This window comes from Mycobacterium montefiorense, assembly GCF_003112775.1.
Lineage (GTDB): Bacteria > Actinomycetota > Actinomycetes > Mycobacteriales > Mycobacteriaceae > Mycobacterium > Mycobacterium montefiorense.
In genome coordinates this window covers 289,368-344,275 of record NZ_BFCH01000007.1, presented here as the reverse complement: position 1 = coordinate 344,275, position 54,908 = coordinate 289,368, and the positions used below count along the sequence as shown (strand labels likewise).

The following is a 54,908-nucleotide window of genomic DNA, read 5'->3' as shown; positions in this document are numbered from 1 at the left end:
TGCGCCCACGGTCCAGGCCGAAGTTGGGTTCACGCATAATACATTGCAGCAGTTCGGAGTTGACGGCGCAGACCGCCGGTCGGACGCACTGTCGCACGGCGACATCTACGCCGGGCTGCACGGCACCATCGCGGTCCTGGCGGCTCTACAGAGTCGCCGCGTCACCGGCGAAGGGCAATACATCGACGTGGCAATGGCGGCGGTGCTGACCTCGCTCAACGAACGTGTGCACTATGACCTTTCGGATGCCGAGCTGGGCGCGGAGACGCCGATCCTGGGCGCCACCGACTGCGCGTTCTTCACCAGTCCCGAAGGCCACCAGTTCGTTACGCCGATGAGCCTGGTCGGGAGCATGAGCTTCCCGTTCTATCTGCACGCGATGCGGCGAACCGACCTCGCCGAAGACCCGCGGTTCCGCACGGCGGAGCTGCGCCGCCAGAATTTCGAGACGCTGCATGCGATCGTGCAGACCTGGATTTACACGTTTGATTCCATGGACTCGCTCGACGCCCAGCTCGACGAGGCCAAGATCGCCACTGGTCAACTGCACGACATCGTAGAGTTCAGCGAAACCGAGTGGGCCAAGGGCTGGGGCGTCACCCGCGAGGTCTCCGACCGTCACGGCGGCACCATCACTATCCCCGCGCCGCCCTGGCACTTCAGCGGCCACGGCGGCACGCTGGCCGCCCAGCTGCCCGCCCGCCAGGGCGAGCACAACGATGAGATCCTCAAAGAGATCGGCCTGACCGCCGACGAGATCCAAGCTCTGGTGAAAACCGGTGCGCTGATTGAACCTGCGCGCGAAAGCATCGACAACCCGGTATGAGCGCGCCCGCCCCGAACTGGCGAATGTTTGGTGACTGCAGCGACGGGTAGCCGCTTGCATGCGCGTCAAACAGTCCGGCGCGCTACTTCACGGTTCTATCTTGGGGAGGACTTCATGGCTCAGTCCGCCATCACGTCGCCCACCGATGTGGTCGACTTTCTTTCCGGTCAGCACGAGCAGATCAAGTCTCTGTTCGCCAAAACGCTTTCGGCGTCGGGTGAAGCGCGCGAGAAGGGCTTCATCGACCTTCGGCGATTGCTCGCCGTGCACGAAACCATCGAAGAGGAAATAGTTCACCCGCGGGCCAAGCGCAAGATCGCCAATGGTGAGGCCGTGGTTGGACAGCGATTGGAGGAAGAGCACGAAGCCAAAGTGGTGCTGCAGAAGCTGGAGAAGCTCGACGTCGACAGCGGCGACTTCACCCGGCTGCTGACGGAGCTGCGCGACGACGTTCTCGCCCACGCCAAACAGGAGGAGAAGGACGAGTTCGCCAGGCTGGGAAAGGAATTAAGCGACCACGAGCTCGAAAGCATGGGCCGCGCCGCCAAGCTCGCCGAAGCGATCGCGCCCACCCGGCCGCACGCCGGTGTCGAGTCGCAACTGGCCAACCTGGTCGCTGGTCCGTTCGCGGCGATGCTGGACCGGGCTCGCGACGCCATCATCGGCAAGGGGTAGCCCACTGCGGGGTGCGGTCCTCGTTTGAGACCGCCGCGGATGCGTTCCAGGCGCGTAACGAAATTGGGTATTCGCTTGCGGTGCAAGGCAGCACCTACTGAAATGGCGAGGCGATGCAGACCACCGACTACCAAGATCTGGACAAGGTGCCCGACGCGGTTTTCTCCGCGGCGGCGGCGCGCAGCGCGGTGCACCTGGCCGGCGGTCTGCGCGTCGGCACGTATCCGTCTTACGAGTGAGGGAGGCGTCACGATGACCGGGAAACACCGCGCTAAGGCAGAGAAGGCGGAAGAAGACATCGAATCCGACTCGAACGTCGCCGGCTCGCGCGCTAGCCGCAACGGCGATGGTAGCTATGTGGGCCGCGCTTCGGCGGACGACGACTTCGGCAGCGGAGAGACAGGGGCCGAGGCGCGCAGTCAGGACGGCTGACGCTATTCAAAATACCTGCAGAACAATCCTTCTCAAGGCCAGACGGTCGTCACGATGACGGCGGCGGTCGTGGTGAACTCGCTGAGGTTGTTTGACGGATCGTAGCGGGGGAAGCCCCCTATAGGCGAACGAGTTGAGCAGCCCGGCAGGTGACCAGGGCTGCGGCAGGATAAGCCGATTCGCACCCCAAATGGGCGCAAGCTCAGCAAGACCGACAGAGAGGTATATCTATGGGCGATCAGAAGAGCGGACCAGAAGAAGCGATCAAGGGCGCCGTTGAGGGCATCAAAGGCAAGGCCAAAGAGGTGGGCGGCACGATAGCCGGTCGCGACGACCTCGTCGAAGAAGGCAAGGCTCAGCAGGACAAGGGCGACGCCGAGCGCGACGCGGCCAAGAAGGAAGCCGAGGCCGAAGCCGCGCGCGGCGGCGCTAAGGCTGCCGAAGAGCGCCAGAAGGCGAATCAGTAGTTAGATTCCCGAGAAGCAGGTCCGGTCCCGGATGTCGGGCCGGATCTGCTTCATCCTGTTCTGGTGTCGGATAGGTAAAATCCGCCGCCATTCACCGACAGAGGTTTCAAGTCGTCGTGCGCGGCTATACCTGGCGGTGACTGCCGGTAATGGAGGATGACGATGGGATTCGGCGATCGGGTATCGAGCCTGGTGACCTTTCTGCGCTCCCGTTACCCCGCCGGCGCGCCCGCCGTCGGTTACGCGCCGTTGTTGGCTCTGTTGCCGCGCCGGATTTCCGAAGAGGAGATTTCGGTGATCGTGGGCAAGCTCCGGATGTTGCGGCGTCGCTCGATCGATCGCGCCGATGCCGGGGTTGAGATCACTCGAGTCACCGACGAGATGCCATTGCCGGATGACATCGATCGGGTCCAGAGTCGATTCGTCCCCTTCGAGTAGCCGCGGTCAGTTGCGCTCACGCGCGGTCGAGATCGACAACCAATGGCCGATGGTCAGAGATCGGCATCGGCTCCGCCACGGGTACCCCACCACGCAAGTCGCGATCATCGGTCAGGATATGGTCCAGCTGGCGGTCGGGGGCGTTCGCCGGAAACGTCTCGGCTACCGCCAGCGGCCGCATGCCCGACCAACGGCGCACCGCGGAGGGCGTCATGTTGAGGTCGCCGGTGAGCAGTCGCGGGCCGGGAAAGCCACGCAAGTCGTGGCTCAGACGGCGCAACTGACGCCGATTCCATCCGGGCACAAAGGACAGATGCGTGTTGGCCACGGTCACTGGGCCCAGTGGTGTGTCCAGCCGGGCAATGACGGCCGCCCGCGGTTCTTCGTCGACGATCATCACCCGGTTGGGCCCGGGTAGGAACATCGGAAACCGCATCGGGATGCGGGGCAGTCGCACCACTTGCCAACTGCATACCGGGAATCGGGACAGCAGCGCGATCCCGTATCCCGCGGTCCCAGGTTGTTCGTCGCCGGTGGCGGCCATCCATGTCGCGCCGGGAGTGCCAGAGATCGCGGCCACAAACCGATGCTCCACAGCTCCCATCGCTTCGGCCGCCAACGCAGTGAGGTCGGCACGAGAGGACCGTGCCTGGTCGCAGTCGACTTCTTGCAGGGCCAGCACGTCGGGATCCAGGCGCCGAACGCATTCTCGGAGCCGCTGTGGGTGCACGCCGTCGCCGACCGTGCGGCCGTGCAGGATGTTGAAGGTCGCGACACGCATAGGTCTTCGATACCCACTTTCCGCTAGCGGGCTCCGGGTACCTGTTCGCGGGCTGCCACCGACCGGCCGTCACCCGTGTCGAACACCTCGATAACGACGTCGCGATCCTGGTAGCGGCCCAGCGATGTCAGTCCCGGCGTTCGCGCGATGATGGTGTGGGCCGCGTCGCCGGTGAGCGGATAGTCGGCGACGGGGTGGCGCCAATGCGCGGCAACCACATTCGCACCCGGCTGCAACCGAGCGCATTCACGCGCCAGCACCTGGGCCAGCGCATCGGCTTGCAGGTAATAAGCGACTTCACTGAGCACGAGCAGGTCGAACGGTCCGTGCGGCCACGTCGCATCGAGAGACGACCGGAGCAGTGTCACGCGGTCGCGGCACCCGGCTTGCCGGAGCCGCAAACCCGCGCTGCGCACCGCCGCGTCAACCACGTCCACCGCGGTGACGTGATCGCAGCGCAACGCCAGCTGCGCGGTCAGAGTGCCAATCGAACAGCCCGGCTCGAAAGCATGCCGATAACGTCGGTCGGGCAGCATGCCCAGGGTGATCGCGTACTTGCGCTGCTCGTACCACCGGGTCGACAGCTGCCACGGATCTTCGGCGTCGGCATACATCTGGTCGAAATACGCGTCGGATAGTCGTGTGCTCAGCGGAACACCACCTCTCCCACCGCCATCATGCGCGGCAGCACGAACGGCGGCAGCACGGGCGGCGAACCGGCGTTCGGTTCGAATTGGCTGCGAAAGCACTGGGCGGCATGGCGTTTCCGTAGCGCCGCCCAGTGGGGCGTAGGCACGGAATACGCGCGGTCCCATGGCACGACCGAATCAGCGGGAGTGGCCCAGTGCCACATCCAGATTGGAAATTCCAACAGCGTGGCGTTCGTGCGTGCGCAAGCGGTGGCCGCGGCGCGTCCGACGACCTCGTGATCGGGGTGCCCGTCGCCTCGCCAGGTAGCGGCACACCAAGGCGGCTCGGCGGTACCGTCGAGGATCTCGACGAGCGAATCGGTGATCCTGTCCTCGTAGTCGGTCAGTTGACCGTCGGGCAAGCTCAGCGACATCGGTGAAGTAACTCCTAAAATACCGGTCGCTCTGCGCAATTCATGTTGTCGCGTGGCCGCCATTCGGATGCGGCCCGTGGAAGTCGCGTTGGGTAGCGCGGCGCCGCCGTCACTGACCGACACGACCTTGACGTCGACGCCCGATGCGACGAGTTGGGCGATCGTGCCTCCCAGGCCTAGAGTCTCGTCGTCGGGGTGGGCTGCGACAACGACCAGACCCGGGCAGCCAGTTAAGTCCAGCGGTGGCAGGGGTTCGTGGTTGAAGCTTGCCAGCCATACCGGCGCCGGTGTGCCGCTGTGGGTCAGCGGCTTGGCCGCGAACCTGGCGCAGTTGCCCGTCGATAGTGCTTCCACGTCGCCCTCAGCTCCCGTGCCCCGCGAGCCCCCCGAGCGCGGCCAGATCGCGCTCGGCATGGCTTTGCCGTATGTAGATGCTCAAGTCGGCCACCCGCTGGGCATGCCGGCCGTCTTGACACAGGGGGCCGGGCCCCAGCGCGCGGCCGGTGCGGGTGATTGCTTCGTCGGCAGCGTGTTCCACGATCGCACGAACACGGCGGGCGAGCAGTTCAGCACTGTTGGATCGGTCGAACGGATCGGCATCGACCTGGGCTGCGGCGGTGGTGAGCATCGCGTCGCCGGCCGCCAGCGCGGCGTCGACGGCGCCGAGATGCGCCAATGAGTATGCGTCTGCCGATTCGCCTGCGGCACAGCGATACAGCGGTTCGGCCACTCGGCGTGCGCCGCCAAGCCAGCACGCGGCAACGCCGATCGCGCCGTGCCAGAATCCGGGCCGGCTCAAGTAGTCACCTGGGTCGCCGACCGCGACGGCTTGCGCGTGGGTGAACTGCACCGGCCGCGTATCGCTGCCGGCCATCCCGGCGTTCCACCAGGTGGACGGCAGCGCCTTGACAGCAGGGTCGATCACCGCGACCGCGAACAGGCCTCGTTCGCCGTTGTCCAGCCGAGCGGTCACCAGGGCATGGGTGCAGAACCCGGCGCCCGAGCACCACACCTTGGTGCCATTGAGGGTGAACGCGCCCTTGACGTCGGTGGCTGTCACCACCGCATCGGGTGATTCGGCCGCCCATACGCCCCACAGCTGACCGAGTTCGGGCGGTTTACCGCCCAATTCGTCGATGATCGCGACGGCATCGACGTGGGCCTCGACGATGCGGGCCGCGACGATGTCTTCTTCGGCCAGCTGGGCCACCTGCTGCCAGCGTTCCAACGTGCGTCCCGATGCGGGCAGCGGCAATTCGAGTCGTCCCGAATCCAGCCAGTGCTTGATCAATCCGGCCGTCACGCGCGATCTCCCGCCGCCGATCTTCCCAACCTTCGGAGGTAGTGTGCGAATCCGCGAGGCGCCCGAGCCTGGGTTCGCGCTGAAGTGATAACAGACAGTTCGGTGTCGCGGTGAATGCGGTAGCCGGCGGCTTCGAATCGCTCGACCAGATCGACATCCTCGCCGGAAGGCAGCGGGTGAAAGCCACCAACTCGCCAATAGGCGCGCGCGCTGAAGCCCATGTTCGCGCCGTGAATGTGTTGGTGCTGACCGTCGTCCGATGGGCCGGTGTTGTAGGCCCGTATGAAGCGGTCGACGGTGTCGGCGCAATGGTGTTGCCAGTTGGTAATTCGGACCACGCCCAGCACCATGTCCGCGCCGACTTCCAACTGATGAATTATCCAACCGGGGTCGACCCGACTGTCGGCATCCGTGGTCGCATACCAACACTCGTCGTCGTCGCGACACGGCGAGCGGCCGTAGCCGAAACCGGCGGCCCGCGCCGCGCCGACGTTGTGGGCGTCGACACTGACGAAGTGCACATCCGGCCCGTACCGGCCGGCCAGCACCGCGCTGTCGTCGTCGCTCGCGTCCAGGACTACCACGACCGTGACGGGAATCGGTACGCACAGGGCGGCGGTCAGCACGGCGCGTAGACACGCCGGGAGATCGGCTTTTTCGTTGTGGGCCGGGATCACCACGACAACCCGGTCGTAGGTACGGAGTGCAGGCGCTGGCATATCTGGCCGATTGCCCAATCCGCCTTTTCTTAAACAGATGACAAACGGTGCAGGCGGGTTGCGCGCCCCGTCGGCCGGGTATGACCTACTCACAATGGCACCAACGGAACCGCCAACACCTTCGCCAGCCTGCTCGGCGCAACTGCGCGAGGCGCTGCGCCGTGCCGCGTCCGCACTCAAGGAAAACGGACCGCGCTTCGCATTGGCTGGTAGCTATGCGTTATGGGCTTATGGCGCACCCGAACCCAGCCATGACGTCGATCTGGTGGTCGCCGAACCCGACGTGACGACCGCCGCCACCGACATTGCGGAACGCCGGGTTTGCCATCGAAAATCCCCCTGAGGACTGGCTCTTCAAAGCGCGAATCGGAGGGACGCTCGTCGATGTGCTCCATCGGGTCAACGGCGAGCCGGTGGAGCATGCCACCCTGGATCGCGCCGAGCAGTGCGACGTGCTGGCGATCACGATGCCGGTGCTGCCACCGACGATGGTGCTCATCCAGAAGCTGCGCTCCCTCAACGAGCATCACTGCGATTTCGCGAGACTGTTACCCGCCGTGCGCGCGGTTCGCGAACGACTCGACTGGGGCCCGATCAGGTCGCAGACCGCCGAGAATGATTATGCGGTCGCCTTTTTGGTGTTGGCCGATCGGCTCGGCCTCACCGGCTGAACGCTGGTGCAGGGTCAGTGGCTGCGCAGTTTGGCGACCAATTTTTCCTTGGTCAGACCCGAGTACCCAGACATGCCAAGCTCTTTGGCGCGCTTCTTGAGCTCAGGAACGGTCCAATCGGTGTACGAGCCGGACTTGCCGCCCTGGCGGGCGACCGCGGATTTACCCCGAGCCGCGGCGGCGTTGGAGATGCGCGCAGCCTTTTCCTCGGAGTTACCCTGCTTGCGCAGCTCGCGGTACATTTTCTCGTTCTTGATCGACGGGTTCGGCACGATCGTCCACCCTCCTGTGATCGATGGGACGTCTTGGCAAGGATTCCCCGCTCGATCGCGGTGAAACCCGCACTTCCGGAATCGCGCGGTTACCTACCGTGCAGCGGGGTAGTCGAAAATGGTGGCTCGAACAACCCCGCAACGGCCTTCGCGAGGTCGTCGCAACCGGTGCATCGATAGGTGATGTCGGTGGGTGAATCGTCGGTTGGAGTTGACACGGAATGCCGCCGGGATGTCGTGGTCCTGACGGCCACCGGGGTGCTGGACAGCACTTCCTATCGGGCGCTGCGTGACGTCGTCATCAAGGCGGCTCTCGACGAGCCGCGAGCGGTGATCGTCGATGTCGACGATCTGTTCGTGCCTTCCGAATCCGCGTGGTCGGTGTTCACCAGCGCTCGTTGGCATGTCAGCACGTGGCCGGGCGTGCCGATCCTGCTGGTGTGTGGAAACCGTCTGTCTCAGCGCGCCCTCACGGCGAACGGCGTATCCCGGTACGTGCCGGTACATGGCGACCGCGGGTCAGCGTTGGGTGACGCCCTGGTCCGGTCGGTGGATGGCCGCCGACGGGAGCGAACACGGCTTCCCGCAAGGGCGGTCAGTACCGGCCTGGCTCGCGCATTGATCGCCGAGTCGCTGCATGCCTGGGCTCAGAACCGTCTGATTGTGAACGCGGGCACGGTGGCGTCGGTCTTCGTCCAGAACGTCCTCGATCACACCGACAGCGCGCCAGTGCTGATCGTTGAGAGTTGCCGCGACACCGTCACCGTCGCGGTGGAGGACGAGAGTTTCCAGCCGGCGGGCCGGCTTGAAAGCGAAAATGGCGCGGTGACGTTGTCGGGGCTGTCCATCGTGTCCGCCCTGTGTCGCGCCTGGGGCAGTACGCCGATGCCGTCCGGTAAAACGGTCTGGGCCCAGGTTGGTCGCGAAAACCAGCTGTAGTGCCAACGCGACCGAACTATGCGGTCTTGGCCAGGGTGTGAGTCTGAGATACGCTGTTGCCCTTGGCTACTCGCCGGATCAGCAAACGAGTAGCCTTCTCTAGTATTTCCTGCGCCGCATCGGGACGACGGATACGGCCTGCTCGATGCGCGGCTGCGGCGATAGTGAGTTCTTGCTCGTAGCCGGCGATAACACGCGGATCCACGTACGAGCCGCGCGCCACCGCGGGTGTATTGCCCAGCTCCTCGGCGACCTCCCGCATGACCGCGGCCTCAACGCGTTTGACGACACGCTGGGACACCGGGGGGTCCGCGTCCACGAATGCCGCGGCGGCCAGCACGGTCCCGTGCCATGTCCGCAGGTCTTTGACGGTGTAGTCGTAGCCGACGAGCTGCTTGAAGCGGTCATTGAGATCGTCGGCGCGAACATCCATCCAGCCCGATGCGTTGCGACACGAGAGCAACCGCTCGGTGCGTCCGGGGCGGCGTATCAACGCACGCACCGCGCGAATCACCTCGGCATCTTCGATTTCCACGGTGCGCCGCACTCCGCTCTTGGCGGGGAAGTCGAATGCGACCGCGTCGCCGCGCAGCGTCACGTGCTCACATAGCAGGGTGGAGAGTCCGTACGACTCGTGCTCGTCGGCGTACTGTTCGCCGCCCGCGCGGAAATAGCCACGATCGAGCAGGCGTAACGCCAAGGCCAGGACCCGTCTCCGCGTCAGGCCGCGCCGCTTGAGGTCGTCAGCGAGATGTGCCCGGAAATCTGGCAATCGCGTGGACATTTCCAGGACGCGGTCGAACTTCTCCTCGGCCCGGTCCTGCTGCCAGGCAACGTGGTAGAGATACTGGCGGCGTCCGGCCACGTCGGTACCGACGGCCTGAATGTGGCCATTCGGGTGCGGCGAGATCCACACTTTCTTCCATGCTGGAGGAATCACCAAGTCCTTGATCCGCTGCAGTGCGTCCTCGTCGACGAGCACGTCGCCATCCGTCCCGTAGTAGGCGAAACCCTTGCCTCGCCGTTTACGTTCGAATCCCGGCGTGCTGAGCACGCTGCGCCGCAGCCGCATCTTCACCTTCCAGTTCCGTTGGTTCACTGGGAATTACCCGCTGATGGCGCAATTCACACCGGCTCGCCGCTGACCGATTCGTTGCGTGTGCCGACGCCACCGAAGAGGGTTGTTCTGCGCTGGCATGTCGCGTGGGCGGCCGCTAAGGCTGAGACAATAATGTATTATATAACTTATTGATGATCACTATCGGCTAGCGTTGTCGCATATGCATCGTTAGATCGTGGCCGGCCTCTGTCGATGGCGTCGCCGAACGGGACTGTGAGCCCCCGCACGCGTGCTCGGCGCGCATCAGATCTCGAGTGGAAGTGGGAAGGCGCGGATGTCCCTGATCGTGCGCGTTAGCTATAGGCCGCGCTGCGATCACTCGTCCGCCTGGGTGTGTGGAAGACACGAGGCGCCAGGGTTCGGCCACCAGCCGGTCGAATGACACCGGGACATACTTTGACCTATCTGTTCCTGCTCGGTGCGGTCTTCGCGGATGTGGCGGCGACCAGTCTGCTGTCGAAGAGCCGGGGATTCACCCGAGCAATTCCAACTCTGACATGCGTGGCGGGCTACGCTCTCTCATTCGCGCTTATGGCACAGGCGATCTCCCGCGGCATTCCGACCGAGGTCGCCTACGCCCTGTTCGAAGCGATCGGCACGACCACTATTACGATCATTGCGGTTCGATTCCTCGGTGGACCGGTCTCAGCCGTGAAGATCACCGGTATTGCGCTAATCGTTGTGGGCGTTGTGGTGGTGAACCTTGCCGGTAGTCACTAACGGCACCTGACTGACGAGTATTGCCGTCCCCGCTGAAGGATCCCCATCCGCTGTGCGACAGGTCATTTCGCTGACGGCAGCGCGGCTGTCTCGGCAATGCGCGGCAATTAGCCGATAGCGCAACGTGTTTCGGATGTGCGCCACACCATTAGATGACCGATGATCCGGCTGCAACGAGAAGGCGTCACTTGCAGATCCCGCGACTCGCGGCAATCTGCGCCGAGTGGGTCGACTCGCGTGTGTCGTCGCGTCAGCAGTGGACCGATGGCACCGGCGGAAGCGCGTGCTATGTGATGCATATACGTTGCAAATGAAACGTTAACGTCTTAATCTATCGATGGCTGAGGCGTGGGAGACGCCGTAGGAAGCGTTGATCTCGAGAGATAGGGAGCGGTCACGGTGGTTCGGTTAGGGACGCGGAAGATGCCTGCAGTAATCCTCGGGTTGGTGTTGGTGTTGGTGTTGGTGGCGGTGAGTTCAGTGGCATGCGCGGCCCGTCCGTCAAGAGCCTTCGCGCTTTGGCAGAGATCGGCGATCGTTTTGCCGTCCGACAGTGATGGGGCCTATCAGGTTCCTACTCCGCTTCCCCCGGGGCAGCGTGGCGACCTGATCACTTCCATAGACCAAGGCCGGTACTCACGGCTGGGCGCTGCCCATCGCATCACCTTGCTCTATCACTCCGTGAACTCACGAGGTCAAGATGTCGCGGTCAGCGGCGTTTTGCTGGTTCCGGAAGGACGGCCGCGCACCAATTGGCCGCTGATCTCCTGGGCCCACGGCACTGTGGGTATCGCCGACCCATGTGCTCCGTCGCATATGGCTAACCTGGGTTTCGACTTTTGGGCCGACCACCTGCACGCGTTCCTCGAGGCCGGATTCGCTGTGGCGGCAACTGATTACATCGGCTTAGGCACCCCCGGCGACCACACGTACATGAGCGCGGTGGACCAAGGAAACGCGGTTGCCGACATCGTGCCCGCCGTCCGGCGCCTCAACCCGTATCTGTCTGAGACCTGGTTCGCAGTGGGCCACTCGCAAGGCGGAGCCGCGGTCCTGTCGACGACTCGGGCCGGCGCTAACGGCAGCTTGCCCGCAGGGCTTGCGGCCACAGTGGCCATCGCGCCCGGCAACTCCGTTGAGAACGCGCCCAAAACAGTGATCGACGGGACCGACACGGACCCGTATGCACCCTTGCTCGACATGTATGTCCTGATCGGCGCCGCCGCTGCTGACCCCGCCGTGCGCATCGAATCAGTACTGTCTACTGAGGGCCGGCAAGCGGTGGACGTCTTAAGGCGCGACAAGTGCTTGGTTGACTACTTCGCCGAAAATTCGCATAAGCCTGGTGCCAACGCGTTCATCGACAATTCCGGGGCTCTTGCCGACCTAGTGCCCCGCCTCCGGGCATACGGCAATCCCGACAACCAACCCACTAACGGTCCCGTACTCGTCGTGACCGGCGATGCCGACACCGTTGTGCCCACCCCGGGCACGCTCTCACTCATCGAACACCTGCGCCAACAGGGATCCCACATCGATGTGCTCATCCTCAAGGGCCAAGACCACATCGAGCCCGTAGCGAACAGTCTTTGCCGGCAACTGGAATACCTTACCCAACACGGAGCGCCTTCTTTTTCGCCGCGGACGTACGCCAAATGCCCTTAGCAGCAATAACTTCGAGGGCAACTTCACACAATGGACTTCGCCGCTATGCCACCAGAAATCAATTCCACACGACTTCACGCCGGTCCTGGGGCTGGGTCTTTGTTGGCTGCCGCAGCAGCGTGGGACGGGCTGGCTGCTGACTTGGATTCAGCGGCCGGTGGCTATCGCTGCGTGGTCGAGCACCTTGCTGGCGATTACTGGTCAGGGGAGGCGTCAGCGTTAATGTTGGCCGCCTTCGAGCCATTCGTGGACTGGTTTCGAACGACCGCCGCACAAGCTCGGGAATCGGCAAGCCAAGCCAGGGTCGCCGTAAACGCATTTGATCAGGCGCGCGTGATGGCGGTGCACCCAGCGACGGTCTATGCCAACCGCTCTCAGATGAGAAAACACGCCGCAACAAATTACTTCGGCCAAAATTCACCGGCAATTGCAGCTGATGAGGCCGCCTACTCAGAAATGTGGGCTCAGGATGCTGCTGCGATGTTTCTGTACGCAGACACCTCGGGAACAGCGGCAACATTGACGGCATACGTTCCGCCACGTCAAACCACAAGATCGGCCAACACGGCGACTCCTAGCGCAAGCACCGTTAACGACACTCAGGCAATGCTCGATTACCTGCATCGCGCCATCCCGCAGGCACTCCGCAGCGCCGCAGGCCAGGAAAGGGGCTCGCAACTGTCTGTTGTGGATGCTGCCAAATTCTTGTCGTCACTGACGGGCACCCAGCACAACGCGACAGCGATGCCTATCGGTGCCATTTCGATGGCAAGTTCAGTGGTAATGGCCGTCGCCATGGCAGCGGAAATTCCACTTGCAGGGGGTACGACGGCTGCGCCCCAACCAGAGATCTCCCCATTGAAATTAATCGCGGCCACCCCCGCGACCGCTGTCTGCACTCCGGGCTCGAAGGCAAATCCTCGATTTGGGGAGGCATTCACGGTTGGGCACTTATCGGTGCCTTCGCGCTGGCCGGCCGTGCTAAACGCCCACGTGTCAACGGTTGCGGCTCACGGCCTCACTAACCCCTCAACCGGCGCAGATAGCGGATTTGCGGCTTCCGCTAATGTGCCATTCCCCTTGCGGCAGGTTCATAAGCCAGATCTCCGTGAAGAGCTGTCGCGTCCGGTCATACCGCGCCCACCTCGGGCCAGGGACTAAGGCGGGCCTTCTGGTTGCCGACATCAGGCGCAGAAAGGATGCCTCCAGCTGAAGACAAATTTATCTCGAATGAGATGCTAATATATCAAATGCACAAGAATCGCACTATATCGGCGGGGAGCCTATGACGATGAATCGGGACAAGATGCTTCGGAAGGCGGCCGAATTTCTTGGCCAGCGACCTGCGGCGTCCCTCGATGAAATAGCGACCGCGTTGACGGTAAGCCGCGCAACCCTACATAGGCATTTCGCGGGTCGGCCCGCGTTGATTGCGGCGTTGCGTGACGTAGCGGTTACTGAACTCGAGGCGGCGTTGACGTCGGCGCGGCTAACCGAAGGTTCGGCAATTGAGGCGCTGCAAAGACTCGTGATTGCCTGCGAGCCGGTTGCGGGATATCTGGTGCTGATGTACAGCCAGTCGCGCGATCTTGATGTAGAAGAAACGCTAAGCGTTTTCAACCCGCTGGATGATGCAATTACCACTCTATTCGCCCGTGGCCAACAGGCAGGCGAATTTCGTACTGATCTCACAGCAGTGTGGCTAACCGAGGCTTTCTATAGCCTGGTCACAGGTGGCGCCTGGGCAATTCAAATTGGTCGCGTGGCTGGACGCGATTTCACCCATATGATCACAAGTCTGCTGCTGCAGGGAATAACTGTCGCGGCAGACTTGAAAAGGTCCCCCTGAGACCTATCGGGCAAATAATGTTATCGGTGCATTCAGAGCGGCAGCGTCCTGGCCGTATCGTCAAACGCAAAACGACCCGCCACGGCTTTGTGGCGGGTCGCTGCGACGGAATCAGCCGGCCATGAACTCGTGGTAGGCGGACTCCAGATTCCCCGGCAGCGCCGACACGTTGCACTGACGCTCGGTGTCGCCGATCGGCGAAAGAATCCCACGCAGGTCGTTGTACTCCTGCGGGTGCGCGGTGAAGTAGCCGCGCAGGCTGGATGCAGCCTCCGGGCGCGGCTGTCCGTAGGCAGCCATGACGACCTGGTTAGCGCCGGGGTGAGCGGCGAGATACTGCTCAGCTGCGCCCTGCGCTGAGGAGACCGTGGCATTCACGCCTGCCGGGCTGCAGTCGGGTGTGGCGGCCGCCGATGGCGCACCGACGATACCCAAGGCCATTGCCCCGAGTAGACATCCGGCACTGATGCCGGCGACTCGTCGGCGCGCGACGATACTGCTGAAATTCATGATTGATTTTGCCCTTCGAATCGATCCAGAGTTGATTCGCGAGGATTCCCGATTCCCCGAGATCCAAGGTAGCTGAGCCGAATATCGGCAACGACTCACTGACGTGCGCAGCTAATCGCAGAGTTCGCCGCAGTTCTTGCCGCCACCAGGCCCATCCAGTAAATATCCGCACGTCGTGATCGAATCGTGACCAACTGAGGCGGGTACCAGCAAAATCTCTTTAGGGGACTTGGGGAGCATCGATTGCGGCCTTGCGGATCGCCGCAAAGATATCCATCGTTGCCAGCGATCTCACCCTGACGGCAGTCACCTCCGGCGGCTAGCATGTGCGTGGCGTCAATGCTGTTACTGCCAGGCGGGAGTTCTGATGGTCGAGATCCACTTGGAACGGACGATCGCAGCACCTGTGGAACAGGTCTTCGATTGGCTGGCCGACCCGGTCAATCTGGCCGCCTCGCCGTTGGCCCTCAGGGGCAAATGGGCCAAGGGCACATCCGGCCCGGGCCCCGGTGCGTTGCGCGAGGTTATCGCGGTCGGCAGCTGGTTCCGCGAAGAGCTCACGGTCTACGACCGGCCACACAGCTACAGCTACCTGATCGTCCGGTCGATCCCGCCGTTCAATCACGACGGCGGCACTCTGACATTCACTGCCGCGGGCGATGGGACGCACGTCGACTGGCTGACCAACTACACCCACCCGGCCGCAGCGGGAGGCAAGGTGCTGGAGGCGCTCACCCGCCGACTGTTGCGATCAAGTTTCCTCGCAATCCTGAACGCGTGCGCGAAGGCGCTCGAGAAGTAGCGCCGACTTCTGCGGTAGCCCAACGCTTTGGCGTGGCTGTCAATGACGCGGGACGACGGAGTCGGCCAGTTGTGCGCCAATCATGACTGCGACGAGGATCAGCACCAGCGCGATGGTTGGCCACACCCACATGAGTCGTTTGCGCGATGCCGCGATGATGATGCCGCCGACGGCGATTAGCGCCGCGACTCCGACACCGCCCCACGTCACCGCGTAGGCCCAATCGAGCGCCGAGGTGTCGCAGTTGTTGTTTGAGCACGGATCGGTCGCCATCACGAAAAAGAAGGAAAACGAAATCGACAGAACTCCGGCGATCGCGGCGAGCACGAACATGATGACCGTGGCGATGGTGTCGCCCGTCGAGCGCTGCTTGTGTTGGGGAGGCTGGGGGACATGCGGATCCTGCGATGCCGTCATGCATCAGTTATGCCCAATCCCCGCCTCAGTAATCACGCGGTAATGCCGCGACCATGATTTCGACCTGGGCGCGGCTGAGCGCGGTGACGCTTCCGTCCGGCAGCCCGAGAACCCGGTCGACGGCCAATCCGTGCAGCTTGAACCTGTTGGCTAAGATCTCGATGGCTTTTTCCCTGCCGGGCTCGTCGGTGGCGTCGATGATCTGGACCACGTTGGAGTTGATGCGCGCGGCCAGGCCTTGAATCATGTCGGCGACACCTTCGGGGTCGAACGTGTGGAAGACGCCCTCGGCTACTCCATCGGCGATCAGGCGGGTGAGCAGCGGCCGGGTCAGTCCTTCGCTCACCGCGATGATGCGCCCGTACAGGTGTGCGTTTCCGGGTCGCAACAGCGAGACCATCGCCGCTAATTGCTCGGGCGTCCCCATCTGCATCTTGACGTCAAAACCGGCCTGCAACAGCGCATTCAGCCGATCCAAGGCATTGCCGTCACAGCCGGCAGCAGCCCGTTCGATCGCCGCGAGTTGGCTGCGGGCGCTGCGTTCGGCCAGCGTCGTGATGAGCGCGTCCTTCGACGGAAACCAATGATAAAAGGCGCCTTTGGAGACACCGGCATCCGCGATCAGGTCGTTGAGGCTGACATTGTCGTAACCGCGTGCAACGAACAGCGCGACGGCGCGATCCAGAATCTCGGCACGGCGGACGTCGGGATGCTTAACTACCCGCGGCATCCGCCCGATCCTGCTCGACCGGTTTCGCGACCCATCCCACGTAGGTCAGGTACAAGCCGACCAGCGCGATTCCGGCGAAGATGGCCCGCACCAGCGGAATCGCATTTTGTTCCATGCTCTTGCCGGCCTCGTCGTAGACATCAGGTATCGCCAGGATGAGGATGCCGCGGATGGCGAGAAACCATCCGAGCAGCGACACTAAAACTGCTGCGACACTTCGCCAATACTGGTGAAAGGCGATGATGACGCTGCCCCACAGCAGCAGCAGCGCCCCAAGCTCCCACTGCCACATCGGATCACTGCTGAACTCCCGCAGCAGCACCGGCATCTGCGATGTCGCCCGCACGGCGATGATGGACGGCACGATCAAAAAGAACGGCCCGAAGGCGCGCGCGAACATCCGGGTACGGATCTGCGATGGATCTGGCTCGCTCATTGCTACCTCCACTGACGGATGCCCGAAACGATAACCGACCAGTGGTCGGTATACAAGACCATCGGTCGGTCAGCCAGATACGGGTGTTTGCCCGCTGGCGGGGTATTCGGGGGAGATGGACATTGCCAAGGACATCAAGGACTTCTTGATGTCCCGACGGGCCAGAATCCGCCCTGAGCAGGTGGGCCTGCCGCCGGGTCGGCGGCGGCGGGTGCCCGGATTGCGGCGTGCGGAAGTCGCCCAACTGGCCGGGGTGAGCATCGAGTACTACACGCAGGTCGAGCGGGGGAACGTGGCCGGCGTCTCCGACGACGTCCTGTATGCCGTTGCCCGGGCACTGCAACTCGGTGAGGCGGAGGAAACTCATCTGTTCGATCTTGTTCGTGCCGCCACCGGCAAGGGTGATCGAACCCGACCGGCACGCCCGGCCGGCCAGACCATGCCCGACGGTGTTCAGGCATTGCTGGACAGCATGGTCACCGCGCCGGCAATCGTGATCAACGGCCACCTCGATCTCGTGGCCGCCAACGCGCTCGGACACGCGCTCTACGCACCAGTCTTTTCCGGCGCGAAGGCGACGCCGAACCTGGCACGCTTCATGTTTTTCGATGCCGCCGCCGATCAGTTCTTTCCCGATTGGGCCCGTGAAGCCGACGACGTCGTTGCGCTGCTGAGAGCCGAAGCGGCACGTTCGCCAGACTCGCCCCAGGTCACCAGCCTTATCGCCGAGCTCAAGACCCGCAGCGACAAGTTCCGCACTAGTTGGGCGGCCCACAATGTCAAAGCACATCGCCACGGCGTTAAGCGATTCCGGCATTCCGACGTCGGAGAACTGTCGTTGACCTACAACGTCTTCGATATCACCGGCGTGGGCGGATTGTCGTTGATCGGCCATACCGCGCAACCGCATTCACGGTCTGACGAGGCGTTGACGCTGCTCGCCAGTTGGACCGCGACCGACCACGAGTTCAATTCGGACATCCGCAACGACAACGCGTCCAGGTAGCTACGATCGCCGGATGTCGGTTGCGCTGCTTCGTGAGATGTTCGACCGGATGGTCGTCGCGAAAAATGCCGGGCTCATCGAGCACTACTACCATCCCGACTTCGTCATGTCGTCCGACGGATTGACGCAGAACTTCGGCGAATTCCGCGACAGTCACCGCGAGATCTACACCACGCCAATCAGCTACGCGATCGAGTACGACGAGCAGGCGTGGGTGGAAGCCGCGGACAAAGTCGCCGGCCGGGTGTGGATCACCACGTCACGTCCGGGTGAGACGCCGACCCGCATCGAGGTCGTGCTCATCGCCGCGTTCCGCGACGGGCGGATCCACCGGGTCTGAGAGACAACGTGGCCAAGTTGGCGCAACGTGGCCGCACTCGAAAAGTACTGAACGCTATGGTATTTCGCGCTAATCCTTCAGGCGCTGCGCCAACTGCTCGGCGGCGTACCGGCCGCTGAGCACCGCACCAATGACGGTGGACGGATTGTTGACACCGATCGCCTCGCCCGCCAGGTAAAGCCTGTCGCCAATGGGTTCCTGCAGGCGGCGCCGGTCGTCCGGCCCGGAACCGGGCGCATGGAATGAATAGCTGCCCCGCGCATATGGGTCGGTGGTCCAGCTCGAGGTCAGGACTTGCACCGGCGAGATCTCGTCGCCAAAAAGCTGACGAGCGATCGGCAGCGCCCGGGCCGTCACGTCAGCCGGAGAAGATGACTCCACCAATCGGCCGCGGTCGCCGGCGTTGAACGCCACCACGATCGGACCGGCGGCGCCCGACAAGGCGAACCACTGCGCCCATGCGCCCGGGTCGGTCCCCATGAAGAGATAAAAGGCGTTGTCGGTCTTCCACGTTCGCCGGTTGAAGCGGAAAAAGGTCTTGGACAGCGCGCCGAATCCCAGCGCATTCACCGCGCGGGTGTATCCCTCGGGAAGCGGCGGGTCGAAGGCTATCGACCCTGCTTTGAGGACGCCGAGAGGAACCGTGACGATCGCGGCGGGCCCTTCGAACGATTGGTTCCCGGCGTGCACGATGACGGAGTTGTCGCGCCGAGTGACTGCGGTGACCGGTGTCTTCAGGACGATCTGAAGTCCGTCGGCGAGCAGCTTCGGCAGGGCGTCGTAGCCGTTGGTGATGACGGCTTGGTCGCCATCGGCGTAGTCACCGTCGTCAAATGTTGTGGCGGAGAGCTGATCTGCACCAGCCGCGAATTCGTCCTCGACCTCGGTGGCGACGAAGAACGCCAGCTGGGCGCGATCCGAGGCGGAAAGCTCTTCGCGTTTCGCTGCGGCGTCGACGGCGGCCCCGAGACTCCCGCCGGTGACACGGTCACAAGCCTGCTCGACGAACCGGCGCCAAGGGTCAGGGTCGTAGTCCACCGGTGGTAACCGGCGATCCACCGCGAGCTTTGCCCACCCGTAATAGTCGGTCGGGATGACCTGAACCTGTGCCTTGCGCGCCAGCTTCATCATCGGACCGTCGGCAGTGCCGTGGATCCAGGACGCACCCATCTCGATCGGCACACCCCAGTCGCGGTTGGTGTAGACGCGGCCGCCGACGCGATCGCGGGCTTCGATCAGCCGCACCGGCCACCCCGCGTCGACGAGACTGCGCGCTGCGGCCAAGCCCGCCATGCCCGCGCCGACGATCAGGACCGACTGGGTATCCGGTTTGATCTCCGGCGGCGGGGGCGGCAAGGACTCGGAATGTTCACGCGGTGTGCAGGCGGCCGCCAGCCCACCAGTGACCGTGCTCATCGTTGCTGTGAGCACCGCCCGACGGGGCATCGGGGACATGACGGTTAGCCTCTCACATGGAAAACGGCGCCGTACCGCAGTTTGCTCGTTGCCGAGACATTGTGTGCTGTAATTCGGCGCGCGGGTTCGAAGAAATTGCATAGTTGGACGCCCGTGCCGATATAAGATTGTTGAATCCGGGGGTGCGGCAACGGGGCCGTGTTCGAGGGGGGAGCTGGCGATGAGTGCTCGGCGATCAATCCGTGTGGCCGACCCGCTTCCCGACGTACTGCCGCCGAGTCGCACCCTGACCGTCCGCGCGGTCGACGGCACTCCGTTGCACGCGGAGGTTTTCGGGCCGCCCGACGGCTATCCGATCGTGTTGAGCCACGGCATCACCTGCGCGATCAGAGCGTGGGCGTACCAGATCGCCGACCTGTCGGCCGATTACCGGGTGATCGCGTTCGACCACCGCGGCCACGGCCGCAGCGGTGTCCCGCGCCGCTGCGGGTACAGCCTCAACCACCTTGCCTCCGACTTGGATTGCGTGTTGGAGGCGACGGTGGCACCGCACGAGCGTGCGGTACTGGCCGGCCACTCGATGGGCGGCATCACGATCGCCGCGTGGTCGGCGCGCTACCGCCACAAAGTCCATCGGCGCGTCGATGCCGTTGCGCTGATCAACACGACCACCGGTGACCTGGTGCGCCAGGTGAAGCTCTTCTCGGTGCCGGGCCAATTGTCGCCGGCACGCGTGATGGCCGCGCGCAGCCTGATCAACGTGTTCGGTGGATTCCCGATCCCCAGTGCGGCGCTGCTGGCCAGTCGCTCATTTGTCGCGATGCTGGCAGTCGGCAAGGATGCCGACCCAAGCGCTGCCCGACTCATCCACGAGTTGTTCGCACGGACATCGCCCGCCGGGCGCGGTGGTTGCGCGAGGACGCTGGTCGAATCGCTGGGCTCGCGGTACCTCGACCTGTCCGGGTTGACGGTGCCGACCCTGGTCATCGGCAGCGAACAGGACCGGCTGACGCCGATCGGAGCCTCCCGCGAGATCGCACGGACCGCGCCCAACGTCGTCGGCCTCGTCGAGCTGCCCGGCGGCCACTGCTCGATGCTGGAACACCACCGTGAGGTCACCGGCCAGCTGCGGTTGCTCGCTGAGTCCGTTGCCCTGCCGGTCGCGCAGATCAGCTCATAGCAGGGCACTGACCGCGGCGGCCGCTCGCCGGCCGGACCGCACGGCGCCGTCGAAGAACCCGGTCCACTCGTCTGCGGTCTCGGTGCCCGCCCAGTGAATCGGCCCGACCGGTTCCCGCAGCCACGACCCGAATCGCGTCCACGAGCCCGGCGGCACCGCCGCGGTCGGACCGCCCGGAGCGAAATCCTCAGTACCCCAACGATGGTCCACATAATCGAGAGGTTTGAGTGCCTCGTCGCCGAACAGCGACGCAAAGCAACGCAACGCGTCACGGCGGCGCTGGTCGGTGGGCAGCGAGTCGAACGCCCGGGCGTCGACAAATCCCATCAGGATGCCCGGCCCGTCGGCCTGCGGACTGACATCGAAGGTGATGAACACCGGCCCCCGGTCGGAGAGCGCTTGTCCGGAGAATCCGTTGGCCCGCCAGAACGGGGTCGAATACGCGGCGAAGGCCTTGCTGAGCCGGCCCTGCGGCCATTGCCCGGCCAGTTGCTGGTACTCGACGGGCAGCGGGGGAGTGAACTCGATGGACGCACGATGAGCCGGCGGGATTGCGACGATGACGAACCCGGCGTCGGCCTGGCCGCGCTCGGTTGTGACCGTGACGCCCGAACCGTGCCGCTCGATGCGGCGGACCGGGGCGTTCAGCACGACACGCTCGCCCAGTTCGTCCGCCGCTGCCTGCGCGATCCGCTGCGTGCCCCCCTGGAAATGGTCCTGCTGGGCACCGTCCTCGACGTCGAGCAGCCGATCCAGGCCACCCGCGGCGCGTACGTAGCGCACCGCATGCAGCATCGACACGTCGTCGAGTTCGCATCCCCAGGTCACCCGGGCCATAATGGCCATCAGGTCGCGAGACGAGGCGGTGGCCCGCACCGAGCGCAACCACTGCCCGAAAGACACGTCGTCAAGCTCACGGGCGCGGTGCGCATGCCACGGCGCGTCCACCGGAATGCCGCGGGCAATTCTTTCGAATTGCCAACGCAGCCTGCCGATGTCGAGCAACCCGGTCAACGAAAGTTTGGGGATGGTGCCCCGGTAGGACCGCGTCCAGCCACGCCAGTGGATGACGTTCTTGCCGTCGTGGTGCGTAGGCATGGTCGGGATCTGCAGCTCGGCCGCCAGCTTCAGCACGGCGTCCTGAGTCGGACCGACAAACGCGCCGCCCATGTCCACCGGCAATCCTGCGACGCTACCGGTGAACGATCGCCCGCCGACCCGGTCGCGGCCTTCGAAGACCACCACGTCGTGGCCCTCTTGAGTCAGCTCTCGCGCCGCCGTGAGGCCGGCAAAGCCGGCGCCGATCACAACAACATCGACAGTCCACGACGGCATCGTCACATCCTCTAGTGAACCCCATTGTGCTGTGCCAGCGGTACCCAGCTCCTGGGCTACCGTCGGCTTGCTGCGGGGATTCACCCCCGAACGTGCCGACAAGGTCGACTTTCGGCGCGAAAAGGCTACGGCGCAACCGTTAGCCAGTCGGCGAAACCGGACGGGTCGTGGCGGCCCAGCGCGCCATGCTCGTAGAGGCCCCAACCCTCGACCGGAGCCTTGGCGCCCTCGGTGCAGACCGCGCGACCGACATGGTCGATCACCCCGAAGCCGGAGCGTCCGATGATCGCCGGGTCGGTCATGTCGTAGGTCAGGCGTTCGGCGAACTTCTCGCCCTTCCACATGCCGTGTATCCAGTCCGAATCGCCACCGTAGCCGCCACCGACGTGAATGGGCACCGGTAATTTGGACTCGACGTCGAAGTGGATGGGGCCGCCGTCCGGAGTGGTTGCGTCGATCGTGGCGCCGGTCGGAATGCGGGTGCCGGAGCGGTAGTGGATCTTGACCCGGGGCCAGCCCAGCTGCTCGACACGGCCGTCGCGCCAGATCCGGGTACAGTCGTTGAGCGAGCGGAACCCGTTGGGTTCTTCCTGGATGATCAGCACGATGGCGAAGTCGTCGAAAGCCATTGGTACGTATAGCCACCACATGCCCTCGAACGGCGGGTCGGCTGGCCGGCCCGCGGGCTCCGCCTCACCGATCGGCCGGATGCCCCACGACCGGTCGCGGCTGCCCAGCCAGGTGTTGGGGTCGACTGTGATTTCCTCGCCGTCGACAACGATGTGCCCACTCCAGCTGCCGAGCTGGGCGAAACGCTGCGCGTCCAGCGTGACCCGGTTGCCGGAGCGCAGGACGTGTGGCTGTTCCTGGACTACGTCGAATAGACCCTTCCAGGTGAGATCGGCTGCAATGCCCTCGGTTTCGTCGAGGACAATCCGCAGCTGGTGTAGCGGATCGATGACCTCGACGCGGTAACCGTTGACGTGCTGGTTGAGCCGGTCTTGATCGATGGCGTCCGAAAGGTGCACCGCGGTTTGCGTGTCCCCGCGCCTGATGAGCACGAACGCATCCTTGACGCCGAGGTTGGGGTAGTAGCCAATGCCGCTGATCAAGAAGATGTTTCCGGTGCGGTCGTGGGCGTTGTAGTAGGACCGATCATAGAAGTTGCGGTCCGAGGAGCCGGGCCACGCGATCGGCTGGGGGATCTGGTGTACCGGGTACTCGTCGAGCGGTCCGAGCATTACTGGTCCTCTCCGATAAGACGTTTCATCAATCCGGCGTGATAGAACAGCGACTCGACGTCGTCGGGCTTTTCGGTTTCGCCGAAGTGCACCCGCCGCGCACCCGTGCGCATGAACACACACGCCCACATCACGCCGGAGTACACGTAGAACCAGCGCAGGTCGCCCACGTCGACGCCGGTAAGTCGCTGGTAGGTGGCGCGCACGTCCTCCTCACGCATCACATCGGGCAATCCCGGCAGCCCCGCAAGCCCGGTGAGCTCCTGGAACACCATGTGCGCGTAGATCATCCACGCGACATCGAGCTCGCGCGGACCCAGCGTCACCATCTCCCAGTCCAGCACGGCCACCGGCGCGAAGTCGCGGTACAAGACATTGCCCACTCGTGCGTCGCCCCACAACAACACGGGCTCGCGAGCGTCCACTTCCGTTGGCCAGTTGTCGTCCAGCCAGGCGAATGTGCGTTCCAGCAGCGATGATCGGCCGATGTCCGGCACTGCGAAGTCGTACCAGTCCCGCACCCAGTTGTAGTGCCGACGCAACGCGGTATCGCCCTGCTGCCCTTCGGATAGGAATCCGAATGTGTTCTGGGCGTTGGGAATTGAATGCAGCTTCGCCAGGACCCCAACTGTGGCATCCTGAAGTTCGCGCTGTTGCTCGACGGGAGCATCGGCGAACCAGTTGTTGCCGAAGGTGTAGGGCATGACGTCGGGCGGTACCACGCCGGCGACGTAGTCCATCACGAAGAAGGGTGTGCCCAGGACGTCGCCGGTGGACTCGAGCCAGCGCACCGGCGGGACCGGCACCTCGGTGATTTCGCCGACCTTGCGGATCACCTCGAATTGGTGGTCAAGGCGATAGGTGGGGAAGACCTGCACGTCCTCGGCGCTGGGCGCGACCCGCGTAACCAGCTTCTGCTCGATCGACTGCCCACCGTCGGTCCAGCGGGCGGTCAGGATGATCGTTTCCGACGACATGCCGGTCGAGTCGACGCCGCTTTCGACGGTGACGTCGGGTGTCGCGCCGTCGGGTAGGACGGTGGACAGCCATTTCGACATCACCGCCGGCAGCGTCGTGACGTCTCGGCTGGAGCGCTGAAGCCGGTCGACGTTGTCGAGCACAGGTTCATTGGCCACGGGGTGCCTCCATTCGTTGAGACCTTTCGCGGCAATTACGATACGGTAGGTAGCGTTATGAAAGCAGACCCGTCCGACCTTGACAAGGCCCCAGGTGCGGGGCGCCCCCGGGATCCGCGTATTGACTCTGCCATCCTGGCGGCGACCGCGGAACTGCTCGTGGAAATCGGCTATTCGAACCTCACCCTGGCCGCCGTCGCTGAGCGGGCCGGCACCACAAAATCGGCGCTGTATCGCCGGTGGTCGAGTAAGGCGGAGCTGGTGCACGAAACGGCGTTTCCAACGGCGCCCAGCGCGCTGGAGACGCCGGCCGGTGATTTTGCCGCCGACCTGCGGATGATGATCGAGGCGGCGCGGGATGTGTTCACCACCCCGGTGGTGCGGGCGGCGGCGCCGGGGCTGGTAGCCGACATGACGGCCGATTCCGAGCTCAATGCACGGGTGATGTCGCGCTTCAACGACTTGTTCGCCGCGGTGCGGGTGCGGCTACGTGAGGCCGTCGACCGAGGTGAGGCGCATCCCGATGCGGATCCGGACCGATTGATCGAGCTGATCGGGGGAGCGACGATGCTTCGGATGCTGCTGCGCCCGGACGAAAAGCTGGACGAGCTGTGGGTGGAGCAGACCACCGCCATCGTCGTACACGGGGTGACGCGATGACCCAGCGACTTGCCGGGCGTGCCGCGATAGTCACCGGCGGTAGCCGCGGTTTGGGCCGCGCCATCGCGCTGGCGTTCGCCGCCGAGGGCGCGGCCGTGGCGGTGGCCGGACGCACCGAGCAGGTGTGGGATGACCGGCTGCCGGGAACCATCGGCGAGACGGTCGGCGCCATCGAGGCGGCGGGTGGGCGCGCGGTAGCGGTGCGCGCCGATCTGACCGACCGAGACGACGTCGCCCGGTTGGTGGGTGAGGCCCGAGATGCGTTGGGTCCCATCACCGTTCTGATCAATAATGCGGCGTTCACCGCGCCAGGCCGTCCGCCGGTCCCCGGTGGACAGCCGCGCGCGAAGCTCGCCAAGCCCGCCGGTGCCGCCAAACCCGGCTGGCCGGGGTTCGTCAGCACGCCGTTGTCGGCGTTCCGCCGCCACTTCGACATCGCGGTGTTCGCGGCCTACGAGTTGATGCAGATGGTGTCCCCGGACATGATCGATGCCGGCGGCGGCTCGATCATCAACATCACCTCGGTGGCGTCGCGGCTGCCCGGCGACGGACCGTATCCGCAGCGAAACGGCGCTGTGCTGCCTGGCTACGGCGGATCCAAGGCGGCGCTTGAGCATCTCACCCAATGTGCGGCGTTCGACCTGGCCGATCACAACATCGCCGTCAACGCGCTGGCGCCGTCGAAGCCGATCATGACGCCCGGCTTGTCTTACTACGCAACGGCGTTCAATGACACCGCGCCGGAGGATGAATTCGCCCGGGCAGCAGCGCAATTGGCGTTGGTAGATCCCGCCACCGTCACCGGGCGCACCATCGGTCACCACGAGGTTCTCGACGGCAGTTTTCGGCCCTTTGCCGTCGGCTAGCGGTCGGCCCGCCCGATGCCGTCGATCCCTGGCCACACGACCGCCTGACGTGCAAGGATGAATCAAGCCTGTGCCGCAACGGCATAGGAAAAACGGCGAGTGGTGCCAAATGCCCGATAAGCCGACGGGGCGCGTCGTTGCGCTCATCGTGCTGTTGATCGTCGTTGCTGCTGCCCTGCGCGGATATCTTCCGGCTCGCGATCATGCAACGCGTGCCGAATCTGGTGGTGGCCGGGCGGCGCTGGTGTTCGTCGTCGTCCTGCTCAGTGCGTCGCTTGCGATGTTGGCAGTCGCGGTGATCGCGCGATTGCGGGATCCCCGTGCGGTGGCGCCGAAAACGGCGGATCTCTCCGAAATGCTCGGCACCGGTGGAGGGCGACCGAGCTGGCGGGTGTTGTTGATCGGGCTCGCGGTGATTGTCGCGTGGCTGTTGATTGCGATGCTGCTGGCCCGATTGTCACTGCACTACGGTGCTCCTCCCGCCGACCATGCACCAGGAGCCGGCACGCAGCCGCACACCGCCGCACCCTCGCCGCAGCACCGGCCCCCGCACGACGACAACGGCAACATGCTGGGAATTCTGTTGGCCACCACGGTTCCGATGATGCTGATCCTCGTCGCCGGGACGCTGATCATGTCCCGGCGCAGATTGGCCGCCACCACCCTGCACACCCTTACCGATGACGTCGACTATCGGCCGCCGGTGCGGCAGTCGGAATCCCTGGTGCGCGCGGCCGAAGTCGGGCTGGCCGAGATGTCGGACCGCACGCGTGAACCGCGAGAGGCCATCATCGCGTGCTATGCCGCGATGGAACGCGAGCTCGCGAATGTCCCTGGAGCTGCTCCGCAGGAGTTCGATACACCGACCGAGGTGCTGGCTCGCGCCGTCGAACGCCATGCGCTGCATATCGATAACGCCATTCAATTGGTGAACCTGTTCGAGGAAGCACGATTCAGTCCGCACGTGATGAATGAGGGGCACCGGGACATCGCGGTCGACGTACTGCGGCTGGTTCTCGCCGAGCTTCGGAGCCCGGTATGAAAAGGCTGATAGCTCTGGGTGTTTGCTTCATCATCGGAGCGGAACTCTTGGTGCTGATCGTGCACGATCGCCCATTCGTATTGGTGGCCTCCGGTGTCGCGCTGGCCCTGGTATTGCTCGACGTTCGCCGGCTGCTGGGGCACGGGACCGAACCCGGGCGCGATCTGAACGCCGACGAAATTGGGGATTCGCTGCGTCGCTGGCTGGCCACCACCGAAACGACGATTCGCTGGGCTGAGTCCACCCGTGCGGACTGGGACCGGCATCTGCGTCCGATGCTGGCCCGCCGGTACGAAATCGCTACCGGTCAACGCCTTGCCAAGGATCCGAAGGCCTTTCAGTCGACCGGCCGCATGCTGTTCGGCACCGAACTGTGGGAGTGGGTCAATCCCAACGACATCAGCCGCACCGGCGACCGTCAGCCCGGTCCCGGCCGGGCCGCGTTCGAAGAGATCCTGAGGAGGCTGGAGCAGGTATGACAGAAGGTGCCACGATGCCGGCCGCGACCACCACCGCGCACTGCGAGGCGGTGCTCGACGAAATAGAACGTGTGGTGGTGGGGAAGCGCTCCGCGTTGACGCTGATCCTCACCGCGGTGCTTGCGCGCGGCCATGTACTCATCGAAGATCTCCCCGGACTGGGCAAGACACTGATCGCGCGATCCTTCGCCGCCGCGCTAGGTCTGCGATTCACCCGAGTGCAGTTCACCCCGGACCTACTGCCGGCCGACCTGCTCGGCTCGACGATCTACGACATGCAGTCGGGCCGCTTCGAGTTTCGCGCCGGACCCATCTTCACCAACCTGCTGCTCGCCGACGAGATCAACCGCACCCCGCCCAAGACCCAGGCGGCGCTGCTCGAGGCGATGGCCGAAGGACAGGTCAGCATCGACGGCGAAACCCACAAGCTGCCCACCCCATTCATCGTCTTGGCCACTGACAACCCGATCGAGTACGAGGGCACCTACCCGTTACCTGAGGCGCAGCTGGATCGATTCGCGATGCGGCTAGAACTGCGATACCTCTCCGAGCGAGACGAAACCTCGATGCTGCGCAGGCGTCTCGACCGCGGCTCGGCCGAGCCGACGGTCAATCAGGTGGTGGATATCCACGATCTGCTGGCGATGCGCGAATCGGTCGAGCAGGTGACGGTGCATGAGGACGTCTTGAATTACGTGGTGTCACTGGCCACCGCTAGCCGGCGCCATCCGCAGGTCGCGGTCGGTGCCAGCCCGCGTGCCGAACTCGACCTGGTTCAGCTCGCCCGTGCGCGCGCGCTTTTGCTTGGTCGCGACTATGTGATCCCCGAAGACGTCAAGGCGCTCGCCGTCCCGACGGTCGCGCACCGGATCACCCTGCGCCCGGAGATGTGGGTGCGCAAGATCCAGGGCGCCGACGTCGTCGGAGAACTGTTGCGGCGCTTGCCGGTACCTCGCACCAGCGCGGAGCCCGGGTAGCTCGCGGTGAACGGTAGCGAGGTCGAGTTCCGCTGGCGTGCATCGCCATTGACACGGGCGATCGCGACCTGTGCGGGCGCTGCGCTCGCCGCCGCCGTGATCGGCGCGCATTGGCAGCTCATCGCGTTCGCGGCGCCCCTGCTCGGTGTGCTGTGCTCGATCAGCTGGCAGCACCCGGTGCCGAAGATCCACGTGCATGGGGAGCCGGAGTCGCAGCGATGCTTCGAGGGCGAGTGAGCAAGGGTGACGTTATTGGCGGCCCAGGAATCCGGGGCGCCGGTCCCGTGGGCTGTCGAGCTCACAGTTCCCGCCGTCGACGGCATGGAACTCGAAGTCGTCGCTTCGGAGCCCCCGTACGCGAAAACGGTTGCGGCAGTGGCGCAGCGCTGGGGACGGTACGCGGTCGGAGCGCGGGTGGACGCGGTCGCGCGCGGCGGTCTGTTGACGGGCACGGCCACCGTCGACGCCGCCGATGTCATCGTGTTTCCGTTGACGCCGCCGCAGTCGACACCCATCCCGCGAACCGAGCTGCTCGACCGCCTCGGCGCCCACCTGACTCGCCATATCGGCCCGGGTGTCGAGTATGCCGATATTCGCCCCTACGTTCCGGGTGACCAACTGCGGGCAGTCAATTGGCCGGTTAGCGCGCGTCGCGGTCGGCTGCATGTGACGGAGCGACTGACCGATCGCGCCGCTGATGTCGTGGTGCTGATCGACGGATATCGGCAGCCTGCGGGTCCGGCAACCGACGCCACCGAACGAGTTGTGCGCGGCGCCGCTCAGGTAGTGCAGACCGCGTTGCGCTACAGCGATCGCGCGGGAATCGTCGCGCTCGGAGGTAATCGTCCGCGGTGGCTTGGCGCCGACATCGGTCAGCGGCAGTTCTATCGCGTGCTCGATACCGTGCTCGGCGCGGGCGGACGATTCGAAAACACCACCGGCACACTGGCTCCGCGCGCGGCGGTCCCGGCCGGGGCGATCGTCATCGCGTTCTCCACACTGCTGGACACGGAATTCGCACTGGCGCTGATCGATTTGCGTAAACGCGGTCACGTCGTGATAGCCGTCGACACGCTCGACAGTTCTCCATTTGAAGACGAACAGGATCCGCTGGTGGACCGGCTGTGGGCGTTGCAACGCTCCTCCATGTACCGCGACATGGCAACCATCGGTGTCGACATCGTCTCTTGGCAGACAGGCCACACTTTGGAGCAGTCGATGGGCGTGATGCCGGATCGTCGCCACCGGGTGCGCGGACGGCTTCGGGGGTAGCGATGCCATCGGTCGCGCGATTCGGGGTCCATGCTCTGGCAACGGCATTCGGCTTTCTGATGGTTGGCTTGGCCGCGGCGGGAACCCATGGGCCGGCATTAGCCGCCGGGATAGCCGCGGTGGTTACGGTGGGCGCCGGGATGGTGTTTCGCCCGGCCGCGACGGTTGCCGTGCTGCTATCGGTGACCACGATCGTGATGTCCGAGCCGCCATATATCTACATCGGACTGTCGGGGCTTTGCGCGGCCGCCTACCTAATCTGTCGCCACGCAGCCGGAATGCCGGACGCGGCCGTGATGGCAAGCTGGCCGACAATTATTGCCGCAGTGGGATTTACATTCGTCGGCGTGGTTGCGATGTCGTTCCCGCTGCACCTGCCGTGGGTGCCGTTGGCGGCGCCGCTGGCAGTGCTGGCCATCTACGTGTTGGCTACTCGCCCGTTCCTGGGTTGACCGCGTTGTTGCCTGACAACGCGGCGAGTCATCTTCAGTTTTCCCTGCAGTTTGTTGTTTTCGTAGGTCTGTCGAAGTACCTGGAAGGATTTTAGTCCTGGCCGCCCGGTTCGGGTGTGAGGAGTATGTGGTGGCACGCGGTGTTGACGACGCCGTGGCACAGGGGGGAACCACAGTGAGCCAGGAATCACACACGACCGACTTCATCGTGGTGGGCGCAGGTGCATCGGGCAGTGTTGTCGCCCGCCGATTGTTGGACCGCGGTTACTCGGTGCATGTGCTGGAAGCCGGTCCTCCCGACACCAATCCCGATATCCACACCAGCTCCGGCTGGCCGGCGTTACTGCACAGCGGTCAGGACTGGGTATTCATGACCGCCCCGCAACGGCACGCCAACAATCGGCGCCTGTACTGGCCGCGGGGAAAAGTGTTGGGTGGAAGCAGCTCGCTCAACGGACAGATTTACATGCGGGGCCATTGCAGTGATTACGATGGTTGGGCCCAACTCGGCTGTGCGGGATGGGATTTCGGTAGTATCTTCGGTCTATTCTTGCGTTCGGAGGATCACGTCGACGGCGCGAGCGGGTGGCATGGCGCGGGCGGACCGTTGCCGGTCGAGCGGATCACTCGACCGAACCCGACATCGGTTGCGTTCGTCGAAGCCGCGAACGACCTTGGCCACCGGTTCATCGACGATTTCAACGGTCCGCACCAGGCTGGGGTCGGGTACAGCCAGGTGACGACCCGCAATGGCCGCCGGGCCAGCGCATGGCAGAGCTTCATGGCTCCGGTGCTGGGCGATCCGCGGCTGACGGTGACCACCGGCGCACTGGTGCAGCACGTCGTAATCCGTAGCGGGCGCACCGTTGGGGTGCAATACGCCGTCGGCGGACAGATCCGTCGAGCCTGCGCCGAGCGTGAAGTGATACTCAGCGCGGGCACCCTAGGGTCGCCAAAACTACTGCTACTCAGTGGTATTGGGCCAGCCGAACATCTCGCCGAAGTGGGTGTCAAGGTCGTGGTCGATCTGCCCGGGGTAGGGGAGAATCTGCACGACCATCTCCTGGTGAGCAATATCTACGAAGCATCCCGGCCGATGGAGCCGGCGCACCACAACCTGCTCGAGTGCCAACTATTCACCTCCAGCGCATATTGGCGGGGTCCGGGCCCTGACCTGCAGCCGGTGTTCATGCACGTGGTGTATCCGGCCGAGGGTTACCCGGTGCCGCGCAACGGGTACACGATTGCTCCCGGCATCATCCGCCCCCGGTCGCGGGGCACACTTCGGCTGGCTTCATCTGATCCGGCCACTGCGCCCTGGTGTGATCCCAATGTCCTAGCCGAACCCTACGACCTCGAAGCGCTGGTCGACGCCGTGGAGATCTGCCGCGAGATAGGTGCCAGTTCGGCTTTCGACGACTGGCGGTATGCCGAGGTGGCGCCGGGGCCACGGGTGCGCACCCGTGACCATCTCCGCGAATACGTGCGACGGGCGCTCGGCACTTACCACCATCAGGTCGGAACGTGCCGAATGGGCGTCGACGATGATGCCGTCGTGGCACCAGATCTCAGGGTGCGCGGCGTCGAGGGACTGAGAGTCGTCGATGCGTCGGTGATGCCGTCGGTCACGGCCGGCAACACCAACGCGCCCGCGATCATGATTGGCGAGAAAGCATCCGATCTGATCGCGGGAATGCCCGCGAGTCAGCGCATTACTGCAATAACCGCGCGGCGTGATCGGCGAGATCGAGCAGCGGTTGCGGGAAGATTCCCAGAATCACGGTGATCGCGGCGCAGATCGCGATCGCGATCTTGCTGAGGATTCCGGGTGCGACGACCTGTGGGGTGTCGTCGGTTGGCTCGGTGAAGAACATCAACACGATCACCCGGACATAGAAGTAGGCGGCGACGCCGCTGGCGATCACACCGATGATGACCAACGGCACGGCGCCGCCTTGCGCGGCGGCCTTGAACACGGTGAGCTTGCTGATGAATCCACTAGTCAATGGGATACCGGCGAAGGCCAGCAAAAACATCGAAAGCATCACGCCCACAATGGGAGAGCGCTGTCCGAGCCCCGCCCAATGCGACAGCTTGGCGTCCTCGACACCGTCGGAGTTGCGAATCAGACCGACGATGGCGAACGCGCCGACCGTGCTGAAGCTGTACGCGACCAGGTAGAACAATGTCGCCGCAAGGCCGGCCTTGTTGTCGGCAATCACACCGGTGAGGATGAAACCGACGTGGGCGACCGACGAATAGGCCAGCATGCGCTTGACGTCGGCCTGGGTCACCGCGGTGACGGTGCCGACGGCCAAGGTCAGGATCGAAATCGCCCACAGCACCGGGCGCCACTCCTCGTGCAGCGGCGGCAACGCGACGTAGACCACGCGTAGCAACGCGCCGAATGCCGCGACCTTGGTCGCCGCCGCCATGAACCCGGTGATCGGGGTCGGCGCACCCTGGTACACGTCTGGAATCCACGAGTGGAAGGGCACCGCACCAACTTTGAACAACAGGCCGACCGACAACAGTGCGACGCCGACCAACGCCATCGAGCTATCGCCATGGGCCGCAAGCGAATCCCGGATACCGGTCAGCAGCAGCGTGCCAGTCGCGCCGTAGACCAACGCCACGCCGTAGAGAAAGAACGCCGACGAGAAGGCGCCCAGCAGGAAGTATTTCATTGCCGCTTCCTGCGACAGCAGCCGCCGGTGACGCGCCAGCCCGCACATCAGGTACAGCGGCAGTGACAGCACTTCTAGCGCAACGAACATCGTCAACAGGTCGTTGGCCGCCGGGAACACCATCATGCCGCCGACGGACAGCATCAGCAGCGGGAAGAGCTCGGTCTGGGCGGCTCCGGCACGTTCGGCCTCACGTTCGGCGTCACTGCCGGGGACCGCGGAAGCCTGCGGGGTAAAGGCATCCAGCCCCCAAGCACGCGCAGACACCCCCGCAGCGACTGCCACCCTGCTGGCGGTCTGGGCCATGTTGCTGCGTTCGGCGATGAAGATGACGGCCATCACGGCCACCAGCACCACGGTGCCCTGCAGGTACAGCGTGGGCCGATCGATGGCCACCGCGCCCAGGACCGCGCTGCGACCGGACGCGGGAAGCGAGCGGCTGACCGCGATGTCGGCGACGAACGCCGCGACCAAACCACCGAGAGCCAGCGTTACCTGGGAGATGTAGCGAAAGTTTCTGGGCAGGAACGCTTCAGCCAGTACGCCGAGCACCGCGATGCCGAAGACGATGAACATCGGGCTTAGCAAGAAGTACTCGATGCTGGGGGTGGGAAGGGTCATTGGTGCGGTCCTTCGGCTGTCCTGGGTACGCCCACTTGGACGGTCGGCGGGGGATCATGCTGGCCGATGGTGATCATTGTGTGGTCCACCGCGGGGTTGATGATGTCGAGCACCGGCTTGGGATAGACGCCCAGCACAAATAGCAGAGCCAGCAACGGTGCGACGACGATCAGCTCGCGCAGCCGTAAATCACTGATTTTCTCGTTGCCTTCGGCCACCGGTCCGGTCATGACGCGCTGGTAGAGCCACAGCATGTAGATCGCCGCCAGGACCAGCGCGGTCACCCCGAATGCGCCGGCCAGCCAGTACCGGTTGAAAGTGCCCAGTAGAACCAGGAATTCGCTGATGAACGGGGCCAGGCCGGGTAGCGACAGGGTGGCCATGGCGGAGACCAGGAAGGTGCCGGCCAGGATCGGCGCCACCTTCTGTACTCCGCCGTAGTCCGCGATCAGCCGGCTGCCCCGTCGGGTGACCAGGAATCCCGCGATCAGGAACACTGCCGCCGTGGACAGGCCGTGGTTGAGCATGTACAGCGTCGAACCGCTCTGCCCCTGGCTCGTCATCACGAAAATACCGGCGATGATGAACCCGAAGTGCGAGATCGAGGTGTAGGCGATCAGGCGCATCATGTCTTTTTGCCCGATCGCGACGACCGCGCCGTAGATCACCCCAATGATGGCCAGCGTCACGATCAGCGGGCGGAAATACGTTGACGCATCGGGGAACAGCTGCAGGCAGTAGCGCAACATCCCGAAGGTGCCGACCTTGTCCATCACCGCTGTGATCAACACAGCCGTCGCTGGCGTGGCCTCGACCGCGGCGTCGGGCAGCCAACGGTGGAACGGCCACAGCGGAGCCTTAACGGCGAATGCGAACATGAAGCCCAGGAACAACGCCTTGAACACCGCGGGGTCCACGCCCGCGAAGCGGCCCGAGGAGACACCGGTCACGATCTCCCGGAAGTCGAAGGTGCCCGAACCATGTTGCGCGGTCACCACATACAGCCCGATCACCGCCGCCAGCATGATCAGGCCGCCGAACAGGTTGTACAGCAAGAACTTCACCGCGGCGCGTGAACGTCCGGCGCCCTTACCGAAGCCGCCGATCAGGAAGTACATCGGGATCAGCATCGCTTCGAAGAACACGTAGAACAGCAGCACATCCAGTGCGGTCACCGAGATCAGCACCATCGACTCGATGGCTAGCGTCAAGGCGACGTAGGCGTGCACGCCTCGGGTGCCCTCGCCGCCGTCGTTCCAGCCCGCCACCAGCAGCAGCGGAATCAGGATGGCGGTCAGCAGCACCAGCACCACCGCGATGCCGTCCACGCCGAGGTTGTAGCCGGCGCCGAAGGTGGGAATCCAGGAATGCTTTTCCAGGAATTGGTAAGGGGCGCCACCGGTCTTGAAGCCGAGCGCGACGACGAGCGCGACTGCCAGCGTCAGGATGCTGACGACCACGCCGGTCCACTTGGCCAGCTGCCGCAGCCCGGGCGGCATCAGGATGATGATGATGGAACCCGCCAGCGGCACCAGCCACAGCACCGACAGCCATGGAATGTTCGAGCTCACCACAGTTGCACCGCCAGGATCGCCGCGACCAGCAGGGTGGCGCCAGCCAACATCGACAGCGCGTAGGAGCGGGCGAAGCCGGTCTGCATCCCCCGCAAGCGATTCGAGGTCCGGCCGACCAGTGCAGCCAGGGCGTTGACCGACCCGTCCACGCCCGCGTCGTCGAATTCGACCAGCGCGTCGGTCAACTGCGCGCCAGGGCGCATGAATACCTCCTCGTTGAAGGCATCGCCGTACAGGTCTCTACGTGCGGCCGTGGTGAGCACCGATACCTGAACGGGAGCGACTCTGGGGATCTCAGACCTGCCGTACTTCTGATAAGCCACCAGGATTCCCACCGCGACCACCGCCAGCGCCAGCGTTGTGCTGATCCAAGCCGGTAGGGCGTGCGTGCTTTCTTCATGGGCACCCACGACCGGTTCCAGCCAGTGCGGCAGGGTGCCGCCGATGGCGAACAGGCCGCCGGACAACACCGACCCGAAGGCGAGCAGGATCATCGGCCCGGACATCAGGGCCGGCGCCTCGTGCGGGTGGCTGCCAGGGGCCCAACGCTTTTCGCCGAAGAAGGTCATCAGCATCACCCGTGTCATGTAGAACGCGGTGATGCCCGCACCCAGCAGCGCGGCTCCGCCCAGCGTGTAGCCGCGGATACCGCCGGCGCCCAGTGCCGCTTCAATGATGGCGTCCTTGGAGTAGAAGCCCGCGAACGGAGGCACGCCGATGATCGCCAGGTAGCCCAACCCGAACGTGACGAACGTGACGGGCAAGGCGGCGCGCAGGCCGCCGTAGCGGCGCATGTCTTGCTCCTCGTGCATCGCGTGAATGATCGAGCCCGACCCGAGGAACAACCCGGCCTTGAAGAAACCGTGGGTGAGCAGATGCATGATCGCGAACGCGTAACCGGCGGGACCGAGTCCCGCGGCCAGCACCATGTAGCCGATCTGGCTCATCGTCGATGCCGCCAGCGCGCGCTTGATGTCGTCCTTCGCGCAGCCGATGAACGCCCCGAACAGCAGGGTCACGGCGCCGACGAGGACCACGCCGAGTTGGGCGCCGGGAGCGAGGTTGTACAGCGGGTTGGACCGCACGATCAGATACACACCGGCGGTCACCATCGTGGCGGCGTGGATCAGCGCGGACACCGGAGTCGGGCCCTCCATCGCGTCACCCAGCCAGGCCTGTAGCGGAACCTGCGCGGACTTGGCGCAGGCACCCAGTAGCAGCAGCAACCCCATCGCCGTCAGCACGCCGCGACTGGCGGCCGGCGCGCCGGCGAAAACACCGGCATACGAGAGGGTTCCGAACGTGCTGAACATCAAGAACATGCCCAGCGCCAGGCCGGCGTCGCCGACCCGGTTCATCACGAACGCCTTTTTGGCCGCCGTGGCCGCCGACGGCTTGTGATACCAGAAGCCGATCAGCAGATAGGACGCCAGGCCGACGCCTTCCCAGCCGACGTAGAGCACCAGGTAGTTGTCGGCGACGACTAACAGCAGCATCGAGGCCAAAAACAGGTTGAGGTATCCGAAAAACCTTCGGCGGTCCGGATCTTCGGCCATGTAGGCGACCGAGTAGATGTGGATCAACGAACCCACGCCGGAGATCAGCAGCACGAAGCAGATTGACAACTGATCGATCTGCAGCCCGAAGTCGACTTGGAATTGTTCGACGGGGATCCAGGTGAACACCGTCTGATGGATAGCGCGGTGCTCACTGTCGCGGCTCAGTAATTCCGACAGCAGACCGGCGCCCACTCCGAATGCCCCCAGTGCGGCGAACACACCCAGCCAATGTCCCCAGCCGTCGGTGCGTCTGCCGCCGAACAGCAAGATTGCGGCGCCCGCCAGCGGTAGTGCTACGAGCAGCCAGGTCAAGTGTGCGATGTCTGTCACAGCGGCGCTCTTTTAGCCTTTGAGTAGGTTCGCGTCGTCGACCGACGCCGATTTGCGGGCACGGAAAATCGTCATGATGATGGCCAGGCCGATGACGACCTCGCACGCGGCAACCACCATCGTGAAGAACGCGATCATCTGCCCGTCCAGGTGGCCGTGCATGCGCGTGAACGTGACGAACGCCAGGTTGACGGCGTTGAGCATCAGCTCGACGCACATGAACATCACGATGGCGTTGCGGCGCAACAGCACACCTGAGGCCCCGATGGTGAACAGCAGTGCCGAAAGGTAAAGGTAGTTAGCCGGATTCACGATGCACCGCCTTTGATGGCCTGCCGGCGGGGAGTCTCCTTGCCGTCCGCGCCCCGGGTTCGCAGCATCCTCGACACCGAATCGTCCGCGTAGGAGCCGTCGGGCAGCAACGCGGCCACGTCAACCGCGTTGTGACGTGCATAGACGCCGGGGTTGGGTAGCGGGGTCGGGCGACCGCCGGAGCGGAACCGCTCCTCGGACAGTTCACGTTGTGTCTTGCGGCGTTCGAAACGCTCACGGTGCGCCAGCACCATCGCTCCGACCGCGGCGGTGATCAGCAGCGCGCTGGTCAGCTCGAACGCCCACAGGTAACGCGAAAAGATCAGCGCCGCCAGGCCTTCGACATTGCCGTTGGCGTTCGCGGTGGTCAGTCCGACGAAGCCCCCGGTCGTCACCTTGCCGATAGCGGCAACCAGCAGAATGCCGAACCCGACTCCGGTGATCACCGCGGCGACGCGCTGCCCGCGCAGCGTTTCCTTCAGCGATTCCGCGGAGTCCACGCCGATCAGCATCAGCACGAACAAGAACAGCATCATCACCGCGCCGGTGTAGACCACGACCTGAACTACCCCCAGGAACAGTGCGTCCTGGATCATGTAGAAGATCGCCAGGATGATCATCGTCATCGCCAGGAACATCGCCGAGTACACGGCGTTGACGGCGGTGACCACTCCGATCGCGCCGATCACGGCGAGAGCGCCCAGCAGCCAGAAGGCCACCGCTTCGCCGGTGGAGGTGGAAGCGATGACGTCGGTCGCCAGGTTGCTGGCAACCGCGCCAGTCATCGGGCTTCTCCGGCAGTATCTTTCGCGTGGTTTCCCACGTTTAAGCCATCCGCGGTGACGTTGCCCTGGTAGTAGTCCTTGTCCGTGGCGCCCTCGGCCCTGGGGTGCGGCGGCGCGAGCATGTCTTGCAGCAGCGGCGCCAGCAGCCGGTTCTTTTCGTAGATCAGGTCGGCGCGGTTGTCGTCGGCCATCTCGTAGTCGTTGGTCATCGTCAGCGCGCGGGTCGGGCAGGCCTCGATGCACAGGCCGCAGCCGATGCAACGCAGATAGTTGATCTGATAGACCCGGCCGTAGCGCTCGCCCGGCGAAAACCTTGCCTCGTCGGTATTGTCGGCGCCCTCGACGTAGATCGCGTCGGCCGGGCAGGCCCAGGCGCACAGCTCGCAGCCGATGCACTTCTCCAGGCCGTCGGGGTACCGGTTGAGTTGATGGCGGCCGTGGTAGCGCGGGGCGACCGGGCCTGGCTTCTCCGGATACTCCTCGGTGACAGTCTTTTTGAACATCGCCGCGAATGTCACGCCGAATCCGGCCACGGCGTCGAGGAATTTAGCCATGTGCTTTCTCCTTGGTCGCACCGACTGACGACGTCAGAACTTTGCCCGGCATCGGTGGTGTGGGGAAGGCCGGTGGTGGCGGTAGGGCGTCGCCACGCTTGCGAAGCTCTCGCGCCAGTGCGCGATTGGCCGGTGTCGTGCTGAATGGCTTGCGCAGCAACAGCACCAGCGCTACGGCGAAGACGATGCTGCAGACCACCAGCAGGGGAGTCCAATGCGCGTAGCCCTGGTTGCGCAGCGTGCGGATGACCGCCGCGATCAGCACCCAAACGAGCGAGGCGGGGATGAGTAGTTTCCAGCCCAGCGCCATGAACTGGTCGTAACGCAGCCGGGGCAGGCTGGCTCGCAGCCACATGTAGATGAACAGGAAAACCCACATCTTGGCGGTGAACCAGAGCACCGGCCACCAGCCGCTGTTGGCGCCGTCCCACATATTGAGCGGCCACGGGGCATGCCAGCCGCCGAAGAACATCAGCGTGGCCAGCGACGAAACCGTCATCATGTTCACGTATTCGGCCAGCATGAACATCGCGAACTTCAGCGACGAGTACTCGGTGTGGAAGCCGGCGACGAGTTCACCCTCGGCCTCCGGCAGGTCGAACGGGGCGCGGTTGGTTTCGCCGACCATCGAGATCAGATAGATGATGAACGACGGCAGCAACAGGAAGATGTACCAGACGCCGTCCTGCGCCTTGACGATTCCAGACGTCGACATCGTCCCGGCGAACAGGAAGACGGCCGCGAACGACAGCCCCATCGACACCTCGTAGGAGATGACCTGCGCGGTGGATCGCACCCCGCCCAGCAGTGGATAGGTCGAGCCGGATGCCCAGCCGCCCAACACGATCCCGTAGACGCCGATCGCCGATAGCCCGAGGATGAACAGCACCGCCACCGGCATGTCGGTCAGCTGCAGCGGGGTGCGGTGACCGAACACCGACACCTCGGGGCCGAACGGGATGAACGCGAACGCGGTAAACGCGGGGATCGTCGAGATGACCGGCGCCGCCATGTAGACAAACCAGTCGACGCCGCGCGGGGTGATGCTCTCCTTGAGCGCGAGCTTGATCCCGTCGGCCAGGCTCTGCAGGGCGCCCCACGGGCCGGCCCGGTTCGGGCCGGGCCGCAACTGCATCCAGCCGAGAATCTTGCGCTCCAGCAGGATCGCCAGCAGCACGTTCAGCATCAGGAACACGAAGATGGCCAGCGCTTTACCGAGCACCAGCCACCAGGTGTCGTGCCCGAAGGCGGTCATGAGCCCACTCCGATTCGCACGATGTTGCCGACTGTGACACCCAGGTCCCGCTGCACCGCCGAGCCCGGCGAGTTCAGTGGCAGCCACACCACCCGATCGGGCATGTCAGTGATGTTCAGCGGCAGGCTGATTGACCCGCGCGACGTGCTGACCGTGACCGTGTCGCCCTGCACCGCGCCGATCTCGGTCGCGGTGCCGGCCGACAGGCGTGCCACGGGTTTGCGTGCCGTTCCCGCCAAATGCGGTTCGCCGTCTTGGCCGCGGCCGTTGTCGAGCATCATCCGCCAGCCGGTGAGCACGGCCTCGCCCTGGCCGGGCTGCGGCGGTTTCGGTGCCTGAACCGTTGCCCCGCTTGCGCGTTCGCCCTCCCAGTTGCCCAGCGCCGAGACTTGCTCGCGGGCCGCCTGGACGCCTGTCATACCCAGGTAAACACCCATTTCGTCGGCCAGCGTGTCGAGTACCTGATGGTCGGACTGGGTGGCCCGCTGGGTGCTGCCGTGCAGGGCCGGCTCGAAGGGCCGGAATCGGCCTTCCCAGTTGACGAATGCGCCCGCCTTCTGCGTCGTCGGCGCGACCGGGAACACCACGTCGGCGCGCTCGGTGACTTCGCTGTGCCGCAGTTCGAGGCTGACCACGAAATTCGCGGCATCCAGCGCGGCCAGCACCGCATCCGGGTCGGCGAAGTCGGCGGGCTCGATACCGCCCACCAGCAACGCGCCCAGGCTCCCATCCGTCGCCGCGGCCAGGATGCCGTCGACGTCACGCCCAGCGGCAGCGGGCAATTCGTCGACGTTCCACGCCGCGGCCACCTCGGCGCGCGCGGTCTCGTCGGCGACCAGACGACCACCTGGCAGCAACCCGGGCAGTGCGCCGGCTTCCAGCGCGCCACGTTCTCCGGCGCGCCGCGGCACCCAGGCCAACCGGGCCCCGGTGGCATCGGCGAGCCGGGCCGCCGCGGACAATCCGCCGGGCACCGTGGCCAGGCGCTCGCCGACCATGATGACCGCTCCGGCCTTCGACAACAGGTCGCCCACCTCGCCGGTGGCCAGGCCGTCCAGTGTGGACGGTTCGGCGCCCGGCACGGTCTGCAGCAGCCGGCCCGACATCTTCGTCAGCGCCCGAGTGGTGAACGGGGCGACCGCGTAGATCGGCACGCCGCGCTTGCGGGCGGCCTTGCGTAGCCGTAGGAACACGATCGGTGCCTCGTCCTCGGGCTCGAACCCGACCAGCACGACCACCGGCGCCGATTCCAGATCGGCGAAGCTGACCGTCAGCGGCTGACCCGCGACGCGGGCCGCCAGGAACTCTGCCTCTTCGGCCGAGCAGGGGCGAGCCCGGAAGTCGATATCGTTGGTGTCCAACACAATTCGCGCGAACTTGGAATAGGCGTAAGAGTCTTCCCAGGTGCCGCGGCCGCCGACCAGCACGCCGGTGCGCCCGCGGGCGGCTTCGAATCCCTGCGTTGCGGCCACGATCGCGTGTGCCCACGAGGCAGGCTGCAGGGTGCCGTCAGCGTCTCGGACCAGGGGAGTGGTGAGCACGTCGGGCTGGGTGTCGTAGCGGAAAGCCCAGCGGCCCTTGTCGCAGTTCCACTCCTCGTTGACCTCGGGGTCGTCGCCGGCCAGCCGGCGCAATACCTTGCCGCGGCGGTGATCGGTGCGCTCGGCGCAGCCGCCGGCACAGTGCTCGCACACGCTGGGGCTGGAGACCAGATCGAAAGGGCGGGCCCGGAATCGATATGCGGTGCCGGTCAAGGCGCCCACCGGGCAGATCTGCACGGTGTTGCCGGAGAAGTACGAGTCGAACGGCTCGCTGGCGTATATGCCCACCTGCTGCAGGGCGCCGCGCTCCTGCATGTCGATGAACGGGTCGCCGGCGATCTGCTCGGAGAATCGCGTGCAGCGAGCGCATAGGATGCACCGCTCGCGGTCCAGCAGCACCTGCGAGGAGATGTTGATCGGCTTGGCGAAGGTGCGCTTGACATCCTCGAAGCGAGAATCGGCGCGGCCGTTCGACATTGCCTGGTTCTGCAGCGGGCACTCGCCGCCCTTGTCGCACATCGGGCAGTCCAGCGGGTGATTGATCAGCAGCAGCTCCATCACGCCGTGCTGGGCCTTGTCCGCGGCCTCGGAGGTGAGTTGGGTACGTACCGCCATGTCGCCGGTGCACACGATCGTGCACGACGCCATCGGCTTGCGCTGGCCCTCCACCTCGACCATGCACTGCCGGCACGCACCGACCGGGTCGAGCAGCGGGTGATCGCAGAACCGCGGAATCTGGATGCCCATCAACTCGGCCGCACGAATCACCAGCGTTCCCTTGGGAACCGAGATTTGATTGCCGTCGATGGTCAGCGTCACCATGTCCGGCGGCGTCACCTCGTCGCCTGTCTGGGTCTTGGCCGCACTAGTCATGGGGCTGTCAAGCCTTTCCGTTCGTGCTCAACATGGAGTCTCGTGGGTCGAATGGGCAGCCGCCTCCTTCGACGTGGGTGATGTACTCGTCGCGGAAGTGCTTGATCGACGACATCACCGGGCTGGCCGCGCCATCGCCCAACGCGCAGAACGACTTTCCGAGAATTGCGTCGGAGATGTCGAGCAGCTTGTCGAGATCCTCGTGGGTGCCTTCGCCGGACTCGAGCCGGGTGTAGATCTGGTCCAGCCAGAACGTGCCCTCGCGACACGGCGTGCACTTCCCGCACGACTCGTGCTTGTAGAAGTATGTCCAGCGCTGCACAGCGCGCACCACGCAGGTCGTCTCGTCAAAGATCTCCAGCGCCTTGGTGCCCAGCATCGAGCCGGCCGCACCCACGCCCTCGTAATCCAGTGGCACGTCGAGGTGTTCGTCGGTCAGCAGTGGTGTCGACGACCCGCCCGGTGTCCAGAACTTCAGGCGGTGCCCGGCGCGGACCCCGCCGGCGTAGTCGAGCAACTCGCGCAGCGTGATGCCCAGCGGGGCCTCGTATTGGCCGGGACGAGTGACGTGCCCGGACAGCGAATACAGCGTGAAGCCAGGCGATTTCTCGCTGCCCATCGACCGGAACCACTCGACGCCGTTGAGAATGATCGACGGCACGCTGGCGATGGTCTCGACGTTGTTGATCACCGTGGGGCAGCCGTAAAGCCCGGCCACGGCGGGGAACGGCGGGCGCAGCCGGGGCTGGCCGCGCCGGCCCTCCAGACCCTCCAGCAGCGCGGTTTCCTCGCCACAGATGTAGGCGCCCGCACCGGCGTGCACCACCAGCTCCAGGTCGTAGCCCGAACCCGCGATGTCGCGGCCCAAAAAGCCTGCAGCGTAAGCCTCGGCGACCGCGTTCTGCAGCCGGCGCAGCACCGGCACCACTTCGCCGCGCACGTAGATGAAGGCGTGGCTGGCCCGGATGGCGTAGGAGGCGATGATGGCGCCCTCCACCAGCAGGTGGGGTGTCGCCAGCATCAGCGGAATGTCTTTGCACGTACCGGGTTCTGATTCGTCGGCGTTGACGACCAGGTAGTGCGGCTTGGCGGCCGCGCCGGAGTCGCCTTGCGGGATGAACGACCACTTCGTACCGGTCGAGAAGCCGGCGCCGCCGCGACCGCGCAGGCCCGAGTCCTTCACGGCCCCAATCACCGCGTCGGGCTCCATCTTCAGGGCCTTCTTCAGCGCCTGGTAGCCGTCGTGGCGCTGGTAGGTCTGTAGCGTGAACGACTTCGGATCGTCCCAGTAGCGGCTGATGACCGGGGTCAGCGGGGTCGTCATGACTTCTCTCCGGGAGCCGGCGGGGGTTCCATGCCCTTTTCCTTCGCCACCTGCAGCCCGGCTAAAGTGGCTGCGCCAGCGCCACCTTGGCCCTCGTCCGGGCGCTCGTCGGGCAGGCCGGCCAAGATGCGCGACGTCTCGCGGAACTTGCACAGCGGCGCACCGCGGGTGGGCGCGTTGGGCTTTCCGGCCCGCAGCGAGTCGACGAGTTCGCGCGCCGATTCCGGTGTCTGGTTGTCGTAGAACTCCCAGTTGACCAACACCACGGGCGCGAAGTCGCACGCGGCGTTGCATTCGATGTGCTGCAGGGTGACCGATCCGTCGGGGGTTGTCTGGTCGTTGCCGATGCCGAGATGCTCTTTGAGTGAGTCGAATACCGCGTCACCGCCCATCACCGCACACAGCGTGTTGGTGCAGACGCCGACCAGGTAATCGCCGGTGGGGCCGCGGCGGTACATCGTGTAGAAGCTGCCCACCGCCGACACCTCGGCGCCGGTCAGTCCAATCTGCTCGCCGCAGAACTCCAGGCCCGCCGGTGTCAGGTAGGAATCCTCCGACTGGACCAGGTGCAGCAATGGCAACAACGCGGAGCGCTTGTTGGGGTAGCGGCTGATGATCTCCTTGGCGTCGACCTCCAGTCGTGCCCGGATCTCCGGCGAATACGACTGTGGCGCACCCTCAACCACGAACTGGTTGGGTTCTTCGGGCGGTGGCCCCAGCCGGATGAACACCCGCTCGCCGCTGCCTCCCACCGGTGCGGTCATCGGTCGACTCCGCCCATGACCGGGTCGATGCTGGCGACCGCGGTGATCAAGTCGGCGACCATGCCGCCCTCGCACATCGCGGCGACCGACTGCAAATTGGTGAAGGACGGATCCCGATAATGCACGCGGTAGGGCCGGGTTCCGCCGTCGCTGACCATGTGCACGCCGAGTTCTCCCCGGGGTGATTCCACCGCGCTGTAGACCTGGCCGGCCGGCACCCGGATGCCCTCGGTGACCAACTTGAAGTGGTGGATCAACGCTTCCATCGAGCCGCCCATGATCTTGGCGATGTGCTCGGGCGAATTACCCATGCCGTCGGGGCCTACCTTCAGGTCGGCGGGCCAGGCGATCTTGCGATCCTCGACCATGTGCGGTCCCGGCCTCAGTTTGTCCAGGCACTGCTCGACGATCTTGATCGACTCCCACATCTCCTTGACGCGAATAATGTAGCGCCCGTAGGAATCACACGTGTCGGCGGTGATCACGTCGAATTCGTAGTTCTGGTACCCGCAGTAGGGCTCGCTCTTGCGCAGGTCGTGCGGCAAGCCGGTGGCACGCAGGATCGGGCCGGTGATGCCCAGCGCCATGCATCCGGCCAAGTCGAGGTAGCCGACGTCTTGAGTGCGCGCTTTCCAGATCGCGTTTTCGTTGAGCAGGTCGCCCATTTCGCGCAGCACTTGCCGCAAGCCCTTGAGGCCTTCGACGATGTCGGCCTCGGCGCCCGGCGGTAAGTCCTGTGCCACGCCGCCCGGGCGAACGTAGGCGCTGTTCATCCGCAGACCGCTGATCTTTTCGAACAGGGTGAGCACGATCTCGCGTCCCCGGAAGCCGACGAACATCGGCGTCATCGCGCCCAGTTCCATGCCGCCGGTGGCCAGCGCCACCAGGTGCGAGGAGATCCGGTTGAGCTCCATCATCAGGACGCGAATGACGTTGACCCGCTCCGGGATTTCATCGGTGATGCCGAGCAGCTTCTCGACCCCGAGGCAGTATGCGGTCTCGTTGAAAAACGGTGACAGGTAATCCATCCGGGTCACGAAGGTGACACCCTGCGTCCAGTACCGGTATTCGAGGTTCTTCTCGATCCCGGTGTGCAGGTAGCCGATTCCGCACCGGACCTCGGTGACGGTTTCGCCTTCGATCTCGAGGATCAGGCGCAACACCCCATGCGTGGACGGGTGCTGGGGCCCCATGTTGACGACGATGCGCTCACCGGGATCCGCGGCACGGGCCGCTTCGACGACCTGCCCCCAGTCCTGTCCGCCAGCGACAACAACAGTTTCGGCGCCGCCATCGTGCGTCGAGTCAGTGATTGTGCTCATTAGTTGTACGCTCTCCGCTCGTCGGGCGGGGGTATCTCTGCTCCCTTGTACTCGACGGGAATACCGCCGAGCGGGTAGTCCTTGCGTTGCGGATGGCCGTGCCAGTCGTCGGGCATCTCGATGCGGGTCAGCGACGGGTGCCCGTCGAAGATGATGCCGAAGAAGTCGTACGTCTCGCGCTCGTGCCAGTCGTTGGTCGGGTAGATCCCATATAGCGACGGGATGTGCGGATCACCGTCCGGTGCAGACACTTCCAGCCGGACTCGACGATTGTGCGTGATCGACAGCAACGGGTACACGGCGTGCAACTCGCGGCCCGTTTCGTGCGGGTAATGCACACCGTTGACGCCCAGGCACATCTCGAAGCGCAGCTCGGGATCGTCGCGCAGACGTTGGGCCACGTGCGGCAGTGCCTCGCGGCGCACGTGCAACGTCAGCTCGTTGCGGTCGACGACGACTTTCTCTATGGCGTTTTCGAATTCGACGTCGCCGGACTTCAGTGAGTCGGCCAGCCGGTCGACGACGTCGTCGAAATAACCGCCGTAGGGCCGGGGGCTGCTGCCCGGCAGCGTGACCTCCCGTACCAGTCGCCCGTATCCCGACGTGTCACCCGATCCCGAAATGCCGAACATGCCACGGCGCACGTTGATCACTTCTTCGTCGGGCGCGGGCAGCGCGCCACCCACTTCGCTGGCGGCTACCTTGGGGTCGTGTTCGGGTGAGCTCATCGCAGCAGTCCACGCATCTCGATGGTGGGCCGGGCGCCCAGTGCGGCCTGCTCGGCTTCCGCGATGGCCTGCTCGCGGTTCACGCCGAGCGGCATTTCCTGAATCTTCTCGTGCAGCTTGAGGATTGCGTATAAGAGCATCTCCGGACGGGGCGGGCAGCCGGGGAGGTAGATGTCCACCGGAACCACGTGGTCCACGCCCTGAACGATCGCATAGTTGTTGAACATCCCGCCGGACGACGCGCAGACGCCCATGGCCAGTACCCATTTCGGTTCTGCCATCTGGTCATAGATCTGGCGCAGCACCGGGGCCATCTTCTGGCTCACCCGCCCGGCCACGATCATCAGGTCGGCCTGGCGCGGTGTTGCCGAAAACCGCTCCATCCCAAACCGTGCGATGTCGAACCGTGGTCCGGCAGTCGCCATCATCTCGATCGCGCAGCAGGCCAAGCCGAATGTTGCCGGCCACAGCGAGTTCTTGCGGACATAGCCGGCGATCTTCTCGACAGTCCCGAGCAGGATGCCGGCGGGTAGCTGTTCTTCCAAGCCCACGGTTTACCTCAATCCCATGTCAGGCCGCCGCGGCGCCACACGTAGGCGTAGGCCACGAAAACGGTGAGCATGAACACCACCATCTCGACCAGAGCAAAGAATCCCAACGCGTCATAACTGACCGCCCAGGGATACAAGAAGACGATCTCGATGTCGAAGACGATGAAGAGCATTGCGGTCAGGTAATACTTCACCGGAAATCGCTGCCCGGGCGTTGCATGCGGGCCACTCACCGACGTTTCGGTCGGCTCGATTCCACACTCGTAGGCCGCCAGCTTCGACTTGTTGTAGCGCGACGGGCCGGCCAGGCTCGCGATCACGACCGAGCCCACAGCAAAGGCGGTGGCGATTCCGCCTAGGACCAGGATGGGTATGTAGACGTTCAACTCGCTCCAAGATCCGTCGTGGGCCGCCTATAAAGCGACCAGGCGGCGACCGGGCTGCTGTGACGAGCCGGGTCTGTAGCCCGTCACAGTGATCTTCAACATAGCGTTGAGGCGGCTGGGGCACGTGCTCGGGGTGGTGCTAATGCTGTGAGATCCGGCACGTTTTTGGGGTACGTCCAACGCGGCGCCGGGACGGCGCCGGGAAGCAGCAGGTCGTTGGCTTCAGATGGCGGGAGTGCGGAGCAACCCGAGCACGGTTCGACCCAGCACGATGGGGTCGATCGGATGCGGCACGGAGGCTTCCGCGCGTGACCAGTTCGCCAGCCACGCGTCATCGGGGCGCCCGGTGAGCACCAGGATCGGTGGACAGGTTTCGAGTTCGTCTTTGAGCTGTTTGGCGATTCCCATGCCACCGGTCGGCGTCGCTTCGCCATCGAGGATGGCAAGGTCGATGCCGCCCTCGTCCATGGTGCGGACCACCATCGGGCCGGTCGCCACCTCGACGTAGTTCAGCTCGGGCAGATCCGGGTGCAGGCGCTTACCCAGGGCCCGCTTCACTTCGTCGCGGGTGTTGGGATTGTCGCTGTAGACGAGGATCCGCAGAGCGATGGTGGCGTCGGGCACGGTGCAGATGCTACTGGTGCGCGGCCGGCTTTATTGGCCAGACCGCACGAAAACGGCCTGCACCGCTGCCTTGGCCGCCGGCGCGATCATGCCGAACTTGTTCCAGCCGATGTCGAACTGGGATCGATCGATCGTGGTTTCGCCCGAGATCTGGATCGAACCGTCGCCGGCCTCGGTGACGGTGACGGGCAGTTGGAGCCCGGCGGTGACTCCCTTGATGGTGAAGCTGGCGCGCAGCTCCGCGGTCTTGCCTTCGATCGGGTGCACCGCGGTGACGACGACGCTGATCTCGGGAAAACGCTCGACGTCGAAGAAGTCGGCCGCGCGCAGGTGGTCGTCGCGACGGCCGATGCCGGTGTGCAGCGACGCGGTGTCGATGTCGAGGCGGCCGAAGGCCGCGCCGTTGCCGGTGAGCTGTCCGTCGCCGGTGAACTCGGCGAAGCGGCCTTTGACGTTCACCAGGCCCCACATGTTCCTGATCTTGAAGGTGACGGCCGACCGGTCCGCAACGATGGTCCACACCCCGGCCAGGTCGGGATCATTCAGCAGTGTTTCCAGCGTCGTCATTGTCCGTCTCACCTCATCAGCGGCGCGATTTCGGCGGGGTCGAAGTACTCGTCAATCCGGTCGATCAGACCGTTTGTGCCCACCCTGATCACGATACAAACACGCATGGAGATCGATTGCCCCTGATGGCCGGTGGCGTGCAGGACGTGCTGCTGGACGAAGCCGCTGACCGATCCGTCGTCGAAGAGCCGACGATCGAGGATTTCGTAGCGGCGCTCGGTGGTGGCACCGATGAACCAGTCGATGACTCGCAGCGCCCGGGGCTTGTCGTTGTCCCGGCTGGCGCCCACCCGCCACACCGCGATGTCGTCGCTCCACAGCCGGTCGACTGCGGCCTTGTCGCCGTTGGCGATCGATGTGAACAGCTGGTCGGCCGTGTCGACGACGACCTCAGCAGTAGCAGCGGGCATGTCAGGCTCCTATTCGCTGTCGTATCCGGGATGCGCAACCGCCAACCGATTGCGCACCAGGGTCCTTAGGCCGGCGAGGACCTCGGCGGCACGCTCGTCGAGCTCGCCGGCCCGGATGGCGGCGGCGAGTTGTTCTTCGTCGTCGAAACCCAAGACGGCCAGCGCGGCTCGCGACTGCGCCTGCCTCTCGTCGAGCAACTCGCGCTCGACGATGCGCAAGGCGTTGGCGGCCACCCGGGAGTGGAAGTTGACCTGTCCGTCGGTCGCAGCCCGAACGTCGGTCTCCAGGAATTCGGCCACCGCGGCCACCAGCTCGGCTGCCAGCGGGCGGCCGTACGCGCCGATCACGTCCGGACCTCCTCGAGCAGGTTGAGAATGTCCCACTCGGTCTCGCTGACCCGGCGACCGATTGTCGCCAGTTCGACCGAACGGGATTGACCGCTCAAGTGCCGCTCCGCCTGGAAGCGGCAGATCACACCCCAGCGCAGGGTGGCCAGCACCAGCCACCAGTGCAGTGCCACTCGGTCGACGGTGGTTTCGCTGGCCTGTTCGTAGTCGCGCACGAAGCTCTCGATGCTGCCGAGGCCGCCGGCGCCAAGGCTGGCTGGAGCGCCGAATCGCCAGGCGCGAATGCAGAACCAAGCCAGGTCTTCGTAGGCCTCGCCGAGGTGTACCAACTCCCAGTCGAGGACCGCGGCGAGGTCGGATCCGTCGACGATGAGGTTGCCCATCCGGTAGTCACCGTGCACCAGGACCGTCGCCGACGCGTGCGGTCGGTGGGCGGCCAGCCAGTGAAACGCCCATTCGAACGTCGCGGTGGTGTCGTTCATCGCGTCGAGCCGCCCGCGGTATTCAACGAGCTGGTCCTGGTAGGCCAGCCCGGGGATTTGCGGGTCGGCGCGGTGAATGGCCGCCAGTGCCCGTGCGCATTGCCGCAGCAGCTCGGTTCGGCGGGTTTGCCCGCCGGCGGCGTCGAGCTGGCGCTGGATACGCCGGACGATGGTCTCGCCCTTGATCTCATCGCAGACGAGATACGGATTACCCAGTGCGGCAATCGAATCGTCGGCGACCAGGATGTGGGGGACCGGTGCCCCGGCCGCCGCGGCGGCCGCCTGCGAGCGGGCTTCGAGCTCCATGCCGGCGTGCACGTCGCCGGGTGGCCCGGTGCGCAAGATCAGCGCGTGCCGTTGGGTGCCGGTGATTGCGTCGAACGCCCACGTGGTGCGGCTGGCGCCTCCGGTCAGCGCCCGCAGATTCTCGATCGTGGTGCCGGCGCCGAGTGCCGGCTCTAGTACCCCGGCGAGTCTTGGGGCCAGCTCGTGAGCGTCGGTCACTGCTTGCCAAACTTGAACAGCCGCTGCGCCACTCGGCGAATCTGGATTTCCTCGGCCCCTTCGGTAATGCGGTAGCGGCGGTGATGGCGGTAGATGTGCTCGAACTGCTCATGGCGGGTGTACCCGAGGCCGCCGTAGACCTGCATGGCGCGGTCGGCAGCGTCGCAGACAAGTCGGTTGGCGCGATAGTTCGCCATCGACACTTTGTCCGACACCTCCATGTGGTGGTCGCGATCCAAGTGCCAAGCGGCGAATTGCACCAACAGCCGCACCATCTGCGCTTCGGTCTGCAGCTCGGCCAGCGGCCATTGCACGGCCTGGTTGACCGATAACGGTTTGCCGAACACCGTGCGCTTGGCGGCGTATTCGGCGGCGCGGTCGATGCAGTACTGTGCCGCGCCCAGGCTGCTCGCGGCTTGGCGGATCCGGTTCTCGTGCAAGAACGTTTGCGCGACTTCGAGGCCGCGGTCGACCTCGCCCAGCACCGCGTCGGCGGGGATGCGGACATCGGTCAACTCGACCTCGCCGTGATCGGTGGGCATGTTGAACGTCCACCAGTAGTAGGGGACCGAGAAGCCGGGCGTGTCGGTTGGGACCAGAAACGCGGTGATACCCCGGGCTTGCCCCGGCTCTCCGGACGTCCGGGCGAAGACCAAGTCATGCGTGGCGCGGTGCACACCGGTGTTGAACCGCTTGGAGCCGTTGATCACCCAGCTGTCACCATCGCGTTGGGTGTGAGTCTCCAGCCAGGTCGCGTCGGATCCGTGCTGCGGCTCGGTCAGTCCGAACGCCATGGACCGCTCCCCGGTGATCAACGCCTCGGACCATGCGCGACGCTGCTCGTCGGTGCCGAATCGCTCCATCATGATCACCTGGGGAAAGTTCCCGACGATCGACGACTCGTTCTGCAAATCATTGTGCAGCCCAAGTCCCTGGTGCGCCAGGTGTTCCCGGATCACCGCCATGTCGACGTTGGAACCGTCGCGGCCGCCGAGCGCGGCCGGCAATCCGTATCGCAGCCAGCCCGCCTTGTCGGCGCGCCGCCGCATCTCGGAGAGCAGCTCCTCCCACGCTAGAGTCGGAATGCCGTCGTTATCCCAATCGGTGCGAGCATGCTCTCGGCGCTGGTCGAAATACTGGATGTTGTCGCGTTCCAGCGGCTTGATCTCCGCCTCGATGAACGCATCCATCTCGGCTAGCAGGCCCGGAAGATGCTCTGGCAGGGTGAAATCCATAGTCAACTCCTCGCGATTCTCGCGTTACGCGCCATAGAGGGTCTTCTTCCAAATCGTCGACAGGGTAACGATGGCGTCTTCGTCGCTGATCTCCATTCCCAGACCAGACTGTCCGACGAAGACGGTGGTGAAGTTCTCGAATAGCAGCGCGATGGCCGCCGCAGTGTGCTGCGGGTTGAGCTCGCCGCCATACCCCTGCTGCTGAGCGCGCCGCACCGATGCGGCCACGATGTCCATCCCGAAACGCCGAAACTCGTTCTGCACAACGGCGAACCGCTGCTGAGTGGTGGCCAGCTGGGCGACGGCGATCATGATGCCGATGTTCTGCTTGAAGATGTTCCAGTATCCGGTGACCACCGAAGTGAAGAAGGCGTCATCTTCCGGTGAATCCGGTAGGTGCACACTCAACCCGGACGGGGCGACGACCTCGTGCAGGAAAGATTCCGCCAGGGCGGCCAGCAGATCTTCCTTGTCGGCGAAGTACCGGTAGAAGACTGCCGGTGATTTTCCCGCGGCCGAGGTGATGTCGGCCAGCGTGGTGCCGTGAAAGCCTCTTTCGGCAAACAGTTTTCGCGCCGCAAGTTCGATGGCCTGCCTGGTCTGGCGGCCCTTAGATGTCAGTGGCCGCGTCGATTCGGGGGCGGGCGTGGGCATCAGTTCCTGATCCGGTCGCCGGCCCGCAGCAGCGCGCTTGGCAGGTCATGGCGGACAGCCGTTTTCGCGACATCGGCGGCGGCGATCGCGGCCTGCAGGTCGACGTCGACGTCGATATCGCTGTCGGTCAGCAGGTAAACCAGATCCTCGGTGGCGATGTTGCCGGTGGCGCCCGGTGCGAACGGGCAACCGCCGAGCCCGCCGACCGAGGCGTCCAGCCGGGTGACTCCGGCACTGACGGCCGCATACGCACTGGCCAAACCGGCACCGCGGGTGTTGTGGAAGTGCGCGCCCAGCGGCAGCTCGCCGATCACCGGATGCAGTTGGGCGATCAGCGAACTCACCCGGCCCGGGGTGGTGGTGCCGATGGTGTCGGCGATCGACAACCGGTCGGCCCCGCGGTCGCGCGCGGCCGCGGCGATCTCCAGCACCCGCTGCGGCGGGGTGGGGCCTTCGAACGGCGAGTCCCACGCGGTGGCGATGACAACCTCGACGGTGACGTCGCTGCCATGCGCGATTGCGACGATCTCGTCAATCTGGTCGGTGGCCTGCGCGCTGGTGCGCCCGACGTTGGCCGTGCTGAACGTGTCGTCGGCGGCCACCACGTACTCGATCGACCGCAGGCCGGCGGCAACGGCGCGCTTGGCGCCGTTGGGGCTGGCGACCAGCGCAGAGAACTCGATGTCGGGGTACAGGTGCAGTTGCGCCGCGAGTTCGGCGGCGTCGGCCATCGACGGCACCTTCGTGGGGGACACAAAAGCCGTCACTTCCACCTCGCGTACACCGGTGACAGCCACCGCCGCGAGCAGCTCCAGCTTGGCCGACAACGGGATTGGCGTTTCGATCTGCAGCCCGTCGCGCAGCGCCACCTCACGGATATCGACGTGTTGGCTCACAGCACCCCCTCGGTGCGCAACTCCTCGAGCTTTGCGGCGGTCTTGCCCAGCAGCCCCACATAGACGTCGTTGTTGTGTTGGCCCGGGCAGGATGATCCGGCATGGCGTATCGTGCCCGGCGATTCCGACAGCACCGGAATGACGCCGGGCCCTAAGACATTGCGCTCGATGCGTTCGTCGTAGTGCTCGACCAACATGCCGCGTGCCCGCAGCTGAGGATCTTCGACCACCTCCGCGACGGTGTTGATGGGGCCGGCGATCACGCCTGCGGCGCTGAGGGTTTCGACGATGTCTGCGGGCTGTCGCTCCGCGGCCCAGGCGCCGATGATCTTGTCGATTTCGTCCTGGTTGCGGCCGCGTGCGGTGTGGGTGGCGAACCGGTCGTCGCTGGCCAGCTCCGGGCGCCCCATCGCGGTGCACAGCCGGGCGAACACGGTGTCCTGGTTGGCGGCGATCACCATCCAGGAATCGTCGGCGCTGCGATAGATGTTGGACGGCGCGATGCCCTCCAGGCGGGTCCCCGACGGTCCGCGCACCACCCCGCCCACGTCGTAATCGGGAATCGTGGATTCCTGGATAGCTAAACATGATTCGGTCAGTGCGACGTCGACGACCTGGCCCCGCCCGGTCACGCTGCGGCGATACAGTGCGGCCATCGCGCCCTGCGCCCCAAACATGCCGGCCAGGCTGTCGCCGAGGGAGAGTGCAAGCCGGGGCGGCGGCCCGCCGGGAAAGCCGTTGAGGTGCCGCAGTCCACTGGACGCCTCGGCCACCGAGGCGTAGCCCGCCTTGTATGCGTCGGGCCCGGTCTGTCCGTAACCCGACACCCGGACCAGGATGATGCCCGCGTTGCGTGCGCTGAGCACGTCGTAGCCCAGGTCCCACTTCTCCAGCGTTCCCGGACGGAAGTTCTCGACCACGATGTCGGACTTCTCGACGAGTTCGAGGAACAGTTCGCGGCCAGCTGGCCGGCGCAGGTCGAGCGTGATGGCTTTCTTGTTGCGCGCGGCCACAGTCCAGTAGACATGGTGCCCGTCCTGTTCGGTTTGGCCCCAGTTGCGCAGCGGGTCCGGGACGCCCGGCGGCTCCACCTTGATGACCTCTGCGCCCATGTCCCCGAGTAAGCGGCCGGCGAACGGACCCGCGATCAAGGTGCCCAGTTCGAGCACCCGGATGCCGTCCAGCGGGCCGCTGACAGTCATTCGGCGCTCGCGAATTCGTGCCTGATCAGCCAGTCGGTGACGATGTCGACGGCCTTGCGCAGCTTGTCGCGTTGGTCAGGGCCGGCGTAATAGTGTGTGGCGCCGGGGATTTCGTGCATCTCCTTGTCGGGATGCCCGATCGCTTCGAACAGCCGCCGGGTGTGGCTGGGTGTGCAGGCGTCGTCGGCCAGGTTGCCGATCACCAGCGCGGGGATCGCGATGTCTCGCCCGCAGTCCACGCCGTCGCCGCGGGCCTCGTCGTAGCTCCATTGCGACAACCAGCCGCGCAGCGTCGAGAAGCGGGCCAGCCCGACCGGGCTCATGTTGACCACCTGCGGGTCACCCAGGTAGCAGGTTCCCGGCGTGCGCTCATTGGGATCCACGGCGGGATCCAGCCATCGGGGGTCGGCCATGGTGCCGTGCACGACGAATCCGAATTCGTCGTCGGGGCGGCCCTGAGCGCTCAATTCTGCCAGCTTCTCTTTGACCCATGCGGTGATGCGGCGGTTGCGATCGATCTGCGCTTGACGGTACCGGTCCAGGAACTCCTGGGTGTAGGGCGGCTGGTTGGGGTTGTCGGGGT

Annotated in this window: 61 protein-coding genes and 2 pseudogenes (2 of these 63 cut by a window edge); 24 read left to right on the top strand and 39 right to left on the bottom strand. The window is 64.9% G+C overall.

The window, feature by feature from the left end:
* From DB708_RS05335 to DB708_RS05315, 6 genes are all read left to right on the top strand, one after another.
* Positions 1 to 826, top strand: the 3' portion of a protein-coding gene (locus DB708_RS05335) for a CaiB/BaiF CoA transferase family protein (protein ID WP_108920888.1). Its footprint begins 410 nt before the window's first position; only the last 826 of its 1,236 coding nucleotides appear in the window; the start codon falls outside the window, past its left edge; it ends in the stop codon at positions 824 to 826.
* A gap of 114 nt (positions 827 to 940) precedes the next feature.
* Positions 941 to 1,501 (top strand): hemerythrin domain-containing protein, encoded by a 561-nt coding sequence (locus DB708_RS05330; protein ID WP_108920887.1) that lies wholly within the window; start codon positions 941 to 943, stop codon positions 1,499 to 1,501.
* A 113-nt stretch (positions 1,502 to 1,614) separates the two neighbouring features.
* A complete protein-coding gene (locus DB708_RS28300) occupies positions 1,615 to 1,740 on the top strand; it encodes a hypothetical protein (RefSeq protein WP_409347555.1) in 126 nt (41 codons plus the stop codon).
* A gap of 13 nt (positions 1,741 to 1,753) precedes the next feature.
* Entirely contained in the window at positions 1,754 to 1,933 is a 180-nt protein-coding gene (locus DB708_RS05325) for a hypothetical protein (protein ID WP_108920886.1), read from the top strand.
* A gap of 230 nt (positions 1,934 to 2,163) precedes the next feature.
* Positions 2,164 to 2,400: a microaggregate-binding protein 1 gene (gene mbp1 / locus DB708_RS05320; RefSeq protein ID WP_108920885.1), complete on the top strand. Its 237-nt coding sequence runs from the start codon at positions 2,164 to 2,166 to the stop codon at positions 2,398 to 2,400.
* Positions 2,401 to 2,562: 162 nt separating this feature from the next.
* A complete protein-coding gene (locus tag DB708_RS05315; RefSeq protein WP_108921006.1) occupies positions 2,563 to 2,838 on the top strand; it encodes a DUF3349 domain-containing protein in 276 nt (91 codons plus the stop codon).
* Positions 2,839 to 2,854: 16 nt separating this feature from the next.
* Here DB708_RS05315 and DB708_RS05310 read toward each other — a convergent pair whose 3' ends face one another.
* From DB708_RS05310 to DB708_RS05290, 5 genes are read right to left on the bottom strand one after another with little or no spacing between them, the layout of a single operon-like run.
* Positions 2,855 to 3,619, bottom strand: coding sequence for an endonuclease/exonuclease/phosphatase family protein (locus DB708_RS05310; RefSeq protein ID WP_108920884.1), 765 nt, complete (start codon positions 3,617 to 3,619; stop codon positions 2,855 to 2,857).
* Between the two features lie 23 nt (positions 3,620 to 3,642).
* A complete protein-coding gene (locus tag DB708_RS05305) occupies positions 3,643 to 4,233 on the bottom strand; it encodes an SAM-dependent methyltransferase (RefSeq protein ID WP_108920883.1) in 591 nt (196 codons plus the stop codon).
* 32 nt (positions 4,234 to 4,265) lie between these two features.
* On the bottom strand, positions 4,266 to 5,036 hold the full coding sequence (locus tag DB708_RS05300; protein ID WP_235616635.1) for a PIG-L deacetylase family protein: 771 nt from the start codon (positions 5,034 to 5,036) through the stop codon (positions 4,266 to 4,268).
* Positions 5,037 to 5,043: 7 nt separating this feature from the next.
* Positions 5,044 to 5,985, bottom strand: a complete 942-nt coding sequence (locus tag DB708_RS05295; RefSeq protein ID WP_108920881.1) for an acyl-CoA dehydrogenase family protein — start codon at positions 5,983 to 5,985, stop codon at positions 5,044 to 5,046.
* Complete coding sequence (locus tag DB708_RS05290) at positions 5,982 to 6,704, bottom strand: glycosyltransferase family 2 protein (protein WP_108920880.1); 723 nt, start codon at positions 6,702 to 6,704, stop codon at positions 5,982 to 5,984. Before DB708_RS05290 ends, DB708_RS05295 begins: the two co-directional genes overlap by 4 nt.
* A 94-nt stretch (positions 6,705 to 6,798) precedes the next feature.
* Between DB708_RS05290 and DB708_RS05285 the strand changes: the two are divergent.
* A pseudogene (locus DB708_RS05285) lies at positions 6,799 to 7,375 on the top strand (nucleotidyltransferase).
* Positions 7,376 to 7,389: 14 nt separating this feature from the next.
* On the opposite strand, the gene DB708_RS05280 reads toward DB708_RS05285, so the two are convergent.
* Positions 7,390 to 7,647, bottom strand: a complete 258-nt coding sequence (locus tag DB708_RS05280) for a DUF7218 family protein (protein WP_108920879.1) — start codon at positions 7,645 to 7,647, stop codon at positions 7,390 to 7,392.
* Positions 7,648 to 7,830: 183 nt separating this feature from the next.
* Here DB708_RS05280 and DB708_RS05275 point away from each other — a divergent pair, with 183 nt between their 5' ends.
* Positions 7,831 to 8,586 carry an STAS domain-containing protein gene (locus DB708_RS05275; RefSeq protein WP_108920878.1) on the top strand — a complete coding sequence of 252 codons (756 nt, stop codon included), beginning with the start codon at positions 7,831 to 7,833 and terminating at the stop codon, positions 8,584 to 8,586.
* A 16-nt stretch (positions 8,587 to 8,602) separates the two neighbouring features.
* Here the strand turns inward: DB708_RS05275 and DB708_RS05270 are convergent, their stop codons facing one another.
* On the bottom strand, positions 8,603 to 9,658 hold the full coding sequence (locus tag DB708_RS05270; protein WP_108921005.1) for a DNA topoisomerase IB: 1,056 nt from the start codon (positions 9,656 to 9,658) through the stop codon (positions 8,603 to 8,605).
* A 444-nt stretch (positions 9,659 to 10,102) separates the two neighbouring features.
* On the opposite strand from DB708_RS05270, the gene DB708_RS05265 reads away from it, so the two are divergent.
* From DB708_RS05265 to DB708_RS05250, 4 genes are all read left to right on the top strand, one after another.
* Positions 10,103 to 10,426 (top strand): DMT family transporter, encoded by a 324-nt coding sequence (locus DB708_RS05265; RefSeq protein ID WP_108921004.1) that lies wholly within the window; start codon positions 10,103 to 10,105, stop codon positions 10,424 to 10,426.
* Between the two features lie 423 nt (positions 10,427 to 10,849).
* Positions 10,850 to 12,091, top strand: a complete 1,242-nt coding sequence (locus tag DB708_RS05260; RefSeq protein ID WP_108920877.1) for an alpha/beta hydrolase family protein — start codon at positions 10,850 to 10,852, stop codon at positions 12,089 to 12,091.
* Between the two features lie 30 nt (positions 12,092 to 12,121).
* Positions 12,122 to 13,252 carry a PPE family protein gene (locus DB708_RS05255; RefSeq protein WP_108920876.1) on the top strand — a complete coding sequence of 377 codons (1,131 nt, stop codon included), beginning with the start codon at positions 12,122 to 12,124 and terminating at the stop codon, positions 13,250 to 13,252.
* A gap of 130 nt (positions 13,253 to 13,382) precedes the next feature.
* Positions 13,383 to 13,940: a TetR/AcrR family transcriptional regulator gene (locus tag DB708_RS05250; protein WP_338103953.1), complete on the top strand. Its 558-nt coding sequence runs from the start codon at positions 13,383 to 13,385 to the stop codon at positions 13,938 to 13,940.
* Between the two features lie 111 nt (positions 13,941 to 14,051).
* On the opposite strand, the gene DB708_RS05245 is transcribed toward DB708_RS05250, so the two are convergent.
* Positions 14,052 to 14,450 carry a heme-binding protein gene (locus DB708_RS05245; protein ID WP_108920874.1) on the bottom strand — a complete coding sequence of 133 codons (399 nt, stop codon included), beginning with the start codon at positions 14,448 to 14,450 and terminating at the stop codon, positions 14,052 to 14,054.
* A gap of 367 nt (positions 14,451 to 14,817) precedes the next feature.
* On the opposite strand from DB708_RS05245, the gene DB708_RS05240 reads away from it, so the two are divergent.
* Positions 14,818 to 15,252: an SRPBCC family protein gene (locus DB708_RS05240; RefSeq protein WP_108920873.1), complete on the top strand. Its 435-nt coding sequence runs from the start codon at positions 14,818 to 14,820 to the stop codon at positions 15,250 to 15,252.
* A gap of 39 nt (positions 15,253 to 15,291) precedes the next feature.
* Here the strand turns inward: DB708_RS05240 and DB708_RS05235 are convergent, their stop codons facing one another.
* The 3 genes from DB708_RS05235 to DB708_RS05225 are packed head-to-tail and all read right to left on the bottom strand — an operon-like array spanning position 15,292 to position 16,835.
* Complete coding sequence (locus tag DB708_RS05235; protein WP_108920872.1) at positions 15,292 to 15,669, bottom strand: hypothetical protein; 378 nt, start codon at positions 15,667 to 15,669, stop codon at positions 15,292 to 15,294.
* 25 nt (positions 15,670 to 15,694) lie between these two features.
* Entirely contained in the window at positions 15,695 to 16,399 is a 705-nt protein-coding gene (locus DB708_RS05230; protein ID WP_108920871.1) for a TetR/AcrR family transcriptional regulator, read from the bottom strand.
* Positions 16,383 to 16,835 carry a hypothetical protein gene (locus DB708_RS05225; protein WP_108920870.1) on the bottom strand — a complete coding sequence of 151 codons (453 nt, stop codon included), beginning with the start codon at positions 16,833 to 16,835 and terminating at the stop codon, positions 16,383 to 16,385. Before DB708_RS05225 ends, DB708_RS05230 begins: the two co-directional genes overlap by 17 nt.
* Before the next feature lie 115 nt (positions 16,836 to 16,950).
* Here DB708_RS05225 and DB708_RS05220 point away from each other — a divergent pair, with 115 nt between their 5' ends.
* Positions 16,951 to 17,841 (top strand): helix-turn-helix domain-containing protein, encoded by an 891-nt coding sequence (locus DB708_RS05220; protein ID WP_108920869.1) that lies wholly within the window; start codon positions 16,951 to 16,953, stop codon positions 17,839 to 17,841.
* Between the two features lie 13 nt (positions 17,842 to 17,854).
* On the top strand, positions 17,855 to 18,181 hold the full coding sequence (locus DB708_RS05215) for a nuclear transport factor 2 family protein (protein WP_108920868.1): 327 nt from the start codon (positions 17,855 to 17,857) through the stop codon (positions 18,179 to 18,181).
* 69 nt (positions 18,182 to 18,250) lie between these two features.
* Here the strand turns inward: DB708_RS05215 and DB708_RS05210 are convergent, their stop codons facing one another.
* Positions 18,251 to 19,597, bottom strand: a complete 1,347-nt coding sequence (locus tag DB708_RS05210; RefSeq protein ID WP_338103952.1) for a flavin monoamine oxidase family protein — start codon at positions 19,595 to 19,597, stop codon at positions 18,251 to 18,253.
* Positions 19,598 to 19,817: 220 nt separating this feature from the next.
* Here DB708_RS05210 and DB708_RS05205 point away from each other — a divergent pair, with 220 nt between their 5' ends.
* Positions 19,818 to 20,777 carry an alpha/beta fold hydrolase gene (locus DB708_RS05205; protein WP_201263420.1) on the top strand — a complete coding sequence of 320 codons (960 nt, stop codon included), beginning with the start codon at positions 19,818 to 19,820 and terminating at the stop codon, positions 20,775 to 20,777.
* Here DB708_RS05205 and DB708_RS05200 read toward each other — a convergent pair.
* The 3 genes from DB708_RS05200 to DB708_RS05190 all read right to left on the bottom strand — a co-directional run bounded on the left by DB708_RS05200 (position 20,772) and on the right by DB708_RS05190 (position 24,489).
* The gene (locus tag DB708_RS05200) at positions 20,772 to 22,118 is read right to left on the bottom strand and encodes a flavin monoamine oxidase family protein (RefSeq protein ID WP_108920866.1); all 1,347 of its coding nucleotides are present in this window, start codon (positions 22,116 to 22,118) and stop codon (positions 20,772 to 20,774) included. The genes DB708_RS05205 and DB708_RS05200 overlap by 6 nt on opposite strands.
* 119 nt (positions 22,119 to 22,237) lie before the next feature.
* A complete protein-coding gene (locus tag DB708_RS05195; protein WP_108920865.1) occupies positions 22,238 to 23,353 on the bottom strand; it encodes a hypothetical protein in 1,116 nt (371 codons plus the stop codon).
* Complete coding sequence (locus DB708_RS05190) at positions 23,353 to 24,489, bottom strand: phosphotransferase family protein (protein WP_108920864.1); 1,137 nt, start codon at positions 24,487 to 24,489, stop codon at positions 23,353 to 23,355. The genes DB708_RS05195 and DB708_RS05190 overlap by 1 nt, the downstream gene beginning before the upstream one ends.
* A gap of 57 nt (positions 24,490 to 24,546) precedes the next feature.
* Here DB708_RS05190 and DB708_RS05185 point away from each other — a divergent pair, with 57 nt between their 5' ends.
* From DB708_RS05185 to DB708_RS05150, 8 genes and pseudogenes are all read left to right on the top strand, one after another.
* Positions 24,547 to 25,149, top strand: a complete 603-nt coding sequence (locus DB708_RS05185) for a TetR/AcrR family transcriptional regulator (protein ID WP_108920863.1) — start codon at positions 24,547 to 24,549, stop codon at positions 25,147 to 25,149.
* On the top strand, positions 25,146 to 26,015 hold the full coding sequence (locus DB708_RS05180; RefSeq protein WP_108920862.1) for an SDR family NAD(P)-dependent oxidoreductase: 870 nt from the start codon (positions 25,146 to 25,148) through the stop codon (positions 26,013 to 26,015). Before DB708_RS05185 ends, DB708_RS05180 begins: the two co-directional genes overlap by 4 nt.
* A 109-nt stretch (positions 26,016 to 26,124) precedes the next feature.
* Positions 26,125 to 27,057: a DUF4129 domain-containing protein gene (locus tag DB708_RS05175; protein WP_108920861.1), complete on the top strand. Its 933-nt coding sequence runs from the start codon at positions 26,125 to 26,127 to the stop codon at positions 27,055 to 27,057.
* On the top strand, positions 27,054 to 27,536 hold the full coding sequence (locus tag DB708_RS05170; protein WP_108920860.1) for a hypothetical protein: 483 nt from the start codon (positions 27,054 to 27,056) through the stop codon (positions 27,534 to 27,536). Before DB708_RS05175 ends, DB708_RS05170 begins: the two co-directional genes overlap by 4 nt.
* Before the next feature lie 14 nt (positions 27,537 to 27,550).
* Positions 27,551 to 28,513, top strand: a complete 963-nt coding sequence (locus DB708_RS05165) for an AAA family ATPase (RefSeq protein ID WP_108921002.1) — start codon at positions 27,551 to 27,553, stop codon at positions 28,511 to 28,513.
* Between the two features lie 6 nt (positions 28,514 to 28,519).
* A pseudogene (locus tag DB708_RS05160) lies at positions 28,520 to 29,785 on the top strand (DUF58 domain-containing protein).
* A 2-nt stretch (positions 29,786 to 29,787) separates the two neighbouring features.
* On the top strand, positions 29,788 to 30,237 hold the full coding sequence (locus DB708_RS05155) for a hypothetical protein (RefSeq protein WP_108920859.1): 450 nt from the start codon (positions 29,788 to 29,790) through the stop codon (positions 30,235 to 30,237).
* Positions 30,238 to 30,367: 130 nt separating this feature from the next.
* The gene (locus DB708_RS05150) at positions 30,368 to 32,023 is read left to right on the top strand and encodes a GMC family oxidoreductase (protein WP_235616634.1); all 1,656 of its coding nucleotides are present in this window, start codon (positions 30,368 to 30,370) and stop codon (positions 32,021 to 32,023) included.
* Here DB708_RS05150 and nuoN read toward each other — a convergent pair.
* The 24 genes from nuoN to DB708_RS05030 form a co-directional block, all read right to left on the bottom strand.
* Positions 31,950 to 33,545, bottom strand: coding sequence for an NADH-quinone oxidoreductase subunit NuoN (nuoN, locus tag DB708_RS05145; RefSeq protein WP_108920857.1), 1,596 nt, complete (start codon positions 33,543 to 33,545; stop codon positions 31,950 to 31,952). The genes DB708_RS05150 and nuoN overlap by 74 nt on opposite strands.
* Positions 33,542 to 35,116: an NADH-quinone oxidoreductase subunit M gene (locus DB708_RS05140; RefSeq protein WP_108921001.1), complete on the bottom strand. Its 1,575-nt coding sequence runs from the start codon at positions 35,114 to 35,116 to the stop codon at positions 33,542 to 33,544. Before DB708_RS05140 ends, nuoN begins: the two co-directional genes overlap by 4 nt.
* Positions 35,113 to 36,999, bottom strand: a complete 1,887-nt coding sequence (gene nuoL / locus DB708_RS05135; RefSeq protein WP_108921000.1) for an NADH-quinone oxidoreductase subunit L — start codon at positions 36,997 to 36,999, stop codon at positions 35,113 to 35,115. Before nuoL ends, DB708_RS05140 begins: the two co-directional genes overlap by 4 nt.
* Positions 37,000 to 37,020: 21 nt before the next feature.
* Positions 37,021 to 37,320, bottom strand: coding sequence for an NADH-quinone oxidoreductase subunit NuoK (gene nuoK, locus DB708_RS05130; protein WP_108920856.1), 300 nt, complete (start codon positions 37,318 to 37,320; stop codon positions 37,021 to 37,023).
* Positions 37,317 to 38,105 carry an NADH-quinone oxidoreductase subunit J gene (locus tag DB708_RS05125; protein ID WP_108920855.1) on the bottom strand — a complete coding sequence of 263 codons (789 nt, stop codon included), beginning with the start codon at positions 38,103 to 38,105 and terminating at the stop codon, positions 37,317 to 37,319. Before DB708_RS05125 ends, nuoK begins: the two co-directional genes overlap by 4 nt.
* Positions 38,102 to 38,659, bottom strand: a complete 558-nt coding sequence (gene nuoI, locus DB708_RS05120; protein WP_108920854.1) for an NADH-quinone oxidoreductase subunit NuoI — start codon at positions 38,657 to 38,659, stop codon at positions 38,102 to 38,104. Before nuoI ends, DB708_RS05125 begins: the two co-directional genes overlap by 4 nt.
* The gene (gene nuoH / locus DB708_RS05115) at positions 38,652 to 39,914 is read right to left on the bottom strand and encodes an NADH-quinone oxidoreductase subunit NuoH (RefSeq protein ID WP_108920853.1); all 1,263 of its coding nucleotides are present in this window, start codon (positions 39,912 to 39,914) and stop codon (positions 38,652 to 38,654) included. The genes nuoI and nuoH overlap by 8 nt, the downstream gene beginning before the upstream one ends.
* The gene (locus DB708_RS05110; protein WP_108920852.1) at positions 39,911 to 42,328 is read right to left on the bottom strand and encodes an NADH-quinone oxidoreductase subunit G; all 2,418 of its coding nucleotides are present in this window, start codon (positions 42,326 to 42,328) and stop codon (positions 39,911 to 39,913) included. Before DB708_RS05110 ends, nuoH begins: the two co-directional genes overlap by 4 nt.
* Before the next feature lie 7 nt (positions 42,329 to 42,335).
* The gene (gene nuoF / locus DB708_RS05105) at positions 42,336 to 43,652 is read right to left on the bottom strand and encodes an NADH-quinone oxidoreductase subunit NuoF (RefSeq protein WP_108920851.1); all 1,317 of its coding nucleotides are present in this window, start codon (positions 43,650 to 43,652) and stop codon (positions 42,336 to 42,338) included.
* Entirely contained in the window at positions 43,649 to 44,416 is a 768-nt protein-coding gene (gene nuoE / locus DB708_RS05100; RefSeq protein ID WP_108920850.1) for an NADH-quinone oxidoreductase subunit NuoE, read from the bottom strand. The genes nuoF and nuoE overlap by 4 nt, the downstream gene beginning before the upstream one ends.
* The gene (gene nuoD, locus DB708_RS05095; protein WP_108920849.1) at positions 44,413 to 45,738 is read right to left on the bottom strand and encodes an NADH dehydrogenase (quinone) subunit D; all 1,326 of its coding nucleotides are present in this window, start codon (positions 45,736 to 45,738) and stop codon (positions 44,413 to 44,415) included. The genes nuoE and nuoD overlap by 4 nt, the downstream gene beginning before the upstream one ends.
* Positions 45,738 to 46,466: an NADH-quinone oxidoreductase subunit C gene (locus tag DB708_RS05090; RefSeq protein WP_108920848.1), complete on the bottom strand. Its 729-nt coding sequence runs from the start codon at positions 46,464 to 46,466 to the stop codon at positions 45,738 to 45,740. The genes nuoD and DB708_RS05090 overlap by 1 nt, the downstream gene beginning before the upstream one ends.
* A complete protein-coding gene (locus DB708_RS05085) occupies positions 46,463 to 47,017 on the bottom strand; it encodes a NuoB/complex I 20 kDa subunit family protein (protein WP_036467525.1) in 555 nt (184 codons plus the stop codon). Before DB708_RS05085 ends, DB708_RS05090 begins: the two co-directional genes overlap by 4 nt.
* A gap of 8 nt (positions 47,018 to 47,025) precedes the next feature.
* A complete protein-coding gene (locus DB708_RS05080; protein WP_108920847.1) occupies positions 47,026 to 47,403 on the bottom strand; it encodes an NADH-quinone oxidoreductase subunit A in 378 nt (125 codons plus the stop codon).
* 222 nt (positions 47,404 to 47,625) lie between these two features.
* Positions 47,626 to 48,027, bottom strand: a complete 402-nt coding sequence (locus DB708_RS05075; RefSeq protein ID WP_108920846.1) for an Rv3143 family two-component system response regulator — start codon at positions 48,025 to 48,027, stop codon at positions 47,626 to 47,628.
* A gap of 30 nt (positions 48,028 to 48,057) precedes the next feature.
* Complete coding sequence (locus DB708_RS05070; protein ID WP_108920845.1) at positions 48,058 to 48,594, bottom strand: YceI family protein; 537 nt, start codon at positions 48,592 to 48,594, stop codon at positions 48,058 to 48,060.
* An 8-nt stretch (positions 48,595 to 48,602) separates the two neighbouring features.
* Entirely contained in the window at positions 48,603 to 49,004 is a 402-nt protein-coding gene (locus tag DB708_RS05065; RefSeq protein ID WP_108920844.1) for a nuclear transport factor 2 family protein, read from the bottom strand.
* A gap of 9 nt (positions 49,005 to 49,013) precedes the next feature.
* Complete coding sequence (locus DB708_RS05060; protein WP_108920843.1) at positions 49,014 to 49,352, bottom strand: DUF6285 domain-containing protein; 339 nt, start codon at positions 49,350 to 49,352, stop codon at positions 49,014 to 49,016.
* Positions 49,349 to 50,338 (bottom strand): phosphotransferase family protein, encoded by a 990-nt coding sequence (locus DB708_RS05055; RefSeq protein WP_108920842.1) that lies wholly within the window; start codon positions 50,336 to 50,338, stop codon positions 49,349 to 49,351. The genes DB708_RS05060 and DB708_RS05055 overlap by 4 nt, the downstream gene beginning before the upstream one ends.
* The gene (locus DB708_RS05050) at positions 50,335 to 51,573 is read right to left on the bottom strand and encodes an acyl-CoA dehydrogenase family protein (RefSeq protein ID WP_108920841.1); all 1,239 of its coding nucleotides are present in this window, start codon (positions 51,571 to 51,573) and stop codon (positions 50,335 to 50,337) included. The genes DB708_RS05055 and DB708_RS05050 overlap by 4 nt, the downstream gene beginning before the upstream one ends.
* A gap of 24 nt (positions 51,574 to 51,597) precedes the next feature.
* The gene (locus DB708_RS05045; protein ID WP_108920840.1) at positions 51,598 to 52,227 is read right to left on the bottom strand and encodes a TetR/AcrR family transcriptional regulator; all 630 of its coding nucleotides are present in this window, start codon (positions 52,225 to 52,227) and stop codon (positions 51,598 to 51,600) included.
* Positions 52,227 to 53,123, bottom strand: a complete 897-nt coding sequence (locus tag DB708_RS05040) for a hydroxymethylglutaryl-CoA lyase (protein ID WP_108920839.1) — start codon at positions 53,121 to 53,123, stop codon at positions 52,227 to 52,229. Before DB708_RS05040 ends, DB708_RS05045 begins: the two co-directional genes overlap by 1 nt.
* Positions 53,120 to 54,325 carry a CaiB/BaiF CoA transferase family protein gene (locus tag DB708_RS05035; protein ID WP_108920838.1) on the bottom strand — a complete coding sequence of 402 codons (1,206 nt, stop codon included), beginning with the start codon at positions 54,323 to 54,325 and terminating at the stop codon, positions 53,120 to 53,122. The genes DB708_RS05040 and DB708_RS05035 overlap by 4 nt, the downstream gene beginning before the upstream one ends.
* Positions 54,322 to 54,908, bottom strand: partial view of an alpha/beta hydrolase gene (locus DB708_RS05030; RefSeq protein WP_108920837.1) — the 3' portion only. It continues 619 nt past the right edge of the window; 587 of the gene's 1,206 nt are visible here — the last part of the coding sequence; its start codon lies off the right edge, out of view; it ends in the stop codon at positions 54,322 to 54,324. The genes DB708_RS05035 and DB708_RS05030 overlap by 4 nt, the downstream gene beginning before the upstream one ends.

What these genes read in the sequence shown, in the direction of transcription:
- nuoN (WP_108920857.1), bottom strand. Translation starts at nt 33,545, where the DNA reads ATGACCCTTCCCACCCCCAGCATCGAGTACTTCTTGCTAAGCCCGATG.
- DB708_RS05180 (WP_108920862.1), top strand. Translation starts at nt 25,146, where the DNA reads ATGACCCAGCGACTTGCCGGGCGTGCCGCGATAGTCACCGGCGGTAGC.
- DB708_RS05045 (WP_108920840.1), bottom strand. Translation starts at nt 52,227, where the DNA reads ATGCCCACGCCCGCCCCCGAATCGACGCGGCCACTGACATCTAAGGGC.
- DB708_RS05165 (WP_108921002.1), top strand. Translation starts at nt 27,551, where the DNA reads ATGCCGGCCGCGACCACCACCGCGCACTGCGAGGCGGTGCTCGACGAA.
- DB708_RS05215 (WP_108920868.1), top strand. Translation starts at nt 17,855, where the DNA reads ATGTCGGTTGCGCTGCTTCGTGAGATGTTCGACCGGATGGTCGTCGCG.
- nuoD (WP_108920849.1), bottom strand. Translation starts at nt 45,738, where the DNA reads ATGAGCACAATCACTGACTCGACGCACGATGGCGGCGCCGAAACTGTT.
- DB708_RS05275 (WP_108920878.1), top strand. Translation starts at nt 7,831, where the DNA reads ATGTCGGTGGGTGAATCGTCGGTTGGAGTTGACACGGAATGCCGCCGG.
- DB708_RS05240 (WP_108920873.1), top strand. Translation starts at nt 14,818, where the DNA reads ATGGTCGAGATCCACTTGGAACGGACGATCGCAGCACCTGTGGAACAG.
- nuoE (WP_108920850.1), bottom strand. Translation starts at nt 44,416, where the DNA reads ATGACCGCACCGGTGGGAGGCAGCGGCGAGCGGGTGTTCATCCGGCTG.
- nuoI (WP_108920854.1), bottom strand. Translation starts at nt 38,659, where the DNA reads ATGGCTAAATTCCTCGACGCCGTGGCCGGATTCGGCGTGACATTCGCG.
- mbp1 (WP_108920885.1), top strand. Translation starts at nt 2,164, where the DNA reads ATGGGCGATCAGAAGAGCGGACCAGAAGAAGCGATCAAGGGCGCCGTT.
- nuoH (WP_108920853.1), bottom strand. Translation starts at nt 39,914, where the DNA reads ATGACCGCCTTCGGGCACGACACCTGGTGGCTGGTGCTCGGTAAAGCG.
- DB708_RS05290 (WP_108920880.1), bottom strand. Translation starts at nt 6,704, where the DNA reads ATGCCAGCGCCTGCACTCCGTACCTACGACCGGGTTGTCGTGGTGATC.
- DB708_RS05090 (WP_108920848.1), bottom strand. Translation starts at nt 46,466, where the DNA reads ATGAGCTCACCCGAACACGACCCCAAGGTAGCCGCCAGCGAAGTGGGT.
- DB708_RS05220 (WP_108920869.1), top strand. Translation starts at nt 16,951, where the DNA reads ATGGACATTGCCAAGGACATCAAGGACTTCTTGATGTCCCGACGGGCC.
- DB708_RS05260 (WP_108920877.1), top strand. Translation starts at nt 10,850, where the DNA reads ATGCCTGCAGTAATCCTCGGGTTGGTGTTGGTGTTGGTGTTGGTGGCG.
- DB708_RS05255 (WP_108920876.1), top strand. Translation starts at nt 12,122, where the DNA reads ATGGACTTCGCCGCTATGCCACCAGAAATCAATTCCACACGACTTCAC.
- DB708_RS28300 (WP_409347555.1), top strand. Translation starts at nt 1,615, where the DNA reads ATGCAGACCACCGACTACCAAGATCTGGACAAGGTGCCCGACGCGGTT.
- DB708_RS05315 (WP_108921006.1), top strand. Translation starts at nt 2,563, where the DNA reads ATGGGATTCGGCGATCGGGTATCGAGCCTGGTGACCTTTCTGCGCTCC.
- DB708_RS05050 (WP_108920841.1), bottom strand. Translation starts at nt 51,573, where the DNA reads ATGGATTTCACCCTGCCAGAGCATCTTCCGGGCCTGCTAGCCGAGATG.
- DB708_RS05065 (WP_108920844.1), bottom strand. Translation starts at nt 49,004, where the DNA reads ATGCCCGCTGCTACTGCTGAGGTCGTCGTCGACACGGCCGACCAGCTG.
- DB708_RS05195 (WP_108920865.1), bottom strand. Translation starts at nt 23,353, where the DNA reads ATGCTCGGACCGCTCGACGAGTACCCGGTACACCAGATCCCCCAGCCG.
- DB708_RS05325 (WP_108920886.1), top strand. Translation starts at nt 1,754, where the DNA reads ATGACCGGGAAACACCGCGCTAAGGCAGAGAAGGCGGAAGAAGACATC.
- DB708_RS05250 (WP_338103953.1), top strand. Translation starts at nt 13,383, where the DNA reads ATGAATCGGGACAAGATGCTTCGGAAGGCGGCCGAATTTCTTGGCCAG.
- DB708_RS05185 (WP_108920863.1), top strand. Translation starts at nt 24,547, where the DNA reads ATGAAAGCAGACCCGTCCGACCTTGACAAGGCCCCAGGTGCGGGGCGC.
- DB708_RS05270 (WP_108921005.1), bottom strand. Translation starts at nt 9,658, where the DNA reads ATGCGGCTGCGGCGCAGCGTGCTCAGCACGCCGGGATTCGAACGTAAA.
- DB708_RS05125 (WP_108920855.1), bottom strand. Translation starts at nt 38,105, where the DNA reads ATGACTGGCGCGGTTGCCAGCAACCTGGCGACCGACGTCATCGCTTCC.
- DB708_RS05205 (WP_201263420.1), top strand. Translation starts at nt 19,818, where the DNA reads ATGAGTGCTCGGCGATCAATCCGTGTGGCCGACCCGCTTCCCGACGTA.
- DB708_RS05230 (WP_108920871.1), bottom strand. Translation starts at nt 16,399, where the DNA reads ATGCCGCGGGTAGTTAAGCATCCCGACGTCCGCCGTGCCGAGATTCTG.
- DB708_RS05110 (WP_108920852.1), bottom strand. Translation starts at nt 42,328, where the DNA reads ATGACTAGTGCGGCCAAGACCCAGACAGGCGACGAGGTGACGCCGCCG.
- DB708_RS05175 (WP_108920861.1), top strand. Translation starts at nt 26,125, where the DNA reads ATGCCCGATAAGCCGACGGGGCGCGTCGTTGCGCTCATCGTGCTGTTG.
- DB708_RS05225 (WP_108920870.1), bottom strand. Translation starts at nt 16,835, where the DNA reads ATGAGCGAGCCAGATCCATCGCAGATCCGTACCCGGATGTTCGCGCGC.
- DB708_RS05310 (WP_108920884.1), bottom strand. Translation starts at nt 3,619, where the DNA reads ATGCGTGTCGCGACCTTCAACATCCTGCACGGCCGCACGGTCGGCGAC.
- DB708_RS05305 (WP_108920883.1), bottom strand. Translation starts at nt 4,233, where the DNA reads ATGTATGCCGACGCCGAAGATCCGTGGCAGCTGTCGACCCGGTGGTAC.
- DB708_RS05035 (WP_108920838.1), bottom strand. Translation starts at nt 54,325, where the DNA reads ATGACTGTCAGCGGCCCGCTGGACGGCATCCGGGTGCTCGAACTGGGC.
- DB708_RS05070 (WP_108920845.1), bottom strand. Translation starts at nt 48,594, where the DNA reads ATGACGACGCTGGAAACACTGCTGAATGATCCCGACCTGGCCGGGGTG.
- nuoF (WP_108920851.1), bottom strand. Translation starts at nt 43,652, where the DNA reads ATGACGACCCCGCTGACCCCGGTCATCAGCCGCTACTGGGACGATCCG.
- DB708_RS05245 (WP_108920874.1), bottom strand. Translation starts at nt 14,450, where the DNA reads ATGAATTTCAGCAGTATCGTCGCGCGCCGACGAGTCGCCGGCATCAGT.
- DB708_RS05170 (WP_108920860.1), top strand. Translation starts at nt 27,054, where the DNA reads ATGAAAAGGCTGATAGCTCTGGGTGTTTGCTTCATCATCGGAGCGGAA.
- DB708_RS05155 (WP_108920859.1), top strand. Translation starts at nt 29,788, where the DNA reads ATGCCATCGGTCGCGCGATTCGGGGTCCATGCTCTGGCAACGGCATTC.
- DB708_RS05210 (WP_338103952.1), bottom strand. Translation starts at nt 19,597, where the DNA reads ATGAGCACGGTCACTGGTGGGCTGGCGGCCGCCTGCACACCGCGTGAA.
- DB708_RS05330 (WP_108920887.1), top strand. Translation starts at nt 941, where the DNA reads ATGGCTCAGTCCGCCATCACGTCGCCCACCGATGTGGTCGACTTTCTT.
- DB708_RS05235 (WP_108920872.1), bottom strand. Translation starts at nt 15,669, where the DNA reads ATGACGGCATCGCAGGATCCGCATGTCCCCCAGCCTCCCCAACACAAG.